Annotated in this window: 52 protein-coding genes and 1 pseudogene; 25 read left to right on the top strand and 28 right to left on the bottom strand. The window is 61.6% G+C overall.

The features are described from left to right. Positions 1 to 275 precede the first annotated feature (275 nt). Positions 276 to 650: a nuclear transport factor 2 family protein gene (locus AB4Z15_RS22660; RefSeq protein WP_442019035.1), complete on the top strand. Its 375-nt coding sequence runs from the start codon at positions 276 to 278 to the stop codon at positions 648 to 650. Between the two features lie 51 nt (positions 651 to 701). Here the strand turns inward: AB4Z15_RS22660 and AB4Z15_RS22655 are convergent, their stop codons facing one another. The 7 genes from AB4Z15_RS22655 to AB4Z15_RS22625 form a co-directional block, all read right to left on the bottom strand. Continuing rightward, entirely contained in the window at positions 702 to 1,148 is a 447-nt protein-coding gene (locus AB4Z15_RS22655) for a hypothetical protein (protein WP_442019034.1), read from the bottom strand. Positions 1,149 to 1,198: 50 nt separating this feature from the next. Next, entirely contained in the window at positions 1,199 to 2,002 is an 804-nt protein-coding gene (locus tag AB4Z15_RS22650) for an HpcH/HpaI aldolase family protein (protein WP_442004391.1), read from the bottom strand. Further along, positions 1,987 to 2,772, bottom strand: coding sequence for a 2-oxo-hept-4-ene-1,7-dioate hydratase (hpaH, locus tag AB4Z15_RS22645; RefSeq protein WP_442019033.1), 786 nt, complete (start codon positions 2,770 to 2,772; stop codon positions 1,987 to 1,989). Before hpaH ends, AB4Z15_RS22650 begins: the two co-directional genes overlap by 16 nt. Before the next feature lie 2 nt (positions 2,773 to 2,774). Continuing rightward, positions 2,775 to 3,872: a 3,4-dihydroxyphenylacetate 2,3-dioxygenase gene (hpaD, locus tag AB4Z15_RS22640; protein WP_442019032.1), complete on the bottom strand. Its 1,098-nt coding sequence runs from the start codon at positions 3,870 to 3,872 to the stop codon at positions 2,775 to 2,777. Positions 3,873 to 3,902: 30 nt separating this feature from the next. Continuing rightward, entirely contained in the window at positions 3,903 to 5,447 is a 1,545-nt protein-coding gene (gene hpaE / locus AB4Z15_RS22635) for a 5-carboxymethyl-2-hydroxymuconate semialdehyde dehydrogenase (RefSeq protein ID WP_442004388.1), read from the bottom strand. A gap of 85 nt (positions 5,448 to 5,532) precedes the next feature. Beyond that, a complete protein-coding gene (locus AB4Z15_RS22630; RefSeq protein WP_442004387.1) occupies positions 5,533 to 6,201 on the bottom strand; it encodes a GntR family transcriptional regulator in 669 nt (222 codons plus the stop codon). Further along, complete coding sequence (locus tag AB4Z15_RS22625) at positions 6,194 to 7,690, bottom strand: fumarylacetoacetate hydrolase family protein (protein ID WP_442019031.1); 1,497 nt, start codon at positions 7,688 to 7,690, stop codon at positions 6,194 to 6,196. The genes AB4Z15_RS22630 and AB4Z15_RS22625 overlap by 8 nt, the downstream gene beginning before the upstream one ends. Before the next feature lie 149 nt (positions 7,691 to 7,839). Here AB4Z15_RS22625 and AB4Z15_RS22620 point away from each other — a divergent pair, with 149 nt between their 5' ends. Continuing rightward, the gene (locus AB4Z15_RS22620; RefSeq protein ID WP_442004385.1) at positions 7,840 to 8,409 is read left to right on the top strand and encodes a YdeI/OmpD-associated family protein; all 570 of its coding nucleotides are present in this window, start codon (positions 7,840 to 7,842) and stop codon (positions 8,407 to 8,409) included. 72 nt (positions 8,410 to 8,481) lie between these two features. After that, on the top strand, positions 8,482 to 9,186 hold the full coding sequence (locus AB4Z15_RS22615) for an alpha/beta fold hydrolase (RefSeq protein WP_442019030.1): 705 nt from the start codon (positions 8,482 to 8,484) through the stop codon (positions 9,184 to 9,186). 97 nt (positions 9,187 to 9,283) lie between these two features. Here AB4Z15_RS22615 and AB4Z15_RS22610 read toward each other — a convergent pair whose 3' ends face one another. Further along, the gene (locus AB4Z15_RS22610) at positions 9,284 to 9,733 is read right to left on the bottom strand and encodes a hypothetical protein (RefSeq protein ID WP_442004384.1); all 450 of its coding nucleotides are present in this window, start codon (positions 9,731 to 9,733) and stop codon (positions 9,284 to 9,286) included. A 185-nt stretch (positions 9,734 to 9,918) separates the two neighbouring features. Here AB4Z15_RS22610 and AB4Z15_RS22605 point away from each other — a divergent pair, with 185 nt between their 5' ends. From AB4Z15_RS22605 to AB4Z15_RS22590, 4 genes are all read left to right on the top strand, one after another. Further along, the gene (locus AB4Z15_RS22605) at positions 9,919 to 10,107 is read left to right on the top strand and encodes a CsbD family protein (protein WP_442004383.1); all 189 of its coding nucleotides are present in this window, start codon (positions 9,919 to 9,921) and stop codon (positions 10,105 to 10,107) included. Positions 10,108 to 10,435: 328 nt separating this feature from the next. Next, positions 10,436 to 10,708, top strand: coding sequence for a GlsB/YeaQ/YmgE family stress response membrane protein (locus AB4Z15_RS22600; RefSeq protein WP_442004382.1), 273 nt, complete (start codon positions 10,436 to 10,438; stop codon positions 10,706 to 10,708). Beyond that, complete coding sequence (locus AB4Z15_RS22595) at positions 10,701 to 10,961, top strand: hypothetical protein (RefSeq protein WP_442004381.1); 261 nt, start codon at positions 10,701 to 10,703, stop codon at positions 10,959 to 10,961. The genes AB4Z15_RS22600 and AB4Z15_RS22595 overlap by 8 nt, the downstream gene beginning before the upstream one ends. Before the next feature lie 218 nt (positions 10,962 to 11,179). Beyond that, positions 11,180 to 12,082 (top strand): AraC family transcriptional regulator, encoded by a 903-nt coding sequence (locus tag AB4Z15_RS22590; RefSeq protein WP_442004380.1) that lies wholly within the window; start codon positions 11,180 to 11,182, stop codon positions 12,080 to 12,082. Here AB4Z15_RS22590 and AB4Z15_RS22585 read toward each other — a convergent pair. From AB4Z15_RS22585 to AB4Z15_RS22570, 4 genes are all read right to left on the bottom strand, one after another. Next, a complete protein-coding gene (locus AB4Z15_RS22585; protein ID WP_442004379.1) occupies positions 12,031 to 12,585 on the bottom strand; it encodes a cysteine hydrolase family protein in 555 nt (184 codons plus the stop codon). The genes AB4Z15_RS22590 and AB4Z15_RS22585 overlap by 52 nt on opposite strands. 26 nt (positions 12,586 to 12,611) lie before the next feature. Then, positions 12,612 to 13,541 (bottom strand): SDR family oxidoreductase, encoded by a 930-nt coding sequence (locus tag AB4Z15_RS22580; RefSeq protein ID WP_442004378.1) that lies wholly within the window; start codon positions 13,539 to 13,541, stop codon positions 12,612 to 12,614. 92 nt (positions 13,542 to 13,633) lie between these two features. After that, on the bottom strand, positions 13,634 to 14,437 hold the full coding sequence (locus tag AB4Z15_RS22575) for a DUF1206 domain-containing protein (RefSeq protein ID WP_442004377.1): 804 nt from the start codon (positions 14,435 to 14,437) through the stop codon (positions 13,634 to 13,636). A 119-nt stretch (positions 14,438 to 14,556) separates the two neighbouring features. After that, positions 14,557 to 14,760 (bottom strand): hypothetical protein, encoded by a 204-nt coding sequence (locus tag AB4Z15_RS22570; RefSeq protein ID WP_442004376.1) that lies wholly within the window; start codon positions 14,758 to 14,760, stop codon positions 14,557 to 14,559. Between the two features lie 263 nt (positions 14,761 to 15,023). On the opposite strand from AB4Z15_RS22570, the gene AB4Z15_RS22565 reads away from it, so the two are divergent. After that, positions 15,024 to 15,359, top strand: a complete 336-nt coding sequence (locus AB4Z15_RS22565) for a hypothetical protein (protein WP_442004375.1) — start codon at positions 15,024 to 15,026, stop codon at positions 15,357 to 15,359. 56 nt (positions 15,360 to 15,415) lie between these two features. After that, positions 15,416 to 15,916 (top strand): methyltransferase family protein, encoded by a 501-nt coding sequence (locus AB4Z15_RS22560; protein WP_442004374.1) that lies wholly within the window; start codon positions 15,416 to 15,418, stop codon positions 15,914 to 15,916. A gap of 76 nt (positions 15,917 to 15,992) precedes the next feature. On the opposite strand, the gene AB4Z15_RS22555 is transcribed toward AB4Z15_RS22560, so the two are convergent. Then, a complete protein-coding gene (locus tag AB4Z15_RS22555) occupies positions 15,993 to 16,508 on the bottom strand; it encodes a cyclophilin-like fold protein (protein ID WP_442004373.1) in 516 nt (171 codons plus the stop codon). A 148-nt stretch (positions 16,509 to 16,656) separates the two neighbouring features. Then, complete coding sequence (locus AB4Z15_RS22550; protein ID WP_442004372.1) at positions 16,657 to 17,121, bottom strand: MarR family transcriptional regulator; 465 nt, start codon at positions 17,119 to 17,121, stop codon at positions 16,657 to 16,659. Between the two features lie 106 nt (positions 17,122 to 17,227). Between AB4Z15_RS22550 and AB4Z15_RS22545 the strand changes: the two genes are divergently transcribed. Continuing rightward, the gene (locus tag AB4Z15_RS22545; RefSeq protein ID WP_442004371.1) at positions 17,228 to 18,484 is read left to right on the top strand and encodes an FAD-dependent oxidoreductase; all 1,257 of its coding nucleotides are present in this window, start codon (positions 17,228 to 17,230) and stop codon (positions 18,482 to 18,484) included. On the opposite strand, the gene AB4Z15_RS22540 is transcribed toward AB4Z15_RS22545, so the two are convergent. Next, positions 18,433 to 19,809 (bottom strand): MFS transporter, encoded by a 1,377-nt coding sequence (locus AB4Z15_RS22540; RefSeq protein ID WP_442019029.1) that lies wholly within the window; start codon positions 19,807 to 19,809, stop codon positions 18,433 to 18,435. The genes AB4Z15_RS22545 and AB4Z15_RS22540 overlap by 52 nt on opposite strands. Before the next feature lie 132 nt (positions 19,810 to 19,941). Here AB4Z15_RS22540 and AB4Z15_RS22535 point away from each other — a divergent pair. Then, positions 19,942 to 21,167: pseudogene (locus tag AB4Z15_RS22535) on the top strand (GAF domain-containing sensor histidine kinase). 66 nt (positions 21,168 to 21,233) lie between these two features. On the opposite strand, the gene AB4Z15_RS22530 reads toward AB4Z15_RS22535, so the two are convergent. Both AB4Z15_RS22530 and AB4Z15_RS22525 read right to left on the bottom strand, forming a co-directional pair. Continuing rightward, positions 21,234 to 22,604, bottom strand: coding sequence for a protein kinase domain-containing protein (locus AB4Z15_RS22530; protein WP_442019028.1), 1,371 nt, complete (start codon positions 22,602 to 22,604; stop codon positions 21,234 to 21,236). 270 nt (positions 22,605 to 22,874) lie between these two features. After that, positions 22,875 to 23,321, bottom strand: a complete 447-nt coding sequence (locus AB4Z15_RS22525; protein WP_442004368.1) for a MarR family winged helix-turn-helix transcriptional regulator — start codon at positions 23,319 to 23,321, stop codon at positions 22,875 to 22,877. A gap of 59 nt (positions 23,322 to 23,380) precedes the next feature. Between AB4Z15_RS22525 and AB4Z15_RS22520 the strand changes: the two genes are divergently transcribed. The 4 genes from AB4Z15_RS22520 to AB4Z15_RS22505 all read left to right on the top strand — a co-directional run bounded on the left by AB4Z15_RS22520 (position 23,381) and on the right by AB4Z15_RS22505 (position 25,206). Then, positions 23,381 to 23,749 (top strand): VOC family protein, encoded by a 369-nt coding sequence (locus AB4Z15_RS22520; RefSeq protein ID WP_442004367.1) that lies wholly within the window; start codon positions 23,381 to 23,383, stop codon positions 23,747 to 23,749. 96 nt (positions 23,750 to 23,845) lie between these two features. Next, positions 23,846 to 24,439, top strand: a complete 594-nt coding sequence (locus AB4Z15_RS22515) for a histidine phosphatase family protein (RefSeq protein ID WP_442004366.1) — start codon at positions 23,846 to 23,848, stop codon at positions 24,437 to 24,439. Positions 24,440 to 24,500: 61 nt separating this feature from the next. After that, complete coding sequence (locus tag AB4Z15_RS22510; RefSeq protein ID WP_442004365.1) at positions 24,501 to 24,791, top strand: hypothetical protein; 291 nt, start codon at positions 24,501 to 24,503, stop codon at positions 24,789 to 24,791. Further along, complete coding sequence (locus AB4Z15_RS22505) at positions 24,769 to 25,206, top strand: DUF488 family protein (RefSeq protein ID WP_442019027.1); 438 nt, start codon at positions 24,769 to 24,771, stop codon at positions 25,204 to 25,206. Before AB4Z15_RS22510 ends, AB4Z15_RS22505 begins: the two co-directional genes overlap by 23 nt. Before the next feature lies 1 nt (position 25,207). On the opposite strand, the gene AB4Z15_RS22500 is transcribed toward AB4Z15_RS22505, so the two are convergent. Then, positions 25,208 to 25,492 carry a hypothetical protein gene (locus AB4Z15_RS22500; RefSeq protein ID WP_442004364.1) on the bottom strand — a complete coding sequence of 95 codons (285 nt, stop codon included), beginning with the start codon at positions 25,490 to 25,492 and terminating at the stop codon, positions 25,208 to 25,210. Between AB4Z15_RS22500 and AB4Z15_RS22495 the strand changes: the two genes are divergently transcribed. After that, positions 25,491 to 26,162: a glyoxalase gene (locus AB4Z15_RS22495; RefSeq protein WP_442019026.1), complete on the top strand. Its 672-nt coding sequence runs from the start codon at positions 25,491 to 25,493 to the stop codon at positions 26,160 to 26,162. The two genes, AB4Z15_RS22500 and AB4Z15_RS22495, sit on opposite strands and share 2 nt — an antisense overlap. 109 nt (positions 26,163 to 26,271) lie before the next feature. On the opposite strand, the gene AB4Z15_RS22490 is transcribed toward AB4Z15_RS22495, so the two are convergent. The 3 genes from AB4Z15_RS22490 to AB4Z15_RS22480 all read right to left on the bottom strand — a co-directional run bounded on the left by AB4Z15_RS22490 (position 26,272) and on the right by AB4Z15_RS22480 (position 28,791). Then, entirely contained in the window at positions 26,272 to 26,514 is a 243-nt protein-coding gene (locus tag AB4Z15_RS22490) for a DUF6458 family protein (RefSeq protein ID WP_431117140.1), read from the bottom strand. Between the two features lie 146 nt (positions 26,515 to 26,660). After that, on the bottom strand, positions 26,661 to 27,566 hold the full coding sequence (locus AB4Z15_RS22485) for an SDR family oxidoreductase (RefSeq protein WP_442019025.1): 906 nt from the start codon (positions 27,564 to 27,566) through the stop codon (positions 26,661 to 26,663). 154 nt (positions 27,567 to 27,720) lie between these two features. After that, the gene (locus tag AB4Z15_RS22480) at positions 27,721 to 28,791 is read right to left on the bottom strand and encodes an NAD(P)-dependent alcohol dehydrogenase (RefSeq protein ID WP_442019024.1); all 1,071 of its coding nucleotides are present in this window, start codon (positions 28,789 to 28,791) and stop codon (positions 27,721 to 27,723) included. Positions 28,792 to 28,885: 94 nt separating this feature from the next. On the opposite strand from AB4Z15_RS22480, the gene AB4Z15_RS22475 reads away from it, so the two are divergent. Together AB4Z15_RS22475 and AB4Z15_RS22470 are read left to right on the top strand one after the other, a co-directional pair. After that, positions 28,886 to 29,563 carry a TetR/AcrR family transcriptional regulator C-terminal domain-containing protein gene (locus AB4Z15_RS22475; RefSeq protein ID WP_442019023.1) on the top strand — a complete coding sequence of 226 codons (678 nt, stop codon included), beginning with the start codon at positions 28,886 to 28,888 and terminating at the stop codon, positions 29,561 to 29,563. A gap of 84 nt (positions 29,564 to 29,647) precedes the next feature. Continuing rightward, positions 29,648 to 31,564, top strand: coding sequence for a glycoside hydrolase family 15 protein (locus AB4Z15_RS22470; RefSeq protein WP_442019022.1), 1,917 nt, complete (start codon positions 29,648 to 29,650; stop codon positions 31,562 to 31,564). 11 nt (positions 31,565 to 31,575) lie between these two features. Here AB4Z15_RS22470 and AB4Z15_RS22465 read toward each other — a convergent pair whose 3' ends face one another. Next, positions 31,576 to 31,797, bottom strand: coding sequence for a hypothetical protein (locus tag AB4Z15_RS22465; protein WP_442004358.1), 222 nt, complete (start codon positions 31,795 to 31,797; stop codon positions 31,576 to 31,578). A gap of 191 nt (positions 31,798 to 31,988) precedes the next feature. Between AB4Z15_RS22465 and AB4Z15_RS22460 the strand changes: the two genes are divergently transcribed. Further along, positions 31,989 to 32,426 (top strand): hypothetical protein, encoded by a 438-nt coding sequence (locus AB4Z15_RS22460; RefSeq protein WP_442019021.1) that lies wholly within the window; start codon positions 31,989 to 31,991, stop codon positions 32,424 to 32,426. A gap of 92 nt (positions 32,427 to 32,518) precedes the next feature. Continuing rightward, entirely contained in the window at positions 32,519 to 33,739 is a 1,221-nt protein-coding gene (locus tag AB4Z15_RS22455) for an MFS transporter (protein WP_442019020.1), read from the top strand. On the opposite strand, the gene AB4Z15_RS22450 is transcribed toward AB4Z15_RS22455, so the two are convergent. Then, positions 33,703 to 34,599 carry a helix-turn-helix transcriptional regulator gene (locus tag AB4Z15_RS22450; protein WP_442019019.1) on the bottom strand — a complete coding sequence of 299 codons (897 nt, stop codon included), beginning with the start codon at positions 34,597 to 34,599 and terminating at the stop codon, positions 33,703 to 33,705. The two genes, AB4Z15_RS22455 and AB4Z15_RS22450, sit on opposite strands and share 37 nt — an antisense overlap. A 183-nt stretch (positions 34,600 to 34,782) precedes the next feature. On the opposite strand from AB4Z15_RS22450, the gene AB4Z15_RS22445 reads away from it, so the two are divergent. From AB4Z15_RS22445 to AB4Z15_RS22435, 3 genes are all read left to right on the top strand, one after another. After that, positions 34,783 to 35,247: a phage tail protein gene (locus AB4Z15_RS22445; RefSeq protein WP_442019018.1), complete on the top strand. Its 465-nt coding sequence runs from the start codon at positions 34,783 to 34,785 to the stop codon at positions 35,245 to 35,247. Positions 35,248 to 35,371: 124 nt separating this feature from the next. After that, positions 35,372 to 35,932, top strand: a complete 561-nt coding sequence (locus AB4Z15_RS22440; RefSeq protein WP_442019017.1) for a hypothetical protein — start codon at positions 35,372 to 35,374, stop codon at positions 35,930 to 35,932. A 2-nt stretch (positions 35,933 to 35,934) separates the two neighbouring features. Continuing rightward, positions 35,935 to 36,441, top strand: coding sequence for a hypothetical protein (locus AB4Z15_RS22435; protein WP_442019016.1), 507 nt, complete (start codon positions 35,935 to 35,937; stop codon positions 36,439 to 36,441). Between the two features lie 286 nt (positions 36,442 to 36,727). Here the strand turns inward: AB4Z15_RS22435 and AB4Z15_RS22430 are convergent, their stop codons facing one another. Continuing rightward, positions 36,728 to 37,483: a polyprenol monophosphomannose synthase gene (locus tag AB4Z15_RS22430; protein ID WP_442019015.1), complete on the bottom strand. Its 756-nt coding sequence runs from the start codon at positions 37,481 to 37,483 to the stop codon at positions 36,728 to 36,730. 242 nt (positions 37,484 to 37,725) lie between these two features. On the opposite strand from AB4Z15_RS22430, the gene AB4Z15_RS22425 reads away from it, so the two are divergent. Further along, positions 37,726 to 39,783 carry a DUF222 domain-containing protein gene (locus AB4Z15_RS22425; protein ID WP_442019014.1) on the top strand — a complete coding sequence of 686 codons (2,058 nt, stop codon included), beginning with the start codon at positions 37,726 to 37,728 and terminating at the stop codon, positions 39,781 to 39,783. A 181-nt stretch (positions 39,784 to 39,964) separates the two neighbouring features. Here AB4Z15_RS22425 and AB4Z15_RS22420 read toward each other — a convergent pair whose 3' ends face one another. Continuing rightward, positions 39,965 to 41,152, bottom strand: coding sequence for a 4-hydroxybenzoate 3-monooxygenase (locus AB4Z15_RS22420; RefSeq protein WP_442019013.1), 1,188 nt, complete (start codon positions 41,150 to 41,152; stop codon positions 39,965 to 39,967). A gap of 109 nt (positions 41,153 to 41,261) precedes the next feature. Further along, the gene (locus AB4Z15_RS22415) at positions 41,262 to 42,002 is read right to left on the bottom strand and encodes an IclR family transcriptional regulator (RefSeq protein ID WP_442019012.1); all 741 of its coding nucleotides are present in this window, start codon (positions 42,000 to 42,002) and stop codon (positions 41,262 to 41,264) included. Positions 42,003 to 42,179: 177 nt separating this feature from the next. Between AB4Z15_RS22415 and AB4Z15_RS22410 the strand changes: the two genes are divergently transcribed. After that, positions 42,180 to 43,448, top strand: coding sequence for an MFS transporter (locus AB4Z15_RS22410; RefSeq protein ID WP_442019011.1), 1,269 nt, complete (start codon positions 42,180 to 42,182; stop codon positions 43,446 to 43,448). A 14-nt stretch (positions 43,449 to 43,462) separates the two neighbouring features. Here AB4Z15_RS22410 and AB4Z15_RS22405 read toward each other — a convergent pair whose 3' ends face one another. Continuing rightward, positions 43,463 to 43,885: an Hpt domain-containing protein gene (locus tag AB4Z15_RS22405; RefSeq protein ID WP_442019010.1), complete on the bottom strand. Its 423-nt coding sequence runs from the start codon at positions 43,883 to 43,885 to the stop codon at positions 43,463 to 43,465. Then, on the bottom strand, positions 43,878 to 44,669 hold the full coding sequence (locus tag AB4Z15_RS22400; protein ID WP_442019009.1) for a signal peptidase I: 792 nt from the start codon (positions 44,667 to 44,669) through the stop codon (positions 43,878 to 43,880). Before AB4Z15_RS22400 ends, AB4Z15_RS22405 begins: the two co-directional genes overlap by 8 nt. Positions 44,670 to 45,079 lie beyond the last annotated feature (410 nt).

Raw genomic sequence — 45,079 nt, 5'->3', positions numbered from 1 at the left:
GACGCGGGCGGCGGCCGCAACGCTGGCTGAGGACTTGATGCGGGTGACCCTCGACGCCGGCAGGTAGTCGGACATGTCTCCTCCAGGAATGTGGAACCCAGGACGCGCGGATTCACGCATCCCCTTTTTCGAGACTAGGGATTCGCGAGCGCTGTGGATAAGACCTAATGTGCGTGGATCTATAAGGGACTCTTATGACGCGCGCCCCCGCCGAGCCCGAGCTCCCGCGCAACTCAACCGTTGAGGGTCCGGCCTATAACGGGTAGAACGGAGGCATGACCGACGTGAACTCGTGGATGAGCCAATACATAAGCGCGTGGACCTCGAACGATCCCGACGACATCCGGGCATTGTTCACTGAGGACGCCATCTATTACGACAGGCCGAACACGGAATCCCCGTGGAACGGCCATGAAGAAATCGTTACAGCGTGGTTGGAGGCCGGGGATAAGCCCGATGACTGGACCTTCGAATGGACGCTCCTTGGCCAGGACGGAGATACGGCTTTTGTCCAGGCCGTGACGACGTACCTCAACGATCAGCCCACCTACGACAACCTTTGGGTCATCCGCTTTGCCGAGGACGGCCGTGCGCGCGAATTCACGGAGTGGTACATGGCCAGGAAAGACACTCCCGCGGAACCCAGCTAGTACGAAAGCAGTGCGGGTGAGGATGGCCAGCCCGCTCACCCGCCACCGGAGTCAGTAGCGGGATGGCTTGCTGATCAGGACATTCTCGTGGACCTGGGTCCAGCCCCGGTATTCCGGTCGGTTGGCGTCGACGCCGTCGTTGATGAGCTTCGCCTCTGTACCGTCCCCGCCGGAGATGGTGACGATCTGCTCGCTTGTCGCGACCGCTGCGCAACCCGCCCTCCACCGCTCCGGGAGTCCTACAGGTACCGCAATCAAGCAGACAGCCCCGGAAGTGGAACTTTTAGCTCCGAAGTACTTCACGTCGTCGAAGGTCGCCAGCAACCGGGCTGTCCCGGCCTCGACGTTCAGATCCACGCCGGTAAGGCTCACGGACTCCGGAAGCTTGTCCTCCGCCGTCGCTTCCCGGTTCAGAGCTTTCAACCCGGCCGGAGCCGAACAGCCAGTAAACGCAAGCGCGGCAACTACGGAAAACACAGCTATCGCACGACGATTCATAGCGCTGCCCCCTCAGGCTCTGGTTCGTCGAGCCTAACCCATCCGGCAGGTCAGTAGCTGTCGCGATCCGCCGTTTCGGACACGGGAATGAACGTCGAAGCGAAACCTTCGGACGCCCGGGCCAGGACAGAAACATCGGCGCCGACCAGCACAAAGGAGGCACCGGCGTCGAGATAGGCGCGCGCGGTGGACTCGTTGAAGGCGTTCACGCCTGCTGGCTTGCCGGCCGCTTTGGCGGCCTCGAGGCAATGCTCGACGACAGCCCTCACCAAGGGATTTTCCTGCTGTCCCAGCAAACCCATGGAAGCTGCGAGGTCCGAGGGGCCAAGGAAGATACCGTCCACGCCGTCGACGGCCAGGATCTCCTCCACCGCCGAAGCCGCTGCCTCTGATTCAATCTGAACCGTGAGGCTGATCGATTCTGAAGCCGCAGCAAGGTAGTCAGGAACGCGGTTCCAGCGCGAAGCCCTGGCCAATGCCGAACCCACACCGCGAACGCCCAGCGGCGGATAGCGGACGGCGGAAACTGCGGACGCCGCTTCGAACGCGGAATTCACCATGGGAATCAGGAGGTTCTGCACGCCGAGGTCAAGGTATTGCTTGATGACTACGGTGTCGTTGACCGGCGGCCGGACCATGGCCTGGACGGGGTAGCCACTCACGGCATGGAGCTGCGCGAGGATCGATTCCAGACCGTTGGGGCTATGCTCGGCGTCGATCAGAAGCCAGTCCAACCCGGATCCCGCACAGACCTCAGCCACCAACGGACTACCCGAACAGACCCACATGCCAGCCAACGGACGGCCGGCCTCTGAGAGTGCTGAATAGAAGGTGGGGCTCAGTCGAAATTGCATGTCACGACTCCCAAAGGTCCGTAGTCCGCGTGTACGGTATCACCTTTGTACACCCACATGGGGCGGGTAAACGAGCCCGCGAGGATAATATCTCCGGCCTTCATCGAGTCCCCGTGGGCGGCGATTTTGTTGGCCAGCCAGTGGACGCCGTTGGCCGGGTGATCCAGCACTCCGGCTGCCACTCCGGTCTCTTCCACGGTCTGGTTTTTGTACAGAATCGCGGAGACCCAGCGGAGGTCGACGGCGTCGGGACGCACTGGTCGGCCACCTATCACCATGGCCCCCATGGCGGCATTGTCCGAAATGGTGTCCACGATGGTCCGGCCCTCCATTTCGATCCTGGAGTCCAGGATTTCGAGGGCCGGAACAACGTAGTCGGTGGCGTTGAGGACGTCGAAAATGGTGCAGCCAGGGCCCTTGAGGCCGTCCTTCAGGACGAACGCGAGCTCCACCTCTACGCGAGGGTGCGTGTACTGGTCCCATTGCACGGAGCAGCCGGTTTCCAAGACCATGTCATCGAAGATCGCCCCGTAGTCCGGCTCGGTAATCCCGGTAGCGGCCTGCATTGCTTTGGACGTGAGGCCGATCTTGCGCCCCACCAACGTTCGCCCGGCTTCTTCGTTCCGTCGCCGCCACAACTGCTGGACGGCATAGGAGTCCTCCACCGTCATGTCAGGGTAGCGGGCGGTGAGGCGCGGGACCGGTTTGCGGTTCCGGCCGGCATCGAGCAGTTCGTCGGCAATGGCTTCGATCGTCTTCGCGTCCATCATGGTTAGACCTGCGCCCCCAATTTGAAACCTTCAGCGGCCTCGCCGGATGAACCTTCGGGGCGGGTGTAGGAGAAACCGTCAGCGCCTACGGTGACGGCCATTTCGGACTTCTCTTCGCGTTCGATGACGGGCTGCGGGTTGCCGTCGAGGTCCAGGACCAGGGAGGCCTCGGTGTACCAGGACGGGACCACTGGGTTGCCCCACCAGTCGCGGCGCTGGTTGTCGTGCACGTCCCAGGTGACGGTGGGGTTGTCCGGGTCGCCGGTGTAGTAGTCCTGGGTGTAGATCTCTACGCGGTGGCCGTCCGGGTCCAGGATGTAGAGGTAGAACGCGTTGGACACGCCGTGGCGTCCTGGGCCGCGTTCTATGCGGTCGGAGATGCGCAGGGCGCCCATTTTGTCGCAGATTTGGATGATGTTGTGCTTCTCGTGGGTCGAGAAAGCGATGTGGTGCAGGCGGGGTCCGTTGCCGCCGGTCAGGGCGGTGTCGTGCACGGTCTGTTTGCGGTGCATCCAGGCGGCGTACGTGACGCCGTCGGAGTCCTTGATGTCTTCGGAGACGCGGAAGCCGAGGTCCTCCAGGTACTTACGGCCGCGCGGCACGTCCGGGGTGACCTGGTTGAAATGGTCAAGGCGGACCAGTTCGCCGGCGGAGTAGAGGTCGTAGCGCTGGGTGAGGCGCTCCACGTGCTCCACGTCGTAGAAGAACTCGTACGGGAAGCCCAGCGGGTCCTCCACCCGGACGGAGTCGCCCACTCCCTTGGTGAAGCCTTCCTTGCGGCGCTCCACCCGGCACCCGAGTTCGCGGTAATAGGCCTCGGCAGCGTCCACCTCGGCCGGGGACTTCACGCGGTAGGCGAAGGCAGCGGCGGCGGCGACCGGTCCCTTGCGGAGGACCAGGTTGTGGTGGATGAACTCCTCGAAGGAGCGCAGGTAGATGGTGTTCTCGTCCTCCTCTGTGACATGCAGTCCCAGAAGGTCAACGTAGAACGCACGGGACTTGGCGAGATCCGTGACCACGAGTTCAAGGTAGGCGCAGCGGACGATATCCGGGGCCGGGACCGTGGGGGTGGGGATGGGGCCAGTGAAGGGGTTGCTCATGATGGTCTCTCTTCGTTGAAAGGGGAGGTGTTAGCTGTCGCCCGCGGAAGCGGAGTCGTCGATGCTGCCGAACTTGGGGGTGTGCACGGAGCCGAGGGTGATGTGGACGGCCTGCTGATCGGTGTAGAAATCGATCGAGCGGTAGCCGCCTTCGTGGCCCAAACCGGAAGCTTTGACACCACCAAACGGGGTGCGGAGGTCGCGGACGTTGTGGCTGTTGAGCCACACCATGCCGGCTTCGACGTTCTGTGAGAAGTTGTGGGCACGGGTCAGGTTCTGCGTCCAGATGTAGGCCGCCAGGCCGTACTTGGTGTTGTTCGCCAAGGCGAGGGCTTCGTCGTCGTTCTCGAACGGCGTGATGGCCACAACGGGACCGAAGATTTCCTCCTGGAAGATCCGCGCATCAGGCGCGACGTCGGCAAACACCGTGGGTGCGATGTAGTTGCCTTCGGGCAGGTGGTCGGGTCGGCCGCCACCGGCAAGCAGCCGGCCTTCCGACTTGCCGATCTCCACGTACGACGCCACTTTCTCGTAGTGCTCGGGGTGGACCAGCGCACCTACTTGGGTCTTGGGATCGTGCGGGTCCCCGACCACGATGTTCTTGGCACGGGCAGCGTACTTTTCACAGAATTCATCGTAGATGGCCCGTTCGACCAGGATGCGTGAGCCGGCGGTGCAGCGTTCGCCGTTGAGGGAAAAGACACCGAACAGCGCGGAGTCGATGGCGGCGTCCAGATCGGCATCGGCGAACACGACGCACGGGGACTTCCCGCCGAGCTCCATGGACAGGCCTTTGAGGTTGGCTGCCGCATTGCGGAAAATCGTCTGGCCCGTGGTGGTCTCACCGGTGAAGGAGATCAGCGGCACGTCAGGGTGCTTCACCAGTGCGTCACCGGCTTCTTCGCCCAGGCCGTTGACCAGGTTGAACACGCCGTCGGGAAGGCCAGCATCCTTGAAGATCTGCGCCCATAGTGACGCGGACAAAGGCGTGAACTCGGCAGGCTTGAGGACCACGGTGTTGCCGGTGGCCAGTGCGGGAGCGAGCTTCCAGGACTCCAGCATGAACGGGGTGTTCCACGGCGTGATCAAGCCCGCGACGCCGATTGGCTTGCGGTTCACGTAGTTGATCTGTGAGCCGGGGACCTTCATGGCGTCATCGAACTGTGCCACGATCAGGTCCGCGAAGAAGCGGAAGTTCTCGGCTGAACGCAACGCCTGACCCTTGGATTGGGTGATCGGCAGGCCGGTATCAAAGGTCTCCAGTTCGGCCAGGCGCTCTTCCTGGGCCTCCACGGCGTCGGCGATTTTGTTCAGCACACGGGCGCGTTCGCGCGGCTTCATCCTCGGCCACGGGCCATTGACGAACGCTTCACGGGCGGCGGCCACGGCGAGGTCGATGTCTTCCTTCTGGCCAGCGGCTGCTGTGGCGTAATTTCCGTTGGATACCGGGTCCAGGACGTCAAAAGTCTTCCCGGAAACGGAGTCAACGAACTCGCCGTTGATGAAGTGCTGGATGTGCGTGGGGAGGTTCTCCGGCACGTGATGCTTTGCTGATGTTTCTACAGGGGTCGTCATCGTTGTCTTCCTTTTTCATCCAACGCGGGGTCACTTATGGCCCATGTTGAGTGCGTTTGGGGGCCATAAGTGACCCCGCGTTGCTTTAGTTGGTAGTGGCGAGGTACGCGTCCAGTGTTGCGGCGCGGTGCCGGCGGGCGGCGTGTTCGATGGTGTCGGCGTCCGCTCCAGACTCGATGAGCTGCAGCAACGCCTCGTGTTCCCGCACCGATTCCTGCGCGCGGCCGGGAACGAAGCGGAACGTCGAGGAGCGGAGCGACGCGAGCCGGTTCCATCCGCGGTGGACCAGATCAAGAATGTGCGGATTCGGGCAGTGTTCAAAGAGGACGCTGTGGAAGTCCTGGTTCAATGCTGTGAAACGAACGGGATCGAAGTGCTCCAGGCATTCCCGCATTTCCTCGTTCACGGCGCGGGCCCGCGCAATCGCAACGGAATCAATCAACGGCGCGGACAACGCAGTGGCGGCACCCTCCACAATGCTCAGCGTCTGCATCGTGTACAAATACTCGGTGGGATCAATTCCGGAGACGGTGGCACCAACGTTCCGCTCGAACTTCACCAGGCCTTCGGCCTCCAAGCGGCGGATCGCTTCCCGCACGGGGACCACGCTGAAGCCCAGGTCCTCGGCGATCTTTGCGAGCACCAGCCGGTAACCCGGCGTGTAGATGCCTTCCACGATCCTGGCCTTGACGGCGGTATACGCCTGTTGGGACTTGCTTTGTGCAGCGGCGCTTTCGACGGCGGTTTCAGTCACTTTGGGCTCCTTGCCGGCTCTGCCAATCAGTAAACCTGGCCTGCCACTCCTTGTTCATGGGGTACAAACCATCAACACTGTTGCCTTCCTTGACCATCTGGAAGATGAACGCTTCTTCCTTTTCCTGCTGGATGCAGTCATCCACCAGTTCTTCCGCGATGGCCGGCGGGATCACCAGGATGCCGTCCGAATCGGCAACGATGATGTCTCCCGGCTGAACTGTTGCACCACCGCAGGCAATGGTGATGTCTGTATCCCAAGGAATGTGCCGGCGTCCCAGGACTGCCGGGTGCGGATTCGCGAAATACGTTGGCATCTCCAGATCGGCCACTGCGGAGTAGTCGCGGACGCCACCGTCGGTGATGATCGCAGCGGCTCCGCGGACCTGGGCCCGGAGGGCGAGGATGTCGCCAACAGTGCCGGTGCCCTTCTCACCGCGGGCCTCCATCACGAGGATTTCGCCTTCATTCACGGAGTCGATCGCGCGTTTCTGTGCATTGAATCCCCCGCCGTGGGTCTTGAACAGATCCTCGCGGTTGGGCACATAGCGCAGGGTCCGAGCCAGTCCAACCACCTTGCGGTCCGGGCGCGTGGCCTGCAGGCCGTCGATGCTCACGTTGTTCAGTCCGCGCTTGCGGAGCTGGGAAGAAAGCGTGGCTGTTGCGACGCTTTCCAGCTTCGCCTTCAGCTCGGGCGTCAGGACGGAGACGTCAGCAGGCAGGCCCGCCGCTTCACGCGATCCGAACGCCTCTTCCCGCTGGGTGTCATCAGTCTTGGGCTTGGCACCAAAGTCCGCGAACGGCGTCGTACCTTCCGTTACTTTGGTGGTCAGGCGGCCGCTGCTGAAACCGCCGCCACTGACCTCAATTTCGACGACGTCACCCGGCTTGGCGACCGACGCGCCGGCAGGGGTGCCGGTGAGGATAATGTCGCCCTCTTCGAGCGTGAGCAACTGGGAGAGGTCCGCGACGAGTTGCGTAAACGGGAACAGCAGGTCCTCGGTGGTGTCATCCTGGACGATGTCGCCGTTGTGCCAGGTGCGAATCCGCAACTCTGTGGGATCAACGGCGTCGGCAGGGATCAGCAAGGGCCCCACAGGCGTGAACCCATCGCCGCCCTTGGACCGGACGTTGGAGCCCTTGTCTGCGTAGCGGAGGTCGTATACACCCAGATCGTTGGAAGCGGTCACCCACTCGACGTGGCTCCACGCGTCCTCGAGGCCAACGCGGCGGGCTGACTTACCAATGACGAGGGCGATTTCGCCTTCATATCCAAGAAGTTCGCAGCCGGCCGGGCGCTCAACGATGCCCGGAGCGTCCGCGGAACCAAGCGCCAGGGAAGATGGTGGCTTCAAGAAGTACGACGGCTGCCCAGGGGTGCGTCCGCGCTGGGCAGCACGGCTAGGGTAATTGATATGGACGGCAATGACTTTGCGCGTACGGGCCAGCATGTCTTGGCTGACTTCCTCGGTCCGAAACTCCAATGTCACGGCGCCTCCTCCTGATCGAACATCTATCGAGTACGAAATCGTATACGATAACTATTGCCCTTGAAGAGCAAGCCGTCAACCCCTTTCCCCAAACACATTCGTCCGGCCATAGTGGTTGTTCTTAGCCCCAAAGCACTGGAAGGAAGTACGTGCCGGAAAAGAACGAGCTCCAGCTGCTCAGGTTTGCCAACGGTTCCGAATGGGAGTCGTGGCTCGCCGCGCACCACCAAACAAGCGCCGAAGCCTGGCTCGTGATCGGCAAGAAGAACGCCGGTGCCGAACTACTCAGCATCCGGGAGGCCCTGGACGGTGCCCTATGTTTCGGCTGGATCGACGGACAGCGCAAAGGAAATGACGAAGCGACTTTCCTGCAGCGCTACTCTCGCCGCCGGGCTCGGAGCTCGTGGTCGCAGGTGAACGTTGGGAAGGCGGAGGCGCTGATCGAATCCGGGCGAATGCATCCCGCCGGGTTGGCTGAGATCAACGCTGCAAAGGCTGATGGCCGCTGGGAAGCCGCCTATGTTTCGCAGGCCAACGCGGAGGTCCCGGAAGACCTTGCAGCGGCGTTGGCCGGTAACCCAGCGGCCGGCGAGGCCTTCGAGCGTCTCGGGAAGACAGAGCGGTACCTCATCATCCTGCAGTTACTCAAGGCCCGTACTCCGGACTCGCGGGCGAGGGCAATGGCACGTTGCCTTGGGAAGCTGACAGGGAAGGCGTAAATTCTGCTGGATCATCGGATGATCCAGCAAAAATGAGTGCATCCTTCCCGTGGACTCCCGTAGGGTACCGGCATGGACATCATCCTTGTACCTGGTTTCTGGTTGGACGCGTCATCGTGGGCGGAGGTCACGCCGCCGCTTGTGGCAGCTGGACACACGGTTCACCCCCTCACGCTTCCCGGACTGGAGTCCGCTGATGCCCCTCGCGCCGGGATTGGCCTTCGGACACACATCGACGCCGTGGTGGACAAGGTGGACTCCCTTGGCGGCAATGTGGTCCTGGTGGGCCATTCAGGCGGCGGCGCCATCATCCACGGCGCGGTTGACGCCCGCCCGGACCGCGTAGACAGGGCCGTCTATGTGGACAGCGGCCCGCTCGGCGAGGGCGGCGTGATCAATGACGAACTGCCCGAGGACGGCGACGAAATCCCGCTCCCACCTTGGGAAGGCTTTGAAGACGCGGACCTCATCGACCTGACCGATGAGCTCAAGGAAGCCTTCCGCGCACGGGCCATTCCGGAACCCAAGGGCGTCGCCTTCGACCAACAACACCTTCACGACGTTCGGCGCTACGATGTGCCGGCCACCATCATCGCCTGCCAGTTCCCGTCATCACTGCTTCAGGAATGGATGGACGCCGGGCACCCGTTCACGGCCGAACTCGCGCGGATTCGGGACGTGGACTACATCGACCTACCCACCGGTCACTGGCCACAGTTCACCAAGCCACGCGAACTTGGCGAAGCCATCCTGAAAGCCGTCGAGCGCACCAAATAACGCTCGACGCTCAACAAGCAACGCTCGACGGCGGGATGGGCCTTGCGGGCAAGAGGAACCCGCGGGCACGCGAACCCTGAGGCTTGTCGCCAGGGGGTCAGGGCTTGGCCGGCGTATTGGTCGCCGGCCCTTCCGGCGCTGCACCGCCTTCGTCGGTCCAATCGCTTCCTGTGTTGTCATCGAGGGCAGGATCGGATACTACGTCCGGCCTGACTGGAGGCGTCGAGGTAGAAGCCGGAGCGGAAGCAGAAGCAGAGGAGCCGGTGCTGGAGTTGGCGTGCGGCCCGGACTTCGACTCCAAGATGCCCGGAAACATCGTCTCCGCCTTCTCCAGGAGCTTCTTGCCCGCTGCGTACAGATTGTCCAGGATGTCAGGGACTGATTCCTGGACGGTTTCAGTGGCCTGATGGACGTTCTCCTGAACCTCCGGGTTCTTCCAAACCTTTTGGGCGCCTCCACGAACCCGCCGGTACACCTCCGGCCAGGACTTGGACCCCCATACGTAGCCAACAGCAATGCCGGCGGCGAACAATGCTTTCCCTTTCACAGGACCCACTCCTTTCGAGGTGCTTTTCCTACGACACTAGTCCGGCCTTCACCTGCTGTCACGCGCACATTCAGGATGGTGGGTTAACGTTCATTTGCTGAATTCGAAAAGAGGACTAAACTTTAATGCCAACCAGCGGAAAACCCGCAGGCCACAACCACATGGCAACCCGAGGAGTGAAAACCATGGGACTGGATGACAAGATCAAGAATGCCACGGAAGAAGCAACGGGCAAGGTCAAGGAAAAGACCGGCGAAGCCACTGGCGACAGGGACCTCCAGGCCGAGGGCGCGGGCGACCAAGCGTCGGCCAATGTGAAGCAGGCTGGCGAGCACGTCAAGGACGCCGCGAAGGACGCCTTCGGCGATAAGTAGCCGGATTTCAAGGCCACACCACCCCCGTCCGAGGGGCAGGAATCCTAGACCGGCAAAATAGCAAGGTTACTTGCTGTTGTTCCCGGGACCAGCTAGCGTTGCTGTTGTAGTACTACGGTCCGGCCCCTTGGACATGAGTGCTTTTGGCTGCACTTGATAAATTCAACGACGTTTGAAACAGGCGTTTGCAAAATAACGTCCCGCCCCATATTCCACTGGGCCTCATATGGCCCTGTTACAGCACTTATCCGCTGGAACTGACAACCGATGAACGGAACCGCTTCACCGAGTTCATGGAATTTCCATCAACAAGAAAGTAGGAGCAAAAATGGGTTTCTTTGGTTTTCTTTTGCTCGGCCTTTTGGCTGGGGCTATCGCAAAGCTTATTCTTCCCGGACGCCAAGGAGGAGGCTGGTTCGTTACCTTGCTGCTCGGCGTCGTTGGCGCCCTGTTGGGCGGCTGGATCGGTGGCCTGATCTTCGGCGAGGGACTGACACAATTCTTCGCCATTCGGACGTGGCTACTGGCCATTGGCGGATCCATTGTCGTTCTGCTGATTTACGGCCTGGCCACAGGGGGACGTCGCGCCCACCATGGCTGAAGAAACCACGCCCAACACCAACCAGGACGACCTTGAGGGTCAGTATGCAGAAGGTGATTACGGCGCTGCCGGTGCATCTCCTGAGGCCCTGAAGGAAGACGCTGGCGGGGACTACACCGCAGGCGACTACGCCGAGAAGACCGTCCCTTCCGCGGATGCGGAGCTCGACGAGCGCAACACGGAAGACACCCCCGAGGACAGGCCGTTCTCGTCCGAGCCGGATGACGAAGCTTCCGGCTCAGGACATCCCTAATATTCAGGCATCCGCAAGGTCCTGATAACCACAAGAACCCGGAGACTGCAGTTGCAGCCTCCGGGTTCTTGCTTTGCCGGGGTCCTGGCATTGCGAAATCCGTTGACCTGGTCCTGATCCTCGTGGGGTTGATATCGGAGCCTGATATTTTCGGGCATGGATAGTCGGGGCAGCGACTGAGCCGCCACCGTAGCGTGATGGTCAGGAATGGAGGGACAGTGCAGGAATGGACGAGGGCGCTTGAGCTCATCGAGCAGGACCTTACCGAATCGGTGGAGGTCAGCATGTTGGCGCAAACGGCATTGACGTCTGAATATCACTTCAGGAGGATGTTTGCCTCCTTGGCTGGCATTCCGATTTCGGAGTACATTCGTCGACGCCGCCTTACGTCCGCCACCGCAGAGATCATCGCCGGCGGAACGGTATTGGATGTTGCCCTCCGCTACGGATATGGATCGCCCGAGGCATTCACACGTGCCTTTAAGGCCATGCATGGGCTGACTCCCTCAGAAGCACGGCAACCTGGCGCAGTCCTCCATTCCCAGCCTCAGTTGAGGTTCCACCTCCGCATTGAAGGGAATACTGTCATGAAGCACCGAATAGTCAACAAGGAGGCCTTTCATCTGATCGGCCTCAGAGCCCGGGTTCCGCTGGTCCACGAAGGTCCTAACGCTGCAATCATCGAATTTCAACGCAGCATTGACCCGGATGCGACAAAGCGACTGATGGCGCTGGCCGACGTCGAGCCATCGGGGCCCCTGTCCGTAACGGACAAGATTGACGAAGGGCGCCGCGAAGGCAGTGAGCTGGACTATTGGCACGCGGTGGCTTCAACCAAACCCGCTCCGGAAGGTTTCGAGCGCTTGGACATCCCCGCTGGCCAATGGGTGGTGTTCGAAACGGAAGGAAGATTCCCGGATGTCCTGCAGCGCATGTGGGCGGACGCTGCTACTGAGTGGTTCCCGGCCAACCCTTACTTTTGGGCACGCGGCCCCGAACTGCTCAGTGTTAGGCCGGATCCGGATGGCACCCGCGGGAGCGGGCAACTGTGGATTCCCATCGAGTCCAGTCAGGGGCCCTTCAAGAGTTTCAGCACCTCGTCGAGTGGCAAAACCTTCTGACGATATTCACGGGTAAGAACCCGGAGGACTGCCTCGGCGGCCTCCGGGTTCTCTGTTGCCACGGCTTCAGCCGCGTAAATCACCCGGATGTTATGGGCGAAAGCGTCAGCAGCGGTCTGCGCGATGCAGTTGTGGGCCGAAACCCCAGCCAGAATGACGGTTTCCACACCCCAGTTCCTGAGGCGCATCCCTAAGTCCGTACCAACGAACGCGCTGTCGCGGGTTTTGACCATCTGCGGGAATTCGGCGGTCACCAGGCCAGGTACGAAGCTGGCCTGCTCACTTCCCCTGAAGATGAATCCTTGGTCATCGTCCAGCATGTTCAGGCTCCATGTGGATTTGTCCCGCTCGTGCTGGGTGCCAACCAAGAGGACGTTTGCCCCTGCCTCGCGCGCTGCGCTGGTCAACGAGTTGCAGGCGGCAACAACTTCTTCCTGACGCCGCTTCAGGGCCGGTTCCTCAAAAAAGGCGTTCTGCATGTCGATTACCAGTACAGCAATCATGCGCGCATACCCTTTCCTGTCCTGGGTCAGAGACCCTTGCCGCCGGTCACCGGCAGCACAGCTCCAGAAATATAGGAGCCTTCGTCAGATGCAAGGAGCACATAGGCCGGCGCCAGCTCAGCCGGTTGTCCGGCGCGACCCAGTGGCGTGTCCTGACCAAACGTTGGAAGCTTGTCCGGCCACTCGGTAGCGGGAATCAACGGCGTCCAAATCGGTCCCGGGGCCACGGCGTTGACGCGGATTCCTTTGGGACCGAGTTCCTCGGCCATGGCTTTGGTGAAGGCTACCTGGGCGGCCTTGGTCATGGCATAGTCCACCAGCTGGACGGAAGGATTAAAGGCCTGAATGGACGCCGTGACGATGATCGAAGCTCCCGGGCGGAGATGGGGAATCGCAGCTTGTGCAGTCCAGATCAGTGAGTACAGGTTGGTTTTGAAGACCCGATCAAATTCCTCGGTGGGGATGGTTTCCAAGCCCTCACGGTTCTTTTGGTACGCAGCGTTCAGGACCACGACGTTGAGCCCGCCAAGCTCCTGTACTGTGCGCTCCACAATCTCGGCCGCAAACTTTTCGTCGCGCGCGTCTCCTGGCAATAACAAAGCCTGCGCTCCGCACTCACGGATCCATTCCGCCGTCGACTTCGCGTCTTCCTCTTCCTCCGGAAGGTAGCTGATGGCGACGTCGGCACCTTCGCGGGCATATGCTATGGCCACAGCAGCGCCGATGCCTGAGTCACCCCCAGTGATCAGGGCTTTCTTGCCTTGGAGGCGACCGTGCCCAACATAGCTGGATTCACCGTGATCGGGCTGGGGGTTCAAGGGCTTGGTCAGGCCAGGCTGTTCCTGTTCCTGCTGGGGAAATTCCTCGGAGTGATATCCGCTCCGGGGATCCTTGGGCGCCGAAGTAAGGCGATGATCCCCGTTTGCTTGCTGTCCGCTTGGGTCGGCTTGAGTCATGGTTCTGGCCTTTCTCAGATGTCTGATTCCCGGCATTCGACGCTACCGTTGGCTGTACCCAGGCACTATCGACTCTAAACGCGCTGTGAGGGCTAGGTCCGCAGCGTTTTGGCCTTCACCATGAGGAACAGCCCATAGGCGATCAGGCCAACGGCAACCGCTGCCAAGAGGTACGGGCCATACGGTTGCTCCCTTAACGCCCGCAGGCTTCCATCAAGTCCTGTGGATTGCTCGGGCTGAACGCGCACTGCTGCAATGACCACCAGCAGGCCAACGAGCAACAGGGCTATGCCTTTGGCGACGTAGCCCACAACGCCAACACCCGACTGGAACTTTCGGGCCGGCTCTTTGTAGGACAGCGCCAGGTCCTTCTCGAAAGTCCTCATGAAGCCGCGCACTGCGAACACGATGCCGGTGATCATGATCCCGGCGCCAATTGCGACAAGCAGGACTATCCCGAATGGCGCTTTCATGAGGGTCACAGTCACATCGCTGGCCGACTCCCGACTGTTTTTTCCCTTGCCCATGGTGAACGAGAGGATAGTGGCCGCCAGTCCCGCAAAGACTATCGCCTGGCCAACTGCGGAAAGCCGCTTGGAAGGCTTGTTGTCTGACTTCCTGCGGTAGCCGAGGGTTGCGTTGCCCAATTGCCACAAGGCCAAGGCAGCGCAGGCGCCGAAGCACGCCCAGAGCAGGATGGGACCCACCGGTTGCGCGGCCAGTTGGGCAACGGCGCCACTGACGTCCGCTTCACCGCCGCGCCCAAAGGCGAGCTGAAACGCAATAACTCCTATGAGTAAGTGCAGGAGTCCGCTGACGGCATAACCAGCCCTGGCAACAGTCTCCAGGCCACGTGAGTTTGAGGCTTCCTCGGCCGCATCAGCGGCCTTCTTCATCTCCTCTTTGATGACAAGCCTCCTTATTATTTTGTGACTTGTCACCATGGTGCCACTCGAATGAGTACAAGACCACGGGCGGGCACCTTTGGTGCCCACCCGTCAAAGTTCAAATGTTCCTAGAAACCACACACCGACTGCGGCCAGATGCTCCGAAGCCCCATACCCAGAGGGTTGAAGTGCTCGCGGATGGACGTGACCGCACGGGCCTGGCCGGGGACTTCGCCGCCATGGCCGCCAGCCTCTGCTGTGTGCGGGAAGGGGTCGGACGTCACGTGGGCAGCTCCGGTATTCAGGGACGTGGCTGCGATCTGGTCAGGCATTTCGGTGGTCCTTCCTGAAAGTTCCCATCAACTCCATTGGCTGATAGTTCAACCATGGGACGGGGCCCTCAAGAAGGACGCCGGGTCATCTCAAGATTCAGTCAAGATTCCACAGCGCAGGGAAAGCACGTTCAGAAGGCGAAAATGACCTGGAGTTGCTGCCTGCTCGGGAGGAAGGTCACGTCGTGATGTTGCGCAGATCACATTTGCTGCCTACGCTGGGGTGGCTGCAGCGTGGCAGCGAACGGATGAAAGGCAGCATATTGACCAGCGAGAAGCTCTCTGTAGTTGTTCGAGTCGACCTTGACGGAGCACAGATCCAGATCGCAGCAACCGGTCACGTGACCACGTCCAATCTCCACGCGCTTTATCCAATCGTCCAACGCACCAACAGCCTGGCAGACGGCAGGGACGTCGAGATGGACCTTACCGGGGCCATGATTGAGCCGGATGCACTTGAACAACTCCAGGGCTACGCGATGCTCCACGAGTTGCCGGTTCGTGTTGATCCCGGCCCAGCGGATCCGGATCTGGTGTCCCTGCCCGCCCTGCCGGCCCTGGCAGGATCGAAAATGGCGGGGGCTTGGCTGGCGGCGTGACTTGCGCTGGGGTGCAACTTGCGCCGGCCCTCAAGCCGAGGACTAACCTGACTGCCATGAGTCAGTCAACGCGCGCCTGGATTGGGACCATCGTCTTCCTTTTCCTCGCGCCCGGCATCGTGGCAGGTCTCATCCCGTGGCTCATCTCTGGATGGCGGCTTTACGACTGGGACGGCGTGGCGTGGCTGGTGGTGCCCGTCGCCTGGATCGCGATCACCCTAGGTGTGGCTTTCCTGCTTCACGCCTTCGTGCTGTTCGCCCTTCACCGGGGAACACCCGCACCGGTTGCGCCGACCCAGACGCTGGTCGTGACCGGGGTTTATCGATTCGTGCGCAATCCCATGTACCTCGCGGTGCTCTCAATTATCCTCGGACAAGCCCTGCTCTTCGGCAGTTGGTGGCTGGTGGTCTACGCCGGGGTGCTTCTCATCGCCGTCGTCACTTTCGTGAAGGGTTACGAGGAACCCACCCTCACTGAGACGTACGGCGAGCAGTACCTCGAGTACCGGCGCAACGTTCCGGGGTGGTGGCCGCGGCTGACGCCTTGGCGCGGATAACGGCGGGACGGGCATCGGGCTTCTGTGCTTCGCCCCTCCACGGATGCCATGAGCCAGTCCCATAGGCGGCTGGCGTTCAGTCCCTCAGGCTCAGGGTGGCTTCGAAACGTCCGCTGCGATCACGGATTGCCGCAAGGTCCTCGAAGTGTCCAATCCGTACAATTCCGGTGAAATGCCCCACAGGTTCGTAGTAGAGGACCAGGGTCTGGCCCGGCGCGTAGTAACCGATCGTCAGCGGATCAGCGTCATCGCCGGCCGGAACGCCGTCGAGGGACAAGGGCGCCGGTAGTTCAGCATGCTTCTCCTGCCCGCCAAAGTCAGTGAAGGACAGCGTCAGGGGAAACTGGTCAATCAGTGAGCGGGCGGTCGCGTTCCCTGACAGACTTCCGTTCACGGTCCGTCCGTCAATCTGGATGGTGATTGGAGTGTCTTCGGGGGTCTCTTTGGCTGTCATCGTTTGGGTTTCCTCCGTGCGGGCAGTTTCCTGCGGCGTCGTCGCTGTGTTTGTCGTGGCTGGACTGCCCGAAGCCGTCGTGCACCCGGTAAGGGCGAGGGTCAGCGCCGTGATCACGACCAGAGTTTGCGTCCTCATTCGCATGCAGAATGTCTCCTCGGCGGCAAAGTTCGATTCATTCCAGCAAAACAGCTGACGACGGCGAGCGGGAGCCCCTGCCGTTACAGGTACTGAAAGGGACCCTCTGAGAAGGCGACGGTCATGGTGGGGAAGTCCCCCGGCCAACTCACTGGCTCAGCCGAACGGCCGCCTCCTGCTGGACGCGGGCAGCCTTGCTTGAGTAGTCGGCGATGATCCGGAGTTCGTCGTCGCTGTAGCCTTCCAGCAGCGCGGCCATCCCGGCCATGAAATCGGTGAAGTAGGGTGCAGCGGCGGCAACCTGGTCACCGACGAGCTCGATCAGGACCTTCCGCTTGTCCTCGCCGTGCTTGACTCGCCGGGCCACGCCTTTGCTTTCGAGTCGCTGCATGAGTCCGGTGACCGATGCTGGGGCCAGCCCGGAGTGTTCACCGAATTCACCCGCCGTCATTGGGCCGTGGCGCAGCAGGATGTCGATCGCCTTGCCCTCAGTCGCCGACAGGCCCCGCAGTTCAGACAGTGTGGTGTGGAACATGATGGCGGCCGTGGACAGCTCCCTGCCCGAGGCATAAACAGCTTCCAGCAGAGCTTCGCGTTGCCCCTGATTCGTCATCCTCCGAGGCTAGCAAAGTCTTTCGCTTGACCGAAACGATTGACCTGCCCACCACTCAGGATTATATTTCTTTTAACCGAACGAAATAAATTACCCAGGAGCTCCCATGTTGAATTGTCTTGTCATCGGATCCGGCGTAGCCGGCCTTTCTACCGCTCTGTCACTCCAGAAAGCCGGCCACTCCGCCACCGTTTTTGAAGCGCACAGGGGGCCTTCTGAGGGTGTCGGCGCCTTCCTCACCCTCGCCGTCAACGGTTTCGACGCCCTGGACACTCTGGGCCTCAAGGAGGAAGCTTCGCAACTGGGCTTCAGCACCCCGCTCATGTCCATGTACCTGGGCAGCACGGGCCGCCACCTGATCGATTTCGATTTCGGCGGCACCCTCCCGGATGGCACCACGGCCCGGACCATGACCCGCTCGGAGCTATACGCCCTCTTGCACGAGGAGGCAGTCCGCCGCGGGATCCGGATCGAGCACGGCAGACGGCTGACAGCGGTGGAGGAACTGCCCGACGGCGTCACGGCCGTTTTCGACGACGGCACCTCCGCGCGCGGCGAACTGCTGGTGGGGGCTGACGGGCTGCGCTCGGCGGTGCGGCCGCTGATCGACCCCGCCTCGCCCGCACCCCGCACCATCCCGCTGCTCAACACGGGCGGCATCATTCCTGCCAACACTGCCGCCTTGTCGCTCAAGGATGTGGATCTGGGCGTGCCTCCGGGGCGCATGAAGATGGTGTTCGGCAAGCGCTGCTTCTACTGTTACATGCCCAGCCCGGACGGCCGGATCTGGTGGTTCGCAAATCCTCTGCAGCGCTCCAGCTCCGATCCGTCATTGCTGGGCCAGGAAGAACTCAGGGATTGGCTGACCGGGCTGGTGGCCGGAGATCGGACACCGATGGCGGCCCTCATTCGCGCCACGGAAGACATCATCAAGCCCTATTCAACCTTCGACTTCCCCAGCGTCCCCCGCTGGCACCGCGGCAGGATGGTCTTGGTCGGCGATGCCGCTCACGCCGCCTCCCCGTCCTCGGGGCAGGGCGCGTCCATGGCAATCGAGGACGCCGTTACGCTTGGTCGGGCCCTCCGGGGAGCCACAAGGGACGACACAGAGGGAAGCCTCCCTGCCAGGTTTGCGGCGTACGAAGCGGAGCGCCGGCCGCGTGCCGAGACGGTGGTGGCATGGGGCCGCCGGAATTCAGAACCCAAGGTCAGGAATCAGTTCACCCGGGTATTTCAGGACCTGGCCATGCGCGCTATTTTCCGGGGACTTGCCCGGAAGGCGGCCGACAACTTCGATTGGCTCTACGGCCATCACATCGACTGGGATGCCGTCTCCACGTATGACGCCGAGACCTTGCGGTAAACAGGCGTCAGGAACGCGATCAGTGCCGCGAGAATGAGAATGATGCCGGAGACCAGGAACACGAGGGCGATCCCGCGCGACGTACCTTGACCCAGCAGCGGTTCCAGTTGCGCGGCGCCCTCTGCGGAGCGGGCGTACGGGATGATCCAGAACTGGGCGAGCGGGGCGATGAGGAACGCTGTGATCGGCGCTGCGGCGGACTCGAAGGCCATGGCAAATCCGAATACCCTGCCCTGCCGGTTGAGGGGAACCACCTGTTGGATGACCGTCTGCTCGGCGGCTTCCACGATGGGAACCAAGGTCAGATACAGCCAGATGCCAGCCACGTAGAGCCACGCCCATTCGCGCAGGGTGAACACTGCACCAAGGAACCCCATGGCGGCGACAACGATGAGCATGGTCCGCAAGGGATTGGAGCCCAGCCCAAACTTTCCTACCAGTGCACCGCCCACCAGGAATCCGGTGGAGCCGACGGCGAAGAACGTTCCCCACATCTCAACGGAGAACATTTCCAATCCGTACGGATCCATCAAAGCCATGTACACACCGCCCACGAAGTTGTTGAACGTGGAAAATATGATCAATGCAAACAGCCCGGAGATAGCCAGCACAGCGGCAAGCGACCCCCGGAAGTCGAAACCGCCCTTTGCGTCAGTGGCTGCCGCTTGCACCTCTTCGGGCATTCGCAAAGTGAGTAGGTGTGCGAACGCCAACACGGTGAAAACCAGTGAAGCCACAATGGTCCAGCCCATGCCCAGCAGGCCCACTGACAATCCGGACAGGACCGAAGTAACAATGAACATAAGCCCTTGCACCATCCCCACCATGCCATTGGCATTGGCCCGGCGATCAGGCTCGATAAGGATGGTGACGGTGGTGGAGAGGGCAATGTTGCGAAGGTTTTCCACGACGGCACCCACGAGGGTGATCAGAGTGAAGACCCAGAACCACGGCTGTGTCAGGTCCAGCAGAAGACTCGTGGGGATGAGGAGAAACAACACTCCTGACAGCACGAACATCACCAGGGTGAACCCCGCGGCGAAGCGCATTATGGCAAGCTTGCGATACCTGTCCACGAACGTCCCGAAGCTGATGCTGGAGAGCGCAATCAGCAGCATGTAGGCTCCTCCGACTACCCCCGTGGCAATCACATTGCGCGTTTCCAGATAAACCCAGAACGTCAGGGCGAACCAGAGATAGCTTGTGGTGATATTTGCCAGGGCGGTGTTCACCAGGATCCCCATGAAAGTACGGGATCGCTGGGCCGGAGTGCGCAGGGAGAGGTCGATATCTTCAGTAACCCCAGCCGGTTCCTGCTCGGTCATGCGTTCCAGTGTACTTACACCAATTGCCGCAGATAAGGGCCGGCGCCGACCCAAACCGTGTGACAATCCAACCGCACTAACCTCCCGGTAGGATCGGCAAGGAATCCTAAAGAAGCCTGGGGGAAATTCTTGATGAAAGGTGTAAAAGGCCAACTGGCCTTCACCGGAGACTTTAGCCGGGATCTGGAGTTGCGGGAGTACGGCCTGGACCCCGGCGAGGATTCCACCCTGCTTCCCAACGCCGCCATAATGAGCGCGCTGCAGAACCTCGTGCGCCTTGCCACTGAGCTTTGCGGCGCCCCTTTCGGGGTAGTCAACATCATCAGCGCCGAGTACCAATACCAAATTGGTGCGTGGGGCGTGGAACCGGGCATGTGCTCACGAGAAGATTCCATGTGTGCCAAGGTGTTTCTCTCCCGCGAGATCACCGTTATCCCCGACGCTTCGCTGGATCCACGATCCGCCGACAACCCATTCGTCACCGGTGAATTGGGCAGGGTTCGGTTCTACGCTTCGGTTCCACTGCAAACAGAATCAGGATTCGTTCCCGGTACCTTGTGCGTCTTTTCCGATAAGGCCATGGAGATAGACCCGAGCAAGTCAGCATGCTGGAGGTCCTCGCCAAGCAGGTGGTGGAACTGTTGGAGCTGCAGCACCGCACCATCCAGCTGGATCGCACCTATGCCGAGCTGCGGGAGAGCAATGCCAAGTTGGCTGGGTTCGCGGGCCGTGTCAGCCATGATCTTCGCATTCCGCTCACCACCATCCTGGGTTACGTGGAGTTGGTGGAGGATGATCCCGACGTCCAAGCAGACAGCGTGGCAGCTAAATACCTGAGCCGGATCGGGGCGAGTGGCCGCCGAATGCTGGGGATGCTGGAAGACGTCCTGAGTTATTCGAGGGTGGGCGGCGGCATCCAGCCACAGCGGGTCTCACTTAAAGAGGCAGCAGGCGAGGTGGCCCGGGACCTGGGCATCGAGGACGACATCCTTGAAGTGCGGGACCTGAATCTCCAGGCAGACAAGGGCCAACTGCGCACATTGCTACAGAATCTGCTGTCCAACGCCATGAACTATCGCAGCCCCGAAAGGGATTTGCACGTCCGGATCAGCGGCGTCTCCAATTACCATGGCGCCACCATCTTCGTGGCCGACAACGGAAAGGGCATCCACGCGGCGGACCGGGCCAAGGTCCTGGAACCATTGGTGCGCCTGCGCCGCGAAGGTGACGGACCTGGCTCCGGCCTGGGACTCGCCACCTGCAGCAGCATCGCCAAGGCCCACGGCGGCGAACTCACACTCTCCGAGACAGCCGGCGGCGGAACCACGGTGGCAGTGAGCTTCCCAGCCGAACTATAGCGGCACGCAACGCAAGAAAACGTACGACGGCGACCTGCCGCCGTCGCGCGTTTCCCACCAAAGGCGTTACCCCCGACCGTTCCCCTTGCCCTTTTCGGACCTGGCGCCGCTCTTTCCGCCGCTCTTGGCATCCGCGACGTCTTGGGGCTCGGTATTTGCACCATCTTGGGCAGGCTCAGGGGCTTTAACGGCTGGCACCGGAACCGCTGGCTGATCTGGAACATCCACGACTTCGACGGCAGGTGCAACCGCTGGCGGTGCAGTCTCCACGGGAGCCGGCCCACTCGGCTGGGACTCAATGACGGAGACACCAGGATCCACCTGTCGTGTGGGCTCGGCTGAAGTCTCTGCCGAAAAGACGCCATTAGTGACCAACGCGAGCCCGACAGGAACGGCGAGGGCCGCCGCAACCAGCCCGGCGAGGATCTTCGGCCTCTTTCCGAGAGTCTTTGAACCAGTAGCGGAAGCACGCCTTCCCGGTGCCGTAGCTGCCGGACCGCGACTCGAAACCTGGACATGCGGCGGCCGTGACGGCACAGCCGGCACCGGTGCCAGCGATGGGGCTGCTGGCACCGACGGCAAGATTGCCGTTGCCATAGGCGGCAGCTTCCGACGTCGGCCTGCCAAGACTTCCTCGACCTCCGAGGCCGTCGGGCGTCGTTCAGGGTCCATGTCCGTCATCGCCTGGAGGAGTCCGCGCAGCCCGTTGGGGAGGTCTTCCGGGATCTCGGGTGCCCGGTGAAGGCGGGCCGAGGCCGTCTCTACCGGAGTTCCAGGGTATTCGGGCTTGCCTGTGAGGCACTCCAGGAGCACCAAACCCAAAGAGTAGATGTCGCTGGCCGGCGTCAGGTGCAGGCCTTGTGCCTGCTCCGGGCTGAGGTACTGGGCTGTGCCGACAGTGAACCCAGTGGCGGTGAGGCGGTTGTCCTCCATGACCAAGGCGACTCCGAAATCAGCCAGTTTCACAGATTCGGTGCCATCGGGCCCCTCGGAAACCAGGATGTTTGCCGGCTTGATGTCGCGGTGAATAACTCCTTGGGCATGCACCTGGGCAAGGGCGCCAGCCAGTCGCTCGCCAATGCGCGTGGTTTCGGGATGCGTCAGGGGCCCGTCGGACAATACGGCCTTCAGGTCACGGCCCCCTGCGAGTTCCATGACGAGGTAGGCGCGCTCTTCGTCATTGCGGGTATCAACGCCCGCATCGAAGGCGGCCACCAGGCCAGGATGGTCAAAGCCGGCGAGCAGCCGCATCTCGGTTTCCTGACGGGCCCTGAACGAGTCGTCGCCAGAGCCAGGCAGAAAGATCTTGATTGCTACGTCCCGGCCAAGGAGCAAGTCCGCGGCGCGGTACACCGTGGACATGGCTCCCCGGCCCAAAACAGGTCCCAGCTGGTAGCGGCCATCGATGATGGTGGCAGCCGCACTGGAATCGGTCACGTGGAACTCCACGGCCTCGTCATTGTTGCCCACGAATTGTCACGCCCTTCAGGCCCACCTTGTGTGCATCGGACCCTAACAGTGTCCGTTGCTACCAGGCAACGCCGCCGATCAAACTTTCACGAGAGCCGCGCGGCCGCCCTGTTCGGCGTAACCGCTACGGCTTGAGCAGTCCTGCGTCAAACAGCATCATCCGGGATTCACCAGATAAGTCATCAGGATACTTAGTATTGGCTCGGAAGGGAAACGGGCCATCCATGAGGACCTCGCTCAGTCTCCTCCGAGTTCCGCCAGCCGCGAGCCGAGCAGGGCCCGCAAATGCTGCTGCTCGTCCGCCGTCAGGCCCTGCCGCAATCGGCCCTCCACTTCATTCGCGGCCGCACTGGCTGCCTTCAATCGCTTGCTTCCGAGCGGAGTTAGCTTCACGGGGAGTGCCCGCCCGGCAACAGGCTGCTCCGACCGGGAAACCAACCCGTCCCGCTCGAGCGCCTGGAGAAGCACGTTCATTGACTGCCGCGACACGAAGGCGCCGCGGGCAAGCTCGGAATTGGAGAGGCCGGGCCGTTGCGCCAGGAGTTCAAGGCATGCGTACTGCGCCACTGTCATCCCGAGGGGCCGGAGGGCAGTGTCCATTGCGCTCCGCAAAGCGCTGTGCACTTGCTTCAGGAGATAGCCCAGGGAGGTGTCCAGGTCCACGCCACTGCCGTCTTGACTCATGTCAATATTCTGACATAGCTTGTTCATGTCAACATACTGACATAACTAGGAGAGCAAGCATGGCAACAATCGGTCCAGATTTCATTTCGCTGCAGGTCCGCGACCTTGAACGTTCGGCACTGTTCTACGAGCAGCAACTCGGGCTGACGCGCTCGGTGGCCGGTCCGCCGCATGCAGTTGTTTTCGATACCAAGCCGGTCGCCTTTGCGGTGCGGGAGCCACTGCCGGAAACCGAGCTGGATTCGCTCCCGCAACCCGGCGAAGGAATTGCCTTGTGGCTGCGGGCAACGGACGCCCAGGAACTCCACGACGCGCTCTCCGCCCATGGCACGCAGATCACGGCAGCACCCATCGATGGGCCATTCGGGCGCACCTTCACCTTTGCAGATCCGGACGGCTACCGGATCACTATCCACGACGCCGCCTGACACCAACGGCAACAAGCGTCCGACGGCGACCTCCCGCCGTCGGACGTTTTCCTTACGTGACGCACGGAACTGCGGCCTGGACGGCCGGAAGGCACAATGGAAGGCATGACCCTTACTACCTTCGCCCTCGTCCGCCATGGCCAGACCAACTGGAACGCGGAGCGTCGGCTGCAGGGGGCCACTGACATTCCTCTGAACGACGTCGGACGCCAACAGGCGCGTGACGCCGTTGCCACTTTGGCCAATTACCAATGGGACGCAATCGTTTCCTCACCTTTGAGCCGTGCCGCAGAAACCGCCGACCTGATTGCAGAAGGCCTGGGCCTTCGGGTCGCCCGGCGGGTTCCGGAGCTTATTGAGCGAAGCTTCGGACCGGCAGAAGGGCTGCAAGCCGGGCCTGAACTCGAGGCACTTCGCATCCCAGGCGGTTTCCGCGGGGGCGAGAGCGATGATGACGCAGCCAGCCGCGGCATGGATGCCCTGGAACAATTGGCACAGGAATTTTCGGGGCAGCGCGTCCTGGTGGTAACCCACGGTACGTTGATCCGACTGTCACTGAGCCGCGCGATTGGACGCACGCTGGACAGCGTCCACAATGCCGTACTGAATCTCGCGCATCACCACGCCTCCGATGGCTGGAAGCTGGAGTACTTCAATGGTGAGCTTCTGACGGCCGACGTGGACAGCTGACACAACCCGGAAACTCCGCGAATGTTATTGATATTCCACATGCCAGTTTCTGTATGCTCAAGTGAGTCAAGCAGCTGGCGCCTTTCGCTCCGCTGCCCTGGAGGTCAGCTTGGCTCTCACACTTGTTGGCTCCCGACTAGTGACGACCGAAGCCTGCCGGGCCAACGCAATCACCCTGACCGCGAGAGTAACGCTGGCCACGGACGGCTGGTTTGAACTTCGCGTGGTGCAAATCCCCGGGCTGGTGCTTCACGTTTCCCGGCTGGAAAAGGCGGCCCAGGCCGTGCTCGACGCCGCAACGGCCTCGAGCGGACGGAAGCCGGAAGAGTTTGACGTCCAGTTCCAATGCTGAGCAAGCCGATGCCGAACGAGCAGAAACTGCTGACTGTTGGGCACGGCGCCACACCCCAGGCCGACTTTGTGGACCTTTTGCAGGCGGCTGGCGTGGCGTCGTTAGTGGACGTTCGGATTGGCCCGGGAAGACGGAAATACCCTCACTTCGGAAGAACACAGCTGAGTTCACCGCAGCCCTGAGTCAGCTTTTGGCGGATGCGGCTGACCAAAAGACCGCCATCATGTGCAGCGAAACGCTCTGGTGGCGCTGCCATCGCCGTCTCATCGCAGATCATTGCGTTCTGCTGGACTCACTGCCCGTCAGTCATCTCATGCCAGGAGCCAAGCTGGTCCCCCACGTCCCTACGGCCCGAGTGAGGGTGCACCGCGGGCATCTGCAGTACGACCTCCCCGTGGACGAGTCAGTGGGTTAGGTCAGCGTGCCTCAAGCCGGCTCCGCAGTTGTTGTGCGAAGTCGGGGTAAGCTGCGGCAATCTCCTCCAGGTCCATGGTCTGGGGGAAGTCGATCACGGGTTGGTGCTCGGCCAGAAAGTTGGCCGTCTCTTCAGTAATGAACTGCCCGTCCTGGCCGTCCAGCCCGGCCTCGGACAGGAATTCAGGGGTGATCCGGAAGACGGATTCCCCGGTCTGCCCTTCGGATGCCCAGCGCACCAAGTACTCATCCTGATTTACGAGTTCTACGTCGAATGACTTCTCCATGTCAGCAGCCTACGTGGTGTTCAGCCGTGACCACTGGTTCTTCACTAGGATGACTGACATGGCAGCCATCGAATCTGTAATTATCGAGGTCGCTCCCGCCATTCAGGTGGCGGAGGCCTTCTACAATGATGTTTTCAGCATGGGCAGCAGGGTTCAGGTACGTTCATCCGAGGCGCCGACCACGGGCTTTCGCGGATTTACGATGTCGCTTGTCGTCTCCCAGCCGGCCACCGTAAACAGTCTTATCGGCAACGCCCGCGACGCCGGCGCGACTGTCATCAAGCCAGCCGCCAAATCCCTGTGGGGGTACGGCGGAGCAGTCCAAGCTCCGGACGGCACGATCTGGACAGTCGCATCCTCGTCAAAGAAAGACACTGGCCCGGCCGATCTGCAGATCGATGCGATAGTGCTCCAACTGGGAGTCGCGGATGTGGCTGCCAGCAAACAGTTCTATCTCGACCGAGGCCTCACCATGGCCAAGAGTTTCGGCAGCCGGTACGTGGAGTTTGATACCGGTCCCGTCAAGCTGACGCTCAACAAACGCGGGGCGCTGGCCAAGACCGCCGGCGTGTCACCTGACGGCACCGGCTCTCACCGGCTCCTCATCAGCGGTGATGCAGGCACCTTTACCGATCCTGACGGATTCGCCTGGGAAACACCACTGACCTGAGGGGAACGACGGCGGCCCTCCGTCAGAGCTTTTCGGCCCGGACTGGACGCAAGAAAAACGCACGACGGCGACCTCCCGCCGTCGTGCGTTTTTCTTGCTTTAGAGAGAGCTAAACTTCGGGACGCGGGCGCCGGTCGATGATGGTCTCTGGAGCATCACGCCGCTCCACGACATGGTCAGTACGCCGCGTGCGGCCTGCCATGATGATGGAAATAATCAGGCCCAATACGCCTACAGCCATGAGGATGTAGCCGATCAGGACTTGGTCCACGAAGGGGATGAGTCCGGGGGCAAGCGCAAAGGCCAGAATCGCTCCAATGGCGATCAGTGCTATGGAAGAACCTATTCTCATGTCGTGCTCCTCTCACTTCCGACCGGGCCGCGAACGGGTGATCACGGAACTGCGTCGATATCGTAAGCATACTTCCCAATTTGCGGGGCGCGAAAGATTGTGCCCGTCATTGTTCGCCTACCACGCGTGCTCGGAGTGGCCGCTGGTCAGTGCCCGAAGCCCGCTGCGAACCGCGCGATGGCGTCCTCGGGAGTGGGCGGCGGACCAAAAACTTCAGCTTGCCGGCTGGTGTTGGCAACGTATCGGCCCGTCTCGAACCACGCCGACATGCTGGCCATATCGCTTACCAGTGGGGCAAAGCGCGAGGTGACTTTGCCCAAGCCCTTGAGCACCGGCGTCGGAACGGCCATGATCTTGATGTCCTTGCCGTCCGCCTCGCCATGCTTGGACAGGAGACCCGCCGCTTCTGACATGCTGACGGGCCGGGTCCAGCCGATGTCGATGCGTTCGCCATTAACTATCTCCACATCCACGGCATCCGCCAGGTAACCCGCGAGGTCGCTCGTGAGGACGAAGGTCAGCGGGGTGTCCTTCGAACCGATCCACATGACGCGCCCCTTCGCCAGAGGATCACCGCCCATCCCTGCGGTCTGGTCGAAGAACGCACCGGGACGAAGCGCAACGAAAGGGACGCCCAGCTGTTCGAACGTATCCTCGGCCTGCTTCTTGTGCCAAAAGTGCGGAACTTGGGGCGTCAGATCACAGGTGAGGATGCTGATGAGAACGAACCTGGGAACGCCCGTTTGTTGGGCGGCGACAGCCAGGTTGCTGTACCCAAAGGTATCGATCGCATTGGCGTTCTTGTCGTTCCGCGTATATCCGGCGGCCGTCGAAATGACGCCGGCCACACCTGTCATCGCATGGATCAAGGACGCCACGTCAAGCATGTCGCCCCGGACAATTTCGACACCCTTGGCTTCGAGCTTGCCGGCGTTGGATTTTGCCCGGACAAGCGCCCGGACGCTCTTGCCGCGTTTAAGCAGTGCATCAACCACCTGACTGCCAAGGTAGCCGGTGGCACCAACCACGAGGACAGGCTTTTCTTCAGCCATGATTTGCTCCTTGGACTCGCCGGGTTCGCTCCCCGGAACAGTCGTAGCATGCGGGCCGCGTTGATTCCAGACTTCACGCAAACGCACGACGGCGACCTACCGCCGTCGTGCGTTGTGACCGGCTCACGGACAACGTTCGTTGCTGACGGGAAAGTCACATGGTGATGGCAATCTTTCCGCGGGTTTTACCGGCGTCGAAGTACCGCATGGCTTCGGGAACCTGATGAAGGGGATAGCTTCGATCGATGGCCGGGACGATGGTTCCGGCCTGAAGGAGCTTGGCGAGGTAGTCAAGGTCCTCCGAACGCTCCGTGCCAACAATCATGGTCAGCTTTTGACTGATGAAGGGGGACAGTGCCAATGCCCGGAACTGCCTGTCCATGCCACCAGTTAGCGGTCCACCCTCCTCACCACCAGTAAGAACTGCCGTTCCGCTGTGGGTGAGCGCGCGGCGAAGGCGTTTCAGGCTGGGGTTTCCCGCGAGATCGATGATCACGTCATAACGCCTAGACCCGTCGGCGAAGTCCTGTTTGGCGTAATCGATCACGTGGTCGGCACCGAGGGACAGCACATGGCCCATCTTGCCGTCACTGCAGACCCCGGTAACTTCAGCACCCGCGGCTTTGGCGAACTGCACGGCGTATCCGCCAACTCCGCCGGACGCACCGGTGATCAGCACTTTGAGGCCCGTCGCGGTTTGCGCTGCTGGTGTCCCCATTTCTACCCCACCTGCAATACCACCTGCACGAAGCGCCTGGAGGGCGGTACAGGCTGAAACGGGAACCACTGCTGCTTGTTCGAAGCTGATGCCGGCAGGCTTGAGGGCGAGGTGGTCTTCCCCGGCTACGGCGTACTGAGCGAAGGAACCCTTGCCCACGCCGAAGACGTGGTTGCCAACGGCGAAGCGGGTTACCTCCGGTCCCACGGCCTCGACCGTCCCGGCGAGATCGAGCCCAGGTACCGGATTCTTGGGTCCTCGGAACCCAAAGGCCAGACGCAGGGCGTAAGGCTTCCCAGTCATGATGTGCCAGGTCCCGCGGTCCAGACCCGCAGAATGGACACGCACCAGCACCTCATCGCCCGCTATCTCCGGCTTGGGGATCCGCGTCAAACGAAGGACGTCGGCCGAGCCGTAGGCATCCTGCACTACGGCCCGCATGGTGTCTTCCGAGGTGGGCGCTGCGTTGGATGATGACGTTTCCTTGGCTTGCTGACCAGTGGTCATGGCCGTTCCTTTCAGGGCTTCAGCTACTTTTCGTACGCTGTACTAATAACGCTACCGTACAATGTACTAAAATGGAACACCCAGAGGAGATCCAGTGCCCCCCGCAAGCCCGGAGCGCCTTCCGCTCAGCCGCGAAAGGGTTCTCGCATGCGCCGTGGAACTCGCGGACGAGTCGGGGATATCGGCGCTGACCATCCGCTCACTCGCGCAAAGCATGGGCACCAAGCCGATGTCCCTGTACTACTACGTGGCCAACAAGGACGAGATCCTGGACGGCATCGTGGACATGGTCTTCAGCGAAGTTGAGTTGCCCTCCCCGTCCGGGAACTGGCGGGAGGAAATGCACGATCGGGCACACGCCATGCGCGCCGCCCTTACCCGGCATCCGTGGGCGGTGGGGCTGCTGGAAAGCCGCTCCTCCCCTGGCCCTGCAACACTCCGACACCACGAGGCGACGCTCGCCACCTTGCGGGAAGCAGGATTTTCCATCCAACTGACCGCCCACGCGTACGCAGCGCTGGACAGTTACATCTACGGTTTCGCCCTCCAGGAGGCAGCCTTGCCGTTTGAAGGCCGGGATACTGCGGCCGAAATCACCGCCCCCATCATGGAGCGATTCTCAACCGGGGAGTACCCGCGGATGGTGGAGATCGCCGTCGAGCATGTCCTCAAACCCGGCTACGACTTCGGCGACGAATTCGACTTTGGACTGAACCTGATTCTTGACGGCCTCGGCCGATTGATGGACGATGCCGGCGCAGCAGGCGAATGACCTCCCCAGCCGTTGAGGTGCGTAAGGCAAAAGGGTACGGTCAGGACATACTCGAGACGCCGTCCGATTTAAGGATCTGATGCCATGGCCAGAATTGAGGACTATGCAATCATCGGGGACTTGAACACGGCCGCCTTGGTGGCCCGCGATGGATCCATCGACTGGATGTGCCTGCCCCGTTTTGACTCCCCCGCCTGCTTCGCCGCCTTGTTGCATACCCCTGAAGCTGGTCGGTGGCTCCTCGCGCCGGCAGATGCAGGGGCCCGGAACAGTGGAAACTGCACCCGGCGCCGCTACCGTCCGGACACCCTGATCCTGGAAACGGAATGGGAAGTGGACGGCGGCGCAGTCCGTGTCACCGACTTCATGCCCGTCCGGGATGACGCTGTAGATCTCGTTCGGATCGTGGAGGGCCTGTCCGGCGAGGTGGCCATGCGCGGGGAATTGATTCTCCGTTTCGACTACGGTCGCGTGGTGCCGTGGGTACGTCGCAACAAGCACGGAATCAGCGCCGTGGCAGGGCCCGACTCCGCCTATCTCACCACGCCCGCTCCGCTCAAGGGCCAGGACAGGCGCACGATCAGTGAGTTCACAGTGCGGGCCGGGGAACGCATCCCGTTCGTGCTTCGCTGGGCACCAAGCCACGAGCCGGAGCCCCGGCGTATCGACGCCGCCAAAGCATTTCACGCCACAGAAACCTTCTGGCGCGAGTGGATTGACCGAAGCGAGATGGAGGGCAAGTACAAGGATCCGGTGGAGCGATCCCTCATCACCCTCAAGGCCCTGACATATGCCCCGACGGGAGGCATCGTTGCGGCTGCTACAACGTCCCTTCCCGAGCAACTGGGCGGTTCCCGTAATTGGGACTACCGCTATTGCTGGCTGCGGGATGCAACACTGACCCTGCAGTCGTTGCTTGCCGCCGGATACACGGAAGAAGCGGCAGCTTGGCGGGAATGGCTGCTCCGTGCTGTGGCGGGCGATCCTTCGGAGCTGCAAATCGTTTATGGCTTGGACGGTGCCCGCAGATTGCCGGAGGCCGAGATTCCGTGGCTTTCGGGCTACGAAAATTCCATGCCGGTCCGCACCGGGAATGCCGCCGCCCCCCAGCTGCAATTAGACGTTTGGGGTGAGGTGTTGGACGGGCTCTCGCTGACCAGGGCAGCTTCCCCGCCGGGCACCGTTGATACATCTTGGGACATCCAAGTGGCGTTGATGGAGTACCTGGAAGGGGCTTGGGACCAGCCGGACAACGGGCTGTGGGAGATGCGAGGCCCCCGCAGGCATTTCACGCATTCCAAAGTCATGGCATGGGTAGCTGCAGATCGCATGGTCAAGGCCGTAAGAACCTCGGGGTTGCCCGGTCCCGCGGACCGCTGGGCGGCGCTGCGCAGGCAAATCCACTCGGAGGTTATGACCCGCGGTTTCGATGAAGAGCTCAACAGCTTTGTACAGTCCTACGGCAGCAAGGAATTGGACGCCAGCCTGCTCTTGATCCCCCGCGTTGGCTTCCTGGGGCACCGCCACCCACGCGTTGCGGGAACGGTGAAAGCCATTCAGGAAGGCCTGACCGAGGACGGCCTGGTACTGCGCTACCGAACCGAGTCAGGCCACGACGGCCTGCCCGGCGAAGAGGGAGTCTTCCTTGCGTGCTCGTTCTGGCTGGTGGATGCGCTACTCGGCATTGGCCATACCGGCCAGGCAACGGCGTTGTTCGAGCGGCTACTGACGCTCCGTAACGATGTCGGGCTGCTCAGCGAGGAATGGGATCCCAGAACCCAGCGCCAACTCGGCAATACTCCCCAGGCGTTCAGCCACTTTCCCCTGATCCACTGCGCCCTGCAACTCCATCACGGCGAAGCCCACGGCAGCGACACGCCGTTGCGCAGCCCGAAACACCCGGAACAAGGTACCGACCAGCTCCCACAACAGGCCATCTCCGAAAGCGGCCCGGGCACCGATCATCCGGCGCCAAGAAAGCGCCCCGAACCCAGCCGCTGAAAAGGCTGCAGTTACGATTCCGTCTTTTGATCGTCCGGATCCGCGGCTTCAGCCTTGTGCTTGGCTTCCTCCAAATGTTGATCCAGCTTGCGCTCGGCCTCCCGCCGACGCTGGCCGATAGTCCTCATCTGTTGTGTGGTCGGAGATCCAGCGTCGGTATCCTGCCACTGATCGCGTTCCTCTGACCCTGCGCCCTCGGGCACGCCGGGGCTCTTCTTCTCTTCATCGCCCATAAGGAAATCGTCCCATCGCGTGGGCTTCTGCGGTAGGACCAGTGGCTGGATAAACGCCCGACGGCGACCTCCCGCCGTCGGGCGTTTTCACCCCGAACCCTTGTCACCCAGAGCCCGCGGCGTCTAGGCTCAAAGCGGAGAAATCGTACTTGTGCCCAAGGTATCCGGTCTCCACTTGTCACAGGATGATCATGCCTGCGCAATCAGCCCACCCTCCTTTTCCGCTCTCCCCCTTGCCTTCCGAGCCCTTCTGCGATCAGTGCGGAACGGATGAGCACCTCCTCATCGAAACCATCGAACTCATCCAAACCCGCGGTAAAGCCCCCGGATCTCCCGGCGGGTTGATCCACGTGGAGTATCGTTGCCAAGCTTGCGGATTCTCGCGGTCCCATGCAGCGGAAGTGGCCGACGTCGCCGATGTCCTGATCCGCTCGGATGAACCCCTGGGCGTTCTGCAATTCGGACGCCACCGTCTCCACTGTGGGGTGCCTATGCACACGGGCCCCGGGAAACTCCACCTGCTTTCATCAGGCGCCACAGGCCGGGCCGATCCCGAACTTGAGACCTACTTGAACACGCGTGTACTGCATTGCGATGAGTGTGGGTTCCAGATGGAGATACCGGACTAGCGCACATTTTCCTGGCTGCCGAAAAGAGTCCCTCCGAGAACCCCCAACAACCGGGACTCCCTCAGGCCCGGCGCCTGTGATGGTCTGGAACCATGACCACTGATACTTCGGGCGCACCATCAACCCGTCGCCTGCCGCTTGTTGCCTACGTGCTGGCTGCGGGCGTGTTCCTCCTGGGCACCACAGAATTCGTGGTGGCAGGGATCCTTCCAGAGATCGCCCAGGATCTGGGTATCACGGTAGGAAATGCCGGGCTGATGATTACCGTCTTCGCGGTTGGCATGATCGTTGGAACGCCCACCATGTCGATCCTCACCCTCAAGATGCCGCGACGCGTCACGCTCAGTCTCGCGTTAGTGGTTTTCGCCGTCGGGCACGTCATCGTCGCGCTCACCACCGACTTCGCAGTGATACTCGGTGCCCGGTTCCTGACGGCTCTGGCCACTGGCGCGTTCTGGGCCGTCGCCGCCGTCGTGGGTGCGAAGGCGGCCGGTGCCGCTTCAGCCTCCCGCGCGTTGGGGGTGGTCCTGGGCGGCGGCATGCTCGCCAACGTGATCGGCGTTCCGTTGGGGGCGTTTGCCGGCCAGTCGATCGGTTGGCGGGGTCCATTCTGGATCCTCACCGTCCTGGCACTCGCGGCGGCAATTGTTGTTTACCGTTTGGTCGGCGTCGAACCTTCTTCTGGCCCCATCCCCTCAGTCCGGGCCGAGATCGCGAGCATGCGTGACGCGCGGGTCTGGCTTGTGCTTGCAGGTTGCGCAATCGTGTGCGGATCCTCCCTAGCCGCCTACAGCTTCATCTCTCCGCTCCTGACACAGAACACCGGCATGGGGGCAGCAGCAGTTCCGCTGGTGCTCGTGGGATATGGAGTGGGAGCGTTCGTCGGTTCCAACCTCGGTGGCCATTTTGGCGCGCACCGCCCATTCACGGCGCTGTTTGTATCGGCAGCGATGACGTTTCTAGTGCTCGGCGCTCTCTGCTTGCTCTCTCGCAACGCCGTGCTGACGGTGATCCTGATCTTCTTGCTGGGCCTGTTCGGCATGGCAACCAACCCGATCCTCATAGGCAAAGCCGTCGGTTATGCGCACCATGCACCCACGCTCGCCTCGGCCCTCAGCACGTCCTCGTTCAACCTCGGCACCGCAGTGGGCTCGTGGATCGCAGGCTTCGCACTTGAGTCGGCGCTCGGCGCCACGGGTCCGGTGCTGGTGGGTACCTGCATAGCGGCACTGTATTTTCTCCCGCTCACCATTCTGTGGCGGAAAGAACGGTCACCTCAGCCGTCCGAGGCAGCCCTCTCAGGCTCAGTTTGAGCTGTGGTGCCGTACTCGCTGGCAGCCCACGAGGCGAGCAACTGCAGTCGCTCCGCCGAAGCCGATCCCGGTTCCGCACTGTAGATCGTCAGGGTCAAGCCGGGCTCAGCGGCCATCTCCAACCCTTCAAAAGCAAGCGTCAGCTCGCCCACAACGGGGTGATTGAACGTCTTGAAACCCGTCCCATGATGGCGGACGTTGTGCGCACCCCAGCGTTTCCGGAACTCATCGCTGCGGGTACCCAACTCACCGATGAGGTCATGAAGTTCCTTGTTGTGGGGATCGCGACCGGCTTCGGTCCGCAGGATTGACACGGTCACCTCGGCGAACGCATCCCAATCAGGATAGAAATCATGAGCGCGTTCATCCAAGAACGTGAAGCGCGCGATGTTCGGTGGTTGGCCTGGCATGTCATAGCAGTCCTTATAGAAGGCCCGGGCCAAGGGATTGACCGCCAGCAGATCCATCCGGCCATTGCGAACGAACGCCGGACCAGCGGTGACAGCATCCAGCGCCCATTGCAGGCTCTGATGCGGAACATAGGACCTGGAGTTGCGGCGGCGCGGCGGCCGGGCCACCGGACTGGCCGCGTGGGCGAGGTCGAATAAGTGGGCCCGCTCGGCGTCGTCCAGGCACAACGCCCTGGCGATACTCTCAAGCACCTGCGGGGAAGCTCCGCTGATCGCGCCACGCTCGAGGCGCGTGTAATACTCCACGCTCAAACCGGCAAGTGTGGCTACTTCACTTCGCCGCAAACCCTTCACACGCCGGTTCGTGCCGGCGGGCAGTCCAACCTGCTCAGGGGCCACCTGGGCACGCCGAGAGATCAGAAATTCGCGGACCTCCGCTCGATTATCCATAGGCTCCACGCTAGGCCAAAGGGGTATCAGGAGGGAGTCCCTCCCGATACCTGCTTCGACAAACGCACGACGGCGACCTCCCGCCGTCGTGCGTTTCCCTCACCCAAATTCCTTGCCCAAGTACGGCGCGGTGTCAGTGTGGGACGTTAGGGTTGGTCCCAAGACATCTGACGAGGAGAGCAATTGCCGTACATCGTTGACTTCAAGAACGTTTCCACCGAGGGCCTGGAGTCTTCTCCGGTTGCCGAGGCGCTCGCAGGGTTGCGCGCCAACGAGGCCCGTTACTACAAGAACAAATACGACCACGACTTCACCGTGAGCCCCGCCAGTGAAGTCCCTGAAGTAGTAGATCGGGTAAGCCGGATCCTGAAGGAAGAGCGGGACATCGTCATCGAGTCCCGCCCTTTGGAGGCGACGGCCTTCGAAGTGGACGGTTTGCGCATGGATTACGTGTTCTACGAGTCAGGGCTGTCCATCAACGTCATGTACAGCATCGAGGACGGCGGGAAGCGGGCGGTCGGTTTCAAACTCACTGACGGCATGGACGTTCCGGAAGAACTGGAATCGCGCTTCAAGTTCGCCCGCCAGAAATCCAAGCTGGCAGGGGTGATCCGGGGTTCGTACTTCGTGATCAAGGGTCAATACTGACCGCTGGCTGTGAATACGGGCCCTATGCCAACGGGCGGGGACCCTCTATTCTCTTGACATGGGCGTTTGGGGAGCGTTGAACCGAACCAAACCTGGTTGCAACGGCATCGGGCGCAGGTGACTCATGGACCCCCACAACAAGGTCCCTCCCCCGGACAATTACGCCGCGTTCCTTGCTCGGCTGGATGCGGCGACCACAAGCCTGAGCACCCGGGCGAGGGCCTTGGACAAGGCGTTGACTGCGGTCTCGCTGCTCTTGGGACGATATCAACGGGCCCTTCGCGGTTGGGAACGGAGATTGGTCCGCGTCAATGAGGAACTAGCCCGTCATTCCGGCGAGCCGCAGACGTCGGCGGCCCTCAATGAGCTCCAACGAACTGCTGTTCAGATGGAGTCAATGCACAGTGCACAGGTTCTGCGACTTACAAAGAAACTGTCACTCATGCAAGGGCGACTCGACGCCATCGGCCGGTCGGTCCGGGAGCTTGAAGTCAGCAGAGCCAAACTGGATACGTCCCGTAGGTTGTCACAGGACCGCGAAAACCTGAGCAAGGCCCTCTATGAACTTGCTGGTACCGGCGGTGGCGCCGCGAAGGTCCCCGATCTGGGATTGCGGAATGATCTTAAGGAAGCACGCGAGGCAGTAATTCTGGCCGAAGCACTCCTGGAAGTGAAGGAATCCTGACCATGGAGAACACGCCCGACGCTGTTGAAATCGTGCGCTGGATGAGGAAACCCGGCGACAAACCCATCATCAAATTTGTCACTTTCAGCATTCTTGCTGTGATCCTATGGCTGGTACTGATGATCTTCATGGCTGCCCTGAGAAGCTTCATCCCCGCGGCGATATTCACAGCCGTGTTCGCTGCGATCCTCACCATTCCGACCGTCGCCGCCCAGAGGAGCCTGATGCGCGGCTTGGCAAAACGGATCAACGACACCCTCGCGGAGCTAACCGGAAGCTCCGACGACAAGGTCTCCACAAAGCAGCTACGGAAATTGATCAAGAGCGGCGAACAGGTTTCACTGCTGATCAACGGGGTTCCGGGTTTGCGGCTGCACGTCAAAAGGGTCGCCAGTGCCAAGGAAGATGGCTCCGAGAAGCTCCTTGCAATCATCACGGTTGCTCCGGTGAGCAGTGGAACTGCCAGCTTTGACCGGCTGCTTGAGGCGGCGTTGTACGGAGCTCGGTAGCGCGGGGAGCTGGCCGCCAGGAGGCTACTGAATTAGTCGCGCCGTGGGGTGCGTCGGCTGGACTCGTGGGGCTGGTGGTTAAGACTGTTCCTATCCAACCGCAGGCACCGTCCGACGGGGCCATCGACAAAAAATCGCTGGATGAAGCCCGGGATCTGAGGCAGAATAAGGGTAAGCGGGCGGAACGACCCCGTTGTCGCACCCAAGGGTGCTGACCAGAACACGCCGCTAGACGGCCATTGGTGGCGTTCCGCCCGCCCCAACCACCCGCTTATTCAGCAGCCTCCTAGCCCTTGGGCACTAGAACGCGACTATCACGTTTCAGGCGAAGCTTCCATGGTGTCAGCGCAGATTCAAGCTGCTCCCGGAGATTCATTTTGGAAGCCCCCTCCATGCGTTCTTCAAAATGAATGGGCACCTCGGTGATCTCGAGGGCCCGCTGAGCGGCCCTGTAGTTCATCTCGACTTGGAAGGAATAGCCATCACTCTTGATCGTTGAGACGTCAATAAGGCCGAGGGCTAAAGCACTCCAGGCTTTATACCCAGCCGTGCAGTCCTTCACTTTCAACCCCAAGATCACACTCACGTAGAAGTTGGCCCAAGCGGAGAGGGCCTTTCGGTGCCAGGGCCATTCCGACGCCGTAGAGCCCCCGGCAATATAACGCGAGCCGATAACAACGTCGGCATTCTCCTTCAGAATCTTGTCAATCATGGCTGGGATTGCTGCCACCGGATGGGATAAATCAGCGTCCATTTGGATGACAATTTCTGCATCTTGTGCCAACGCCCGGGTCATCCCAGCCACGTACGCTCGGCCCAAACCATCCTTTTCAGCCCGATGCAGCACGGAAACGGCGCCGTTCGATTTCTTTGCCAACCTGTCTGCGACCTCCCCTGTTCCATCTGGGGAACTGTCATCGACAATGAGCACGTGGAGATTCGGAATGCCCAGTGAATCAAGCTGGGACGTCAGTAGCGGAAGATTCTCCCGTTCATTGTAAGTCGGTACGACAACGGTGACTTTTGGTGCTGTAGTGGTCAAAATATGGGTCCCCAATTCGGTTTCAGAAAGCGCTCGGTCCGTGCTGAACTGCACATGTCCGGGCCGGGTCAGTCTATTGATATTGCAGGGGCAATCTGAAACCGGGCCCACGCCAATCCGTGGGGCAAAAATGTCTGGCTCAGGACACATGGTTGATCCATCGAGACGGTTGGAAATCTTGTGCACCGCGGCCAGCGGCTCTGGGTCCTAAAAATGTCAGACCCTGGTGAGAGGGTTTATTCATGGCAAGCATTGGGGAGATTGTGGCGCGACGGGCAGCGATGTCTGGTGCCACTTTGCGCCCCCGAAGAGTTCCCCGAGCAAGCCACACCGTTCCTGCCAACGAGCTGGCGGCCCATGAAAGCCCGACGGCGGTAGTCACCGATTCGGACAACCCCAGGGGCATTTGGCTGCTTCGCGGCATTGAACCAGGGCCCTTCTCTGACCCTGATGGCGTCGAGCCTAAAGTTGGCCCTGACGTCGAGTCTCTTTCCTCGGGGCTGAGCGTTTCCCCTGGGCTTGATGGTTCCAAGGGGCTTGAGGATTTGCCTGGGCCTAGCGTTTCCCGCGGGCTTGACCGTACGCTGGCACTTGGGGATGCGCTGGCTGAAAGCGCTCAGGCGTTGGAATCTCTGCGTTCCGCCACTGTGGCCGGTGCGCTGGCGTTCGGGTTCACCGAGGCCGCGGGATTCGCCGGGCGGGTGGAGGAGATTGCCCGTACCGTGGAGTACCTGCAGGTTGTCGCGGCGCACGCCGTAGAGCGGACCCGCACGCAAGCCCAGCAGTCACGGCCCTCATCCGTCGCTGGCACGGGATGGCAGACAGGGTGGACAGACCCCGGAACCACCGGCTCGGACTCAGCCGGGGCTGTTGCTGGATCCGATGCTCCTGAAGGATCCGCTACTGCTGCGGGGCCAGGTGTTGTGGTTTCGGCAGTAGTTGTTACTGCGGCGGACGCTGCTGCGGTGGCCGATGATGGCTACCGGAACGCCGCGGAATTCCTCCGCGCGAGCCTGCGGATCAGCAAAAGCGAAGCCAACCGCCGCCTCGCCCTGGCCGCCGAAGTCCTCCCCCGGACCGGAATCGCCGGGCAACACATCCCGCCCCGCCGCGAAATCCTCGCCCAAGCCCTCGAAACCACACAGATACCCACCCGGTCCGCGACCATCATCAGCAGCGCACTGGAAAATGTCCGGCAGCTCACCGATGACGACACCCTCACCCGGATGGAACACGCCCTCACCGTCACAGCCATTGAATCCGACCCGGACTTCGTCACCAAAATGGCCAAACGCTGGGTCGATTCGATCGACCAAGACGGTCCCGAACCGTCCGAGGAAGTTCTCCGCCAACTCCAAGGCGCGTTCTTCCGTCGCCGACGCCGCCACGGGCTGCACCACATCGAAATCTTCGCCACCGCCGAACAATACGAAACCCTCACCACCGCCATGAACGTCGCCACCAACCCCCGACTCACCACCGGAGACAGCAACATCAATGGCGAGGGCGGCGGGACGAACAATGCCACCGGCGAAGGCGACGAGAGCGGTGACGGGAGCGGCGGCGGGAATAACGACACCCGGAACAAACCAGCGGGCCCGGACCTGGACCGGCGTTCCCGGCCCATGAAACTCCTCGACGGACTCGTCGGAGCCTGCGCGGTCGCCATGACCACCGGGAAACTGCCAGCAAACGGCGGACTCCGCCCCCAAGTCACGACCACCATCAACGTGCGCGACCTCTTCCAACAACTCAACGGCGCGGCCAACACCACCACAACCGGCGCGGCAGCCACCACCCCGCCCGGCACGGCAGCCACCACCCCGCCCGGCGCAGCCACCACCGGAGCTGGCGCGCAACACTCCCGGATCAGCTCCGGTACCGCGACCTTCGTCGGCCCGATGCACCCGAACACCATCCGCAAAATCGCCTGCGACGCCGACATCCTCCCCGTCCTGCTCGGCAGCGACTCCCGCGTCCTGGACATCGGCCGCACCACCCGGATCTTCCCACCCCACATCCGCAAAGCCATCACCGCCCGGGACGGTGGCTGCGCGTTCCCCGACTGCACCATGCCCGCCCCCTGGTGCGAAGCCCACCACATCACCTACTGGTCACACGGCGGCACCACCTCCACCGAGAATGGCACGCTTCTCTGCAGCCACCACCACCACGTCATCCACAAGGAACAATGGCGGATCGACATGACCACCGGCGTGCCCTGGTTCACCCCACCACCACACATCGACCCCCACCAAACACCACGACGCAACCACCACCACACACCCCTCAGAACATAAGAGTGTGTCGCATTCAATTGCGCCCCGGCTGCCTGGCTAAAACAGCAGTGGCTATCTAACTGACGCCAAAAGCTCACAGCCGAAGGCGACAGACCGAAGTGACAGCGCGCCGTCGAGCGCTCGTAAACTAAGCCCCGGACGTAAGCTGAGCCGCGGCCCTAAACTCAGCCGCGACGAAGCCTTACCGCGACGTCGGCCAGCCCGTGTATGACTCTGCCAAGTACGCCTTGGCGTGCTCGGACGAGACCACGGAATGCAGCTCGCCCAGCTGACGTGCACGGTCGAAGTCGCCTGCGCCGGGAACGGTATGCAGCATGGAGGTCATCCAGTAAGAGAAATGCTGGGCCTTCCACACACGGTCCAGGGCGCGGTCGCTGTAGGAATCCAGCAGTGCGGTGGAACCGGTGGAGTAGAAGGAGTCCAAGCCTTCGAACAACACCTTCACGTCGTGTATCGCGAGGTTAAGGCCCTTGGCGCCGGTGGGCGGGACGGTGTGTGCGGCATCGCCGGCAAGGAAAAGATTGCCGTGGCGCATCGGAGTGTGAACGAAGCTTCGGAACGGCAGGACCATCTTTTCCAGGACAGGGCCTTCGTTGAGCTCAAAGCCGTTGCCGTTTACACGTTTGCGCAATTCGGACCAGATGCGTTCATCGTCCCAGTCGGCCACGTTTTCCTTGGGGTCGCACTGGAAGTACATGCGCTGTACTGTCTCGGTTCTCTGGCTGATCAAGGCAAAACCGTGCTCGGAGTTTGCATAGATCAGTTCGTCAGAGCTGCGCGGAGCCTGGGCCAGGATACCGAACCAAGCGAACGGGTATTCGTGGAAGAACCACTTCCGGTTGGCTTCGGGGATCTGGAAGCGGCAGTGGCTGCGGGACCCGTCAGCGCCAACGAGGAAGTCGGCCTGAATCTCGAACTCGTGGCCCTCCGAGTCAGTGAACCAGACTTTCGGCTGACCCTCGAGATCGTGAACAGTGGTGTCCGTGACGCTGTACCGAACGTCGCCACCGTCGGCCTCGCGCCGTGCGGCGAGGTCGGCGAAAACGTCCGTTTGCGGGTACAACCATACGGACTCACCAACCAACTCTTTGAAGTTGATACGGTGACTTTCGCCGTTGAATCGCAGCTCGATGCCATCGTGCCGGTCACCTTCGCGCAGCACCCGGTCTGAGACGCCGGAGTCCACCAGCAGGTTGACAGTGCCATGTTCCAGAATGCCTGCGCGAACAGTTTGATGGATCTGTTCGCGGCTTCGGACCTCCACCACCACGGATTCGATGCCTTGCTTGGCCAGCAAGTGGGAGAGCATGAGCCCGGCCGGTCCTGCGCCCATGATGGCGACTTGAGTAGTAACGGTAGTGCGTGCCATGGTGTTCCTCGCTTCGTTGCGGTCCCGCTGGGACGGGATGAGCCTGGAATCAGTGTGGCGCGTGCCGGGTGACCGACGTTACATGGATTCCGTTCAACGGAAACCCATATCAATCCCTAAGTTGTCTGCCTATGCCCCGGGCAGCGGTCTGTAGCGCCGGAACGAGGGCCTGCAGCCGCATCTCAGCCAGGGGCACCACCACGCCAAGGGCCGCTACAGTGCGCCGCTTGCCGTTCATCACCGGCACCGCGATACCCCAGGTGTCCGGATCGACGACGCCAGCCAACTGCGCATAGCCCAGCTGCGCGGCCTCCGCCAACAGGTGCCGTACGACGTCGGAAGTTACCTTTCCGGCCGGGTCGTGGAATTGCTCGAGGTACTCCGCCTGCAATTCCCGGGACTGGTGTGCCATCAGCGCCAGGCCGGCGGAGGAAATGTGGACCGGCATGCGACCGGCCACGCGGGCTCGGTTGGCAACGGAGCCACGACGCGAAAGTCGCTCCACGAACAGCGCCTCCCAGCCCTCAAGCACTGCGAGGTTTACGTTCTGGTTCAAGACTTGCTGAATATCCTCCATGAAGGGCATGGCCGCTTGGCGGAGTGCGAGCGTGGGCGAATTTCTGTTGACGAGTTCCCACAATCGGAGCCCGAGCCGAACGTTCCCGCCAGCACCAAGTTCCAGCAAGCCATGCTCGGAGAGTTGCCGGACCAACCGGTGGGCGGACGACAACGGGAGGCCTGACCTGTCGGCGAGTTCGCTCAGTTGCAGCGAGGTGGCGCCTTCGGGGAAGGCCTCAATCACCCGAACTACGCGATCCACCACGGAGTCGCCAGATGCTGAGTTGGCCACGATGCGCTCCTTGCTGCTGTTCCTATGTCAGACGCCTCTTCTACCAAACGTCAGTGCACGTCTTCCATTCAATGGTAGAACGTGCTTCAGGTTACTCCCGTCGGTGATACAACTCTCATAACTGACCGGCCGTTCTGCTGGCCACATCCACTCTCAAGACGAACTCCCGAGGACACTATGCCAACGATGCCATCTGCCCGCCGCTCCCAATGGCCAGTCTGGCTTTGCTGGCTAGCCATGGTCTTGGACGGCTTCGACCTGGTGGTCCTGGGGACGGTGATTCCAACGCTCATCAAGACCGGCGACATAGGCTTTGACGCCGTTGGAGCTACCTTCGCTGCAACTATCTCCTTGGTAGGCGTGGGACTCGGCGCACTGTTTATCGCTCCGCTGTCCGATAAGTTCGGCCGACGGAAGCTCTTGATCGCCTGTGTAGCGGGCTTCTCACTCTTCACGATCGGCGTCGCTTTCGCGCCCAACGTGGCGGTCTTCTCGATCCTGCGCCTTCTGGCAGGCCTTGGGCTCGGCGCTTGCCTTCCCGCCGCCCTCGCGTACATGAACGACTACGCACCGGCAGGATCAGCCGGAAAGTCGACCACGCGGACCATGACCGGCTATCACGTAGGCGCTGTTGCGACAGCGTTCCTGGCCATCCTCGTGGTCCCCAACTGGCGCCTCATGTTTATCATTGGCGGCATCGCAGGGCTGGCGCTCCTTCCATTCCTGTGGGCGAGACTGCCGGAGTCGCTCCCCGAAGCAGCCCCCGTCAAGGTGGACGAAACGACAAAGGCGGCACCCGGCGTCGTGCCTTCCACTGGCGGCAAGCAAAAGACCGGGTTCCGCGACCTCCTGCAAAAGCCGTATCCGCTGGTGGCCGTGGGCATTGGCATCGCGTCGTTCATGGGTTTGTTGCTGGTTTATGGCTTGAACACATGGTTGCCGCAGTTGATGGCAGCTGCCGGTTATACCGTGAGCACAGGCCTGACGCTGCTGCTGGTCCTCAACCTCGGCGCCGTGGCTGGGCTGGTGTTGGCCGGAATTCTTGCCGACCGGCATGGAACCAAGAAGATAGTGCTGCTGTGGTTCGGGCTTTCAGCAGTGTTCCTGGCCGTGCTCAGCGTGAAGATCCAGAGTGAGTTCCTGCTGAACGCCGCGGTGTTTGTCACCGGCGTCTTCGTCTTCAGCTCGCAGGTTCTGGTCTACGCATGGGTCAGTCAGCTGTTTCCGGCGCGACTCCGGGGAACGGCACTCGGGTTCGCTGCCGGCGTCGGACGCCTTGGTGCGATCGTTGGTCCTGCCGTGACTGGAACACTGGTGGCCGCAAACATTGCCTATCCCGCCGGCTTCTACGTGTTCGCCGCAGCGGGACTCTTGGCTGTCGCAGCACTGCTCCTGGTGCCTCATCAGGTCAAAAGTCCTGAGCCCGTGCCAGCGGGAGAACGGTAACCGCCGGTACGACGCTAAGTGCTCCGCTGGCCCTCCAACTTTCCGGGCTGCGGGTGAAGTGACTCGCGGGCCTTGCCCAACAGCTGCGGTCTAGCCGCGTAACAGCGATCGGTGTATTGCCGGAGCGCCGGAAGTGCCTGGACGGCGTAGTCGAAGTGTTCCTCGCGGATCATCGACTCGATGGCCTTGCACTGGTCCTCAGTCTCAAGCGCGCCCACCATTGCCGAGGAGATCTTGAGGCTCAGCACAGCATCCATGCTGGCATCGGCGTCGTGTTGGCAGAGGCCGTTGGAGATCCTCAGTAGTCTGCCAGGCAACATCGAAAGGTAAGTGGAGAGGAAACGCAACGCCGGGGTGGGGTCTCCCATTTCATCGGCCAGGGCCTGCAACCTGCACGGTTCCAGAGCCGGAACCTGACCGTCTGCCTCGTCAGTCATGGCTGGCTGCTTGTGGCTGCGCGGCGTCTTCCAACGTCGACTTGTTGGGGTCCTTACTCCAGATGGAGGCGAGCATCCCGATGACCAAGATCCCGGGCGCTCCATACATCAGGATGTTCAGGACGAGCGGTTCACGGAGGGCACGAATGGCATTCCCGACGTAGGGGATGGTTGCGATCTGCTTATCCACCGTTTTGCCCTGCAGGGTGGCGATCCATGGATCGATGCCATTATTCGCGTCGCCCTTGGTCTGGACGGCTACGCTGCCATCGGCTGTAGCGGTTATCTCAGTGATGCGATGAGTCTCCACCCGCTGGTCTTCAACGGGGATGTGGTAGGTGATGATGTCGCCCACCTTGAGGTCGACGATCGGCGTCGGAACGGTCACGACGACGTCGCCCGGGTTGATCAACGGCGCCATCGACCCTGTCAGCATCGTGGAGGTTTGGTAGCCCAGGATTCGCGGACCGATCGCCAGCAAGAGGAAAACCAAGGCCGCCACGGCCAGCACGGTGAAACCGAGGAATTTCATCGTCTTAGCAGCGATACGGCGGAACGCACCCGGGGCCGCGGCGGTATTGGCTGGAATCGCGGCGGCTTTCGCGGGGGTCCCGACGGCTTTGGCGGGGGCCTCGACGGCGGGGGTCTCGACGGCGGTTGTCGCGGGTGCCGCTGTGGGCTGCTTCACCCTGGCGGTGGTTAAAGTCATAGACGTCTTTGCAAGCTTTGCGGCTGAACGCCGGCCCTTGAGGGCGGCTCCGCTGATGCTGGTCAGTGCGCTCATGGTCCTGGCGTTCCTTCCTGTGTTGGTGATCTTCTGTTCGAGTCTGGGCTATCTGGCTCAGGTTTCCTGCCGGAAAGCCTCAAGTCTGGCTCAGGAAATACCGGCGGACCTGATCGGGCAGGGGGGCGCCCGACCAGGCCCGGCGGGGCTCTGTGGTGATGCTTAAGGTGGTGATGCTTGAGGTGGTGATGCTTGAGGTGGTGATGTTTGCTCCGGTGTTACAGGGCTGGTGCTACTTGATGGTTTCGGTGCGTTGGGTGCCGGTGAAGGCGAAGGCGATGGTGCTGGTGGCGCCTTGGAAGGTGTCGTTGGCCGTGGTGGGGAACGCGGTGGTGACCTTGAGGTAGTCGGTTTTGGCCGAGGTGAGGGCGGTCAGGTTGTTCAGGACCTTGTTCGCGGTGATCGGTGAT

This window comes from Paenarthrobacter sp. 2TAF44 (genome assembly GCF_052114885.1).
GTDB lineage: Bacteria > Actinomycetota > Actinomycetes > Actinomycetales > Micrococcaceae > Arthrobacter.
This window is presented reverse-complemented; position numbering and strand designations above follow the sequence as displayed.

Excerpts from the sequence above, each read along its gene's own strand:
- AB4Z15_RS22545 (WP_442004371.1), top strand. The coding sequence starts at position 17,228 with ATGTTGAATTGTCTTGTCATCGGATCCGGCGTAGCCGGCCTTTCTACC.
- hpaH (WP_442019033.1), bottom strand. The coding sequence starts at position 2,772 with ATGATGGACGCGAAGACGATCGAAGCCATTGCCGACGAACTGCTCGAT.
- AB4Z15_RS22520 (WP_442004367.1), top strand. The coding sequence starts at position 23,381 with ATGGCAACAATCGGTCCAGATTTCATTTCGCTGCAGGTCCGCGACCTT.
- AB4Z15_RS22585 (WP_442004379.1), bottom strand. The coding sequence starts at position 12,585 with ATGATTGCTGTACTGGTAATCGACATGCAGAACGCCTTTTTTGAGGAA.
- AB4Z15_RS22435 (WP_442019016.1), top strand. The coding sequence starts at position 35,935 with ATGGAGAACACGCCCGACGCTGTTGAAATCGTGCGCTGGATGAGGAAA.
- AB4Z15_RS22575 (WP_442004377.1), bottom strand. The coding sequence starts at position 14,437 with ATGAAGAAGGCCGCTGATGCGGCCGAGGAAGCCTCAAACTCACGTGGC.
- AB4Z15_RS22455 (WP_442019020.1), top strand. The coding sequence starts at position 32,519 with ATGACCACTGATACTTCGGGCGCACCATCAACCCGTCGCCTGCCGCTT.
- AB4Z15_RS22555 (WP_442004373.1), bottom strand. The coding sequence starts at position 16,508 with ATGAGGACGCAAACTCTGGTCGTGATCACGGCGCTGACCCTCGCCCTT.
- AB4Z15_RS22465 (WP_442004358.1), bottom strand. The coding sequence starts at position 31,797 with ATGGGCGATGAAGAGAAGAAGAGCCCCGGCGTGCCCGAGGGCGCAGGG.
- AB4Z15_RS22525 (WP_442004368.1), bottom strand. The coding sequence starts at position 23,321 with ATGAGTCAAGACGGCAGTGGCGTGGACCTGGACACCTCCCTGGGCTAT.
- AB4Z15_RS22485 (WP_442019025.1), bottom strand. The coding sequence starts at position 27,566 with ATGGCTGAAGAAAAGCCTGTCCTCGTGGTTGGTGCCACCGGCTACCTT.
- AB4Z15_RS22420 (WP_442019013.1), bottom strand. The coding sequence starts at position 41,152 with ATGGCACGCACTACCGTTACTACTCAAGTCGCCATCATGGGCGCAGGA.
- AB4Z15_RS22540 (WP_442019029.1), bottom strand. The coding sequence starts at position 19,809 with ATGACCGAGCAGGAACCGGCTGGGGTTACTGAAGATATCGACCTCTCC.
- AB4Z15_RS22470 (WP_442019022.1), top strand. The coding sequence starts at position 29,648 with ATGGCCAGAATTGAGGACTATGCAATCATCGGGGACTTGAACACGGCC.
- AB4Z15_RS22480 (WP_442019024.1), bottom strand. The coding sequence starts at position 28,791 with ATGACCACTGGTCAGCAAGCCAAGGAAACGTCATCATCCAACGCAGCG.
- AB4Z15_RS22550 (WP_442004372.1), bottom strand. The coding sequence starts at position 17,121 with ATGACGAATCAGGGGCAACGCGAAGCTCTGCTGGAAGCTGTTTATGCC.
- AB4Z15_RS22570 (WP_442004376.1), bottom strand. The coding sequence starts at position 14,760 with ATGCCTGACCAGATCGCAGCCACGTCCCTGAATACCGGAGCTGCCCAC.
- AB4Z15_RS22615 (WP_442019030.1), top strand. The coding sequence starts at position 8,482 with ATGGACATCATCCTTGTACCTGGTTTCTGGTTGGACGCGTCATCGTGG.
- AB4Z15_RS22410 (WP_442019011.1), top strand. The coding sequence starts at position 42,180 with ATGCCAACGATGCCATCTGCCCGCCGCTCCCAATGGCCAGTCTGGCTT.
- AB4Z15_RS22450 (WP_442019019.1), bottom strand. The coding sequence starts at position 34,599 with ATGGATAATCGAGCGGAGGTCCGCGAATTTCTGATCTCTCGGCGTGCC.
- AB4Z15_RS22560 (WP_442004374.1), top strand. The coding sequence starts at position 15,416 with ATGAGTCAGTCAACGCGCGCCTGGATTGGGACCATCGTCTTCCTTTTC.
- AB4Z15_RS22500 (WP_442004364.1), bottom strand. The coding sequence starts at position 25,492 with ATGGAGAAGTCATTCGACGTAGAACTCGTAAATCAGGATGAGTACTTG.
- AB4Z15_RS22490 (WP_431117140.1), bottom strand. The coding sequence starts at position 26,514 with ATGAGAATAGGTTCTTCCATAGCACTGATCGCCATTGGAGCGATTCTG.
- AB4Z15_RS22605 (WP_442004383.1), top strand. The coding sequence starts at position 9,919 with ATGGGACTGGATGACAAGATCAAGAATGCCACGGAAGAAGCAACGGGC.
- AB4Z15_RS22515 (WP_442004366.1), top strand. The coding sequence starts at position 23,846 with ATGGAAGGCATGACCCTTACTACCTTCGCCCTCGTCCGCCATGGCCAG.
- AB4Z15_RS22660 (WP_442019035.1), top strand. The coding sequence starts at position 276 with ATGACCGACGTGAACTCGTGGATGAGCCAATACATAAGCGCGTGGACC.
- AB4Z15_RS22595 (WP_442004381.1), top strand. The coding sequence starts at position 10,701 with ATGGCTGAAGAAACCACGCCCAACACCAACCAGGACGACCTTGAGGGT.
- AB4Z15_RS22495 (WP_442019026.1), top strand. The coding sequence starts at position 25,491 with ATGTCAGCAGCCTACGTGGTGTTCAGCCGTGACCACTGGTTCTTCACT.
- AB4Z15_RS22600 (WP_442004382.1), top strand. The coding sequence starts at position 10,436 with ATGGGTTTCTTTGGTTTTCTTTTGCTCGGCCTTTTGGCTGGGGCTATC.
- AB4Z15_RS22650 (WP_442004391.1), bottom strand. The coding sequence starts at position 2,002 with ATGCAATTTCGACTGAGCCCCACCTTCTATTCAGCACTCTCAGAGGCC.
- AB4Z15_RS22580 (WP_442004378.1), bottom strand. The coding sequence starts at position 13,541 with ATGACTCAAGCCGACCCAAGCGGACAGCAAGCAAACGGGGATCATCGC.
- AB4Z15_RS22405 (WP_442019010.1), bottom strand. The coding sequence starts at position 43,885 with ATGACTGACGAGGCAGACGGTCAGGTTCCGGCTCTGGAACCGTGCAGG.
- AB4Z15_RS22655 (WP_442019034.1), bottom strand. The coding sequence starts at position 1,148 with ATGAATCGTCGTGCGATAGCTGTGTTTTCCGTAGTTGCCGCGCTTGCG.
- hpaD (WP_442019032.1), bottom strand. The coding sequence starts at position 3,872 with ATGAGCAACCCCTTCACTGGCCCCATCCCCACCCCCACGGTCCCGGCC.
- AB4Z15_RS22425 (WP_442019014.1), top strand. The coding sequence starts at position 37,726 with ATGGCAAGCATTGGGGAGATTGTGGCGCGACGGGCAGCGATGTCTGGT.
- AB4Z15_RS22440 (WP_442019017.1), top strand. The coding sequence starts at position 35,372 with ATGGACCCCCACAACAAGGTCCCTCCCCCGGACAATTACGCCGCGTTC.
- AB4Z15_RS22400 (WP_442019009.1), bottom strand. The coding sequence starts at position 44,669 with ATGAGCGCACTGACCAGCATCAGCGGAGCCGCCCTCAAGGGCCGGCGT.
- AB4Z15_RS22460 (WP_442019021.1), top strand. The coding sequence starts at position 31,989 with ATGCCTGCGCAATCAGCCCACCCTCCTTTTCCGCTCTCCCCCTTGCCT.
- hpaE (WP_442004388.1), bottom strand. The coding sequence starts at position 5,447 with ATGACGACCCCTGTAGAAACATCAGCAAAGCATCACGTGCCGGAGAAC.